Source organism: Halomonas gemina, assembly GCF_023554995.1.
GTDB lineage: Bacteria > Pseudomonadota > Gammaproteobacteria > Pseudomonadales > Halomonadaceae > Halomonas > Halomonas gemina.
Map to the genome: position 1 here is coordinate 1 of NZ_JAMJPK010000011.1, position 55,394 is coordinate 55,394.

Below are 55,394 nucleotides of genomic sequence, written 5' to 3' on the forward strand. Positions count from 1 at the left end.
GGTCGCTGCGCTCGTCGCCGAGCAGCTGGCGCAGCGAGGCCAGGGCAACGGGGGGCAGGTCGCGGCCACGGGGCCTGCCGCGAAAACGGCGCGGGGGAGTGACGGTCTCTACGGTCATGGCGTGCTCATTATTTTCGGTTGGCGCTTGCCTACCTTGCATGTTCGCACCGACGCTGGTTAAGGGCGATTGAGTGTCTCAACTCTTGGTTCTCGAGAAAATCAGTCTTGCGGAATTGCCCCGAGTTGTTGGCGCAGTTGAAACTTCTGAATTTTCCCTGTCGGGGTTGTTGGCAGTGGGCCAAAGATGATCTTCTTGGGAACCTTGAATCGACTGATATTCTCCCGGCAGAAGCTAATCAGCGCCGCTTCGCTCAGCTCACTACCGGGACGCAATTGGACGAACGCGGCGGGGACTTCACCCCACTTGGCATCCGCCATCGCCACGACCGCCGCGAGTTCGACATCTTCGTGCCGCAGAAGAATCTCTTCAACCTCTAGTGAGGAGATGTTTTCTCCTCCCGAGATAATTACGTCTTTCAGCCGGTCGCGAATCTTTACGTAGCCGTCCGGTTCCATCACCGCTAGGTCCCCCGAGTGAAACCATCCGCCGGCAAAGGCTTCCTGGGTGGCGGGTTCGTTTCGCAGGTAGCCCTTCATGACGATATTACCGCGGAACATGATCTCGCCGACCGTTTCGCCATCGGCGGGGACAGGTTCCATCGTGACCAAGTCGAGCACTGCCATGCTTTCCTGCAGGGGATAGGCCACCCCCTGGCGTCCGTTGAGCTTGATCCGCTCATCCTGCGACCGTTGAACCCAGTCATCCTGTTTGGCGCAAACCGAGGCGGGCCCGTAAGTCTCCGTCAGTCCATAAACGTGTGTGAGCTCGAAGCCGAGGGTTTCCATCCGCTTCAGCACAGATGCAGGAGGAGCCGCGCCAGCGATCAGCCCAGAGACTTTGTGCTCGATCGGCTCCGGCGCAGCGACGGCAGCATCGGCGATCATAGTGTGGACGATAGGTGCACCACAGTAATGAGTGACGTGATGCTTACTGAACAGATTGAGAATTTGCTGAGGATCCACACGGCGTAGGCAAACGTTGGTACCGCCAATGGCCGCCAGAGTCCAGGGGAAGCACCAGCCATTGCAATGAAACATTGGCAGAGTCCAAAGGTAGACCACTTTAGAAGGCAGGGACCAAGACAAGACGTTGCTGACAGCGTTCAAGTAAGCACCCCGATGATGTGTAACAACACCCTTGGGGTTACCGGTGGTGCCCGAAGTATAACCCAGCGCGATGGCATCCCATTCGTCGCTGGGTAACTGCCAGTCAACCATTTCAGGCTGATCGGCCAGGAGCGCCTCATACTCCAGGTCACCGATCCAGCGCTCTGCACCCTGGCTGGGGTCAGACACATTGATCACCTTGGGCGCAGGCCCTTTCAACCGAGCCAAGGCCTTTTCAACCACGTCCGTGAACTCGGGGTCAACCAAAAGCACGCGCGAACGACTATGATCGAGAATAAAGGCCACTGCCTCCGGATCAAGGCGGGTGTTGATCGCATTCAACACCGCTCCCACCATAGGCACGCCGAAGTGGGCTTCATACATGGCCGGGATATTCGGTAAGATAACGGCCACGGTATCACCCTTGGAGATGCCGAAATGAGTTAGCAGGGAAGCCAATTTGCAACAGCGGGAATAGGTCTGCTGCCAGCTATAACACTCATCGTTGTAGATCAGTGCCGTCCTGTCCGGATAAACGGCAGCCGTCCTTCTAATAAAGCTTAAAGGTGACAGCGGGACATAATTAGCCGCATTTTTTTCGAGAGCTTCATTAAACTGGCAGATATCATTCATGTTGTTATTCCTTTTATTTTAAGGAAGGGTTCATAACCCAGCCTTGCAAACTGCACGACGGCCATACCCAACCATTTGGTGTTCAACAGTCACCGTATTCATCGCCGGCCATTCAATCAAAGCTTAGTGGCCTGGCTGTTCCCAGACGGGTTTACGCTTGGCAAGAAAGGCATCGATTCCCTCGCTTGCGTCAGGGCTCATCATGTTCTCTGCCATCACGTTGCCGGCAAAGTCGTAGGCGTCGGCCAACGCCATCTGACGCTGCGGATGGAACATGGACTTTCCGAAACGCACCGCCGCCGGACTCTTGCTCAGGATCGTTTTCACCTTATCGGCCACGGCCGCATCCAGATCGGAATCAGGAACGACGGAACTCACCAGCCCCCACTCGAATGCCGTGTCCGCATCTATAAATTCGCCTGTCACCAGCATATCGAACGCTCGCTTGGGCGAAACGCTGCGCGACAGCGCCACAGCGGGGGTCGAACAGAACAGGCCCACGTTAATGCCAGACACGCCGAAGCTGGCCGATTTGGCGGCGATGACAAGGTCGCAACTGGCCGCCAACTGGCATCCCGCCGCCACGGCCATGCCCTGAACTTTCGCGATTACCGGCACCGGCAGCGCGACGACACTCTTCATCACCCGGCTGCAGTTACGAAACAACTCTTGGTAATAGGAATGGTCGGGATTAGCACGCATTTCCCGCAGGTCATGACCGGCACAAAAACCCCGTCCTTCTCCACCGATCACGACACAGCGCACAGCGGGGTCGGCAGCGATAGAGTCAAGTTCACGTTGTAACACAGCCAGCATTGCTTCTGAGAGGGTGTTAAATTTATCAGGGCGATTTAGCGTCAAATAAACGGCCCCATCTTTATCTTCTCTGTTAAGAATATCTTCAGCAGTTTGCGTAGACCGAATGTCATTCATGAGCGACTCCCACCAAAATGGCGAATTAACGTTAGTTGACTGTCACCTTAGCGGTGATTGAGTTTACGATAAAACACTTGCTATGCGCAGTGGCATGAATTCTTGAAATCGCCTCTTGGCCAGGTATTTTCTCGCCACCGAATGTAATGTTGGGTGACAATTCAATGCGCGTCATTCCCATACTTTTTTTGTCATTGCGCTCAAGATAACCTTTAGGATCATCTTTGTAAGATTCAACCTGATATCCCTGTAACTCAGCGATTGCCAGGAAGAACAGCATATGACAGCTGGATACGGCGCTAACCAGCAATTGCTCCGGGTCGGCACAATTTGGATCACCTTTAAATTCAACCGATGCCGAAACTCTAACCTCTTGGCCACCATTCAGCATCACACAGTGGTTGCGTGAGTATGTATTTTCCTCGGACTCATGAGGTTCATTCTGCCAAAGAATGGCTGCTGTATGGACAGACATAGACAAGCTTCCTATCTAAAGGTGTTTGCACGATTGCAATTGAAAAAAATCTGCAAAGCATCTTTTTACAAGTGTAAGTGGTCCGGAAAACATCTGGAAAGCGACGATTTCTAAGCACTTGGGTTAGCTTGGCTAATGTGAAATCTTATTGCCTACTGTATCAATAGCCTGTGTGGGCCATCAGTCTCATACAAAAGTGGGTCCTAGCCACCACTCCAAAACCCATTGATTACGAAAAATAAGCCAAATGATTAGGAACTATCGCTTTACCGCCTCAAAATGCCCGGATAGGATCAGTGTTCAGGCTAATGGCATTCCGGCTATCAGGCTTGAATCATTTATACAGGGATTGATGCTAAACCCGCCGACACTCAGATACCAAGGCACCCCCTTAAAAAAACACACCTTATACGATATGGCGCCCCATGAGCGAATCTACCATGAAGACTAAGAATGTTGAATACGCGATCATTGGCGCTGGCACCAGCGGTCTGGGCGCCTACTCGAAAATCAGCCGCAAGACCGACAGCGTATTGATGATTCAAGACGGTCCATACGGTACGACCTGCGCACGGGTCGGTTGCATGCCCAGCAAGTTACTGATCACCGCGTCCGATTACGCGCACCACTTGATCACCAGCGAGTTTTTTGGGGTGACCGCCTCGGGTCACGTGGATGGGCAAAAAGTGCTCGAAAGGTTGCGCCGAGAGCGAGATCATCGATTTGTTGCCAACAATCTCCGCTATGTCGACAAGATTCCGAGCCATCACAAGCTTGAGGGACGCGCCAGGTTTATCGGTCCGGGTCTCCTCAGGGTGGGCGAATCGGTGGAGGTCAAGGCCGAAAAATTCATCCTCGCCTGCGGCTCCAGGCCTGCGGTCAGCGAGGTATTCGAGCCAGTCACGGGCCGTGTACTCACCAGCGATACGGTATTTGAGCTTGAGGACCTGCCTCACTCGATAGCAGTGATCGGTATGGGAGTCATTGCACTGGAACTGGGGCAGGCTCTCCATCGACTGGGTGTCGAAACGACAATTTATGGACGTTCCGGAAAGATCAACGCCCTCACTCACCCAGACATGCAGCAGGAAGCACTCGATATCCTCAGCACGGAACTGAATATCTATACCAGCGGCCAGGTGGTGAGCACTTGGGAAGATGCTGAAGGCGCCTGGATCGAGTTTGAACAGTCGAATGGCCAGCGGGTCACTAAGGTGTTCGACAGGATATTGGTCGCCACGGGGAGGATCTCCAATGTAGACCGTTTGGGTATGGAGCATACAGGTGTGGAATTCACTGAAGCTGGCAAGGTGATATTCGATCCCCAGACGATGCTCTGCTCTGACTACCCCATTTTTATTGCCGGCGATGCGTCTGAATACCTGCCAGTGTGGCACGAAGCCTTTGATGAGGGGCGAATCGCTGCCGATAATGCGTTGAACTACCCGGATTTGGTGCCTGTAGATCGTAGACCGCCATTAATGGTGTTCTTCACCGACCCTCAGATCGCCATCATTGGACAGAGTTTTCGGGAGCTTCAAGGCCAGGAAATTGTCGTCGGTGAGCTGCCATTCGCTAGTCCCCGTCATGTGGTCTGGAACAAGGTCCAAGGGCGTATTCAAGTCTATCTGGACGCGCGAACTGGCGTAATTCTAGGTGCCGAGTTGCTGGGTTACCAAGCTGAACACCTGGCACATCTACTCGCACTGGCCATCACTCATTGCATGACGGCAGAGCAGGTACTGTCGATGCCGGTCTATCACCCCAGTGCCGAAGAGCTGTTAAGGGATGTTTTAATCGACGCCAGAGAAAAGCGGAGGATCTACGCAGCAGAGACTATGATCCATTCAAATTCCGTCCCGGCATATTCATAAGGCAGCCGGGTCGATGACAATGTAGATTCGGAAATAAGGGGGTGCGCAGATATGGCTAACAACGGCTTGCCTTGATTTTACATTGTTAATAATATAGTAATAAATTAGCATAAAAATTAATTTAACTCAGCGTTAAGAGGTAGCACAATGACAAAAGTTACGCCGGTTAGCATAGATAAAAAAGATGATTTTGGATTCGGAACACAGATCCGGAAGTCCCCTTACTTTGACGCAACAGTTCGCTGGGGAGCAAAGGGTTTCTCGGTATACAATCATATGTATATTCCGCGAGACTTCGGGGATCCGGTACAGAATTTCTGGAACCTTGTGAATGATGCGATACTTTGCGATGTTGGCGCCGAACGTCAGGTAGAAATTACAGGACCGGATGCCGCGAAATTCATGCAGCTTCTAACCCCGCGAGATTTGTCGGAAATGGCTGTCGGACAGTGCAAGTATGTACTGATCGTCAATGAAGACGGCGGCCTGATAAACGACCCGATCCTTTTACGACTGGGAGAAAATCATTTCTGGATCTCGCTGGCTGATAGTGACGGCCTGTTGTGGGCACAAGGTGTTGCAGTTTATGCCGGGCTAGATGTCACTATTGGAGAACCCGATGTTTCCCCTGTACAACTTCAGGGTCCAAAATCGGGTGAGATTATGAAGAAGCTCTTCGGTGAGAGCATCATGGATCTAAAATACTACTGGATGCGTGAGCTTGAACTTGACGGCATTCCGCTAGTCGTCTCACGCACCGGTTGGTCGAGCGAGCTGGGCTATGAGCTTTATCTGCTGGATGGCACCCAAGGGGACGAGCTCTGGGAAAAGATCATGGCTGCAGGAGAGCCCTTTGGATTGAAGCCTGGCCATACCTCTACAATCCGCCGCATAGAAGGTGGAATGCTCTCACACCATGCTGATTCAGAACTCGACACCAATCCTTACGAACTTGGGCTGGGCCGCCTGGTGAACCCAGACATGGATGCTGAATTTATCGGCAAGGCCGCATTACAGAAGATTCGCGCAGATGGCGTGAGCCGCAAGCAGGTCGGCTTGCGCATTGACATGGCCCCGCTGAAAAGACCCAACACCACATTCTGGCCGCTTACCAAAGATGGGAAAGAGGTTGGAAAGGTCACTTCTGCAGTCTATTCGCCGCGTCTTGACCAGAATATCGCTTTAGCGATGGTTGCCACCGAACATGCCGAGATTGGCACTGAACTGGTAATTCCAACCACATCCGGAGATGTACAGGCTATTGTTGTCGAAAAACCTTTCTACGACCCCAAAAAGCAAAAGGCCATAGCCTCTTGAAGCCAGCCTAATTGGCTGACGGATGGGGCTGCATTTGTAGTACTACTGTGGATTCAGCGAGCAATCATTGGCGCCACAGTGGTGCTGCAGTGAAAGGAGGCATATATGTATCCCGTTCGTATTTGGGCCGTGCGGCACGCAAGATTTTTTGAGGGGGTCTACCGTATCTTCGAACCGGTGATTCTGAAGTTGCATCCGGTATGGAACTCGGTAGGATACCAGCGCGCAGAAAAGCCGGTCCGGGCTGTGGAAAAGCTCAGTAAGGGATTTTTGTTCGACTGCAAGATGTGTGGACAGTGCATACTCAGCTCTACCGGAATGTCTTGTCCGATGAACTGCCCTAAATCCTTGCGCAACGGTCCTTGTGGAGGGGTGCGTGCCAACGGCAATTGCGAGGTCAAGCCAGAGATGAAGTGTGTCTGGGTCCAAGCCTGGGATGGAAGTCAAAAGATGAAAGGCGGTGATAAGATCCATGTAGTGCAATTGCCGGTTGATCATAGCCAGAAAGGTACTTCCTCTTGGCTGCGGGTGGCACGTAAGGCGTCGGAACAAAAGCGAGAAGAGGAAAAAGTGAGCCAACCTCTAAACAAATGAATCTGAAGTCTTATTGAATATAATGGTAGAACTCAGCTTGTTGTTTAGAGAAACAACAAACAATCATTAAAACATAAAGGTTATTTATCATGCCAAACAATCCGAACTACACTGACGATTATATTCTTACCGTCAGCTGCAAAACTGCCCCACGCATCGTTGCCGGAATTGCATCTTATCTGACAGAACGCGGCGGCTATATCGCAGAGTTATCTCAATTCGATGACAAAATCACTGGTCATTTCTTTTTGCGCACTCTGTTCAATATCGCTTCAGATTCGGGATATTCTTTTGAAGATATACGCACTGGATTTGATGAGCTGGCGAAAAAGCATGGTATAGAGTGGGCAATGCATGAGGTTAGCCGCCCGAAAAAAGTGATGATCATGGTCTCCAAGTTTGATCACTGCCTGGTTGATCTACTTTACCGTTATCACAAGGGCGAACTGAATATCGAGATTACGGCGGTGGTATCCAACCACACGGACCTTCAAACGATAGCTGAGCGTGAAGGCTTTCGCTTTATTTACCTGCCAGTGACGCAAGATACCAAAGAAAAACAGGAAGCTGCACTGCTTGATATTATCCACGAAACAGGAACCGAATTGGTGGTACTGGCACGCTATATGCAAATCCTGTCTGATGATCTTTGTAAAAAGCTCCACGGCCGAGCCATCAATATTCATCATTCATTTCTTCCCGGCTTCAAAGGTGCCAAACCATATCATCAAGCATTTGAGCGTGGCGTTAAGCTGATTGGTGCCACTGCACATTATGTGACCGGCGATTTGGATGAAGGACCGATTATTGAACAGTCCGTGCTACCAGTGAGTCATGCTTACTACCCGGAAGAACTTGTCGCTCTTGGCCGAGATACCGAAACGCAAGCACTAGCAAACGCTGTTAAACTGCATGCAGAGAACCGTGTATTTCTTTCAGGCAATAAAACCGTTATCTTCAAATAGAAGCAGAGGGCCTCATGTCTCAATTAATAGACGGCACAAAGATCTCGACTCAGGTTTTGGAAGAAGTTGCTTCTGAGGTCGAACTCCTCAAAGCCGAGTTTGACATAGTGCCAACATTAGCTGTAGTGCTGGTCGGGGAGGATCCTGCCAGCCATGTGTATGTCAGAAACAAAGTAAAGCGGGCGACAGAGGTGGGAATGGGTTCTATTGAGCACCGTCTTGAAGCTGAAACCACCCAAGATGCCCTCAATGATCTCATCGATGTTCTGAACAATGATCCTGAGGTGCACGGTATTCTTGTTCAACTGCCCCTGCCGTCGCATCTCAATGAAGATGAGGTGATAGCTTCCATACATCCGGCTAAAGATGTTGATGGCTTTCACCCGCTAAATGTCGGGGCACTTGCTTCTGGTAGGGAATCGCTAGTCCCGTGCACACCACAAGGTTGCATGATCATGCTGCGTCAGGTCCATCCGGATCTTAGTGGTAAAAAAGCGGTGGTGGTGGGCCGTTCTAATATTGTTGGCAAGCCGATGGCTGCATTGCTTTTACAGGCAAACTGTACTGTCACTATTGCGCATTCACGAACGAAGGACATCGAATCAGTGTGCCGCAATGCCGATATTGTGGTGGCAGCTGTTGGCCGTCCGAAGTTTATCAACGCTGACTGGATCAAGCCGGGTGCAACGGTTATTGATGTCGGTATCAATGCCATCGATATCGATGGCAAGAGAAAGCTAGTAGGTGATGTGGATTTTGAATCGGTTGCCGACATCGCTGGCGCCATTACGCCGGTACCCGGTGGTGTGGGGCCCATGACGATCGCCTGCCTGCTCTTGAATACGACACGGGCAGCAAGGCATCAGCTAGCCTGAGCTTTAGTTCGCGCCCGCCCGCATCAAGAATATCCGTGTCGCCCCCGGCGTCGCTACAACAATAAAAGAGGACCTCGCATGAACCACAACGACGATCCCATCCTTGCCCCGGGCCATGACAACACACAGATACTGGGGCTGGACTTCCACAACCCCGTCTTTCCCCTCTCTGCCCTGGCGATCATCGCCTTCATCCTCTATGCCCTGATCTACCCCGACGCTGCCAACACCCAGTTGACGGCCGCCCGGGGCTGGTCCATCGAGCACTTCGACTGGCTGTTCATGATCGCCGGCAACCTCTTCGTGTTGCTCTGCCTGGTGCTGATCAAGCCATCGCTGCAGGCGGTAGCGGACCTGGCGAGGCATTACCAGGCGGAGGTGTGCTATACAGCGCCACTGCCAGCACGCCAGGGAGCATTGCTCAAACTCCCGAGTACGCGAAAAGGCTTGAAGCCCTCGCCCAGGAACAGAGCAAGGTCCATGGCCAGCCAGTCAGCAGCAGGACCAGCATTAGCCCCGACCCTATCGCGGACCTCGACAACACGCTGATCAAGGCGATTGAGGACGTGGGCGCCGATCTAGTCGTCATGCCAACCCATCCACCTACTAACTCTGATGTCGTGATGCCTTCTCACGTGGGTAAGGTGGCGACCCACACCAAGGCCTCGATCTTTCTGGTCAGGCCCACCGGTGCTAACTAACGCACGCACGCTCAACTACCGACAAACTGAAAGGGAAATAAAAGTGGATAAAAATCCCAACTACGACAGTGCCCTGCAGCCGAAACCCGGCGGCTCCCGGGGCATCCCGGCACCGGAAGGGCCATCGAACCTCATCGATACCGATTTCGTGATCGGACAGGACAACTTCGAGGCCACCAAGTTCGGGATCAAAGTGGACCTGCATGGCAAGGTCTTCACCATCTCCTCACTGATGGTCCTGTTCTTCGTGATCGTTACGCTGGCCCTACAAGACAAGGTGGAACCGGTCTTCAATGCCGCCTTCAACTTCCTGACCGTTAACCTGTCCTCGTTCTTCCTGCTGGCGGCCAATATCTTCCTGGTGCTTGCGTTCGTGCTGATCTTCACGCCCATGGCTCGGGTCAGGATCGGCGGTGCCAATGCCAAGCCGGACTTCAGTTTTATCGGCTGGTTTTCAATGCTGTTCGCCGCGGGCATGGGCATCGGCCTGATGTTCTATGGGCTCTCCGAGCCACTGACCCACTACGGCAGCGCCATGGGCGGCATCACCGTGGAAAACGGGGTGCGCACCGACTGGGCACCACTGGGCGCCGCCGCGGGTGAACCAGCCGCCGCCGCCTCGCTGAGCATATCCGCCACCATCTTCCACTGGGGCCTGCATGCCTGGGGGACCTATGCCGTGGTGGCCTTGGCCCTGGCGCTGTTCGCATTCAACAAGGGCCTGCCGCTGACCATGCGCTCGGTTTTCTACCCGGTCCTTGGTGAGCGCATTTGGGGCTGGCCAGGCCACTTGATCGACATCCTAGCGGTGTTCGCCACTCTGTTCGGCCTGGCCACATCGCTCGGCCTCGGCGCCACTCAGGCCGCCGCAGGCTTGAATTACCTGTTCGGCATCCCCAATACCAATGTCACCATGGTAGTGCTGATCATCAGCATCTCCCTGATCGCGCTGGGATCGGTCGTCCTCGGCGTCGATAAGGGCGTGCAGCGACTCTCCCAGCTCAATATGGTGTTGGCCTTCCTGCTGGTGGTCTTTGTGATGGCAGTGGGCCCGACCCTGCTGATCGTTACCGGCTTCTTCGAGAACCTGGGCGCCTACCTGGTCAACCTGCCGGCGCTCTCCATGCCCTTCGGCCGTGAGGATGCCAATTTCAGCCAGGGCTGGACCACCTTCTACTGGGCCTGGTGGGTCTCCTGGGCACCGTTTGTCAGCATGTTCATCGCCCGGGTCAGCCGAGGTCGCACTGTACGTGAATTCCTGATCGCCGTGCTGCTGGTGCCGTCGACTATCACGGTGCTGTGGGTGAGTGCCTTAGGTGGCACAGCCATCGACCAGGTGATCACCGACAACTTCCAGGGCGCCATGGACGCGGCCCTCGAACTGCAGATGTTCGTGGTGTTCAGCCAGCTGCCGCTGTCCCAGATCACCTCCTTCATCGGCATCGTGCTTGTTGTCGTGTTCTTCATCACCTCCTCCGACTCCGGCTCGCTGGTGATCGACTCCATCACGGCCGGCGGCAAGACCGATGCGCCCAAACCTCAGCGGATCTTCTGGGCCCTCATCCAGGGTGCCATCGCCATCGCCCTGCTGCTGGGTGGCGGCCTGAAAGCGCTGGCGGCGGCGGTGATCGTTACCGCCCTGCCCTTCACCTTCGTCTTGCTGGTGGCTTGCTATGGCATGTTCAAGGGACTGAAAAGCGAGCCTCGAGGTCCCAACGGCTGAGGCTCTTCGCACCATGCATGGCCGAACAGGGCAGCCTACGGGCTGCCCTTAAGAAACGCTGCATAAATCCCTCTGGAGCTGCCTGAGCGCCACCGGCGGGGTAGAATCTGGCTTTCCTGCCATTGTCTGACAGAGCCAACGATGAAGCAGATCTCGTTCGCCCAGGCTGAGCACCAGAACAAGAAGAAGATCACCCGCCGGGAGCGGGTTCTGGCCCAGATGGATGCCGTGGTGCCATGGCAACGACTGATAGACGCGCTGTCGCCGTCCTACTTCCCGAACGCAGCGGGCAAGCGCGGCCGTCCGCCCATCGGCCTGGAGCGCATGCTGCGGATCTACTTCCTACAACAGTGGTATGCGCTCGCCGACGAGGCGCTCGAAGATGCCATCTACGATAGTCAGGCGATGCGCGACTTTGTGGGTATCGATTTGGCCATCGAAAGCGTACCGGACGCGACCACGCTGCTGCGCTTCCGTCATCTGTTGGAGAAGCATGCGCTGACCCAGCGGATCTTCGAGGAGATCAACGCCCACTTGGCTGAGCAGGGCCTGTTCATGCGCGAGGGCACCATCGTCGACGCCACCATTATGGCGGCCGCCCCTTCCACCAAGAACAAGGCCAAGCAGCGCGATCCGGAGATGAAGCAGACCAAGAAGGGCAACCAGTGGTACTTCGGCCTGAAGGCCCATATCGGCGTCGATGCCGTCACCGGACTGACTCACAGTGTCGTCGCGACCTCGGCCAACGTCGCCGATGTCACCATGGCCGGCGCTCTGGTCCGGGAGGATGACACGCGGGTATACGGCGACGCGGGTTACACCGGCATCTGGAAGCATCTTGACGAAGAGAAGGATGCCCCGGATTCCAAGTGCTACGTTGCCGTCAAGCGCGGCGCCATCAAGAAGATGGACGACAGCCCGATGAAAACGCTGCTGCTGGCGATCGAGAAGGCCAAGGCCAGCATCCGCGCCAAGGTCGAACACCCGTTTCATGTGATCAAAAATCTCTTCGGCTACCGGAAGGTGCGCTACAAGGGGTTGGCCAAGAATCATGCGCAACTCTTCAGCCTGTTCGGGCTGGCCAATCTGGTGCTGGCGACACGATGCGAGGGCCAAGTTGATGGGGCCGGTGCGCCTTGAATTTGGCCTGGCAGCCGGATAACTCGGCTGCCAGGGAAATAGGCCGCCTGTGGTGGTCAGAAATTAACCGCTGAGACGCAGGGGTTGCTGCGCTGAGTGCCAAAGCCGCTCAGTATCAAATTGATCATCGGTTCCCTAACAGAACGGAACGGGGTTTAAAGATGTAAACCCAGAATGTCAGCCTGTACTTCCTGAATTCAAGCAATAAACACCGCACCTGCGGTTTTCCGGGTTTCTGAGTATTCTTATCAAACCCTGCACTCTTGGCCTGGGCACCATGCTTGCTGCGCCGCTTGGGCTGACGGAGATGTTGCCAGAGATCATCACCATGCGACTGGTCGTGCCGGGTCATCACTGATCAAGAAATAGATCCACCGGAGGCTGACACCTACGCCGACAACCTCCGCCGTAGTTGTCGGCGAAGGTTGTCGAGGAAGTTGCCTTTGATTTCCATGGACGGGGCACCGGAGCGTTGGGCGAAGCGGGGGGAGAAAACCCGCCATTATCCAGTTTTTTGGGGGCTTCATCTTGGGCGAGTGGTCAAAAAAATCGCCAACCCGAGCGCACCGGGGGCAATGCCCCGCTCGGTCCCGAGGCCCTGAGGTTGGCGGGGGAACGGCATGGTGACGGCGACGCAGGCCAGTGAGCAAGTGGCTGCCGCCTGCGTGGGAGCCCCCGCCAGGCATCATGCCGCCGATGCTCAATAACGGTAGCGGAACTCAATCATGTGGAAATCCGCCCCGGTCGTATCCGATCCATTAACGCCGGCATCGGAATAGTGAAGAAACCGATAGCCGAGCCCCAGCTGTCGATATAACGGCCCGCCGATGCCCAGGGTCAGGGCGAACTGGAAGGGCCCACCATAATCCTGCGTGCCGAAGCGATGCCGACTGAACAGGGCGCCACCCGCGCCCAGGTCCAGGAGAAAGCGTCCCTCTTGGCTCCCGAGCGTCAACTCCGGGATGACCGACACGACGAGCGCATTTTCCCCACTGCCCCGCAACAATCCGGCACTCGCCATCAACCGGGTGCCCATCCCCCAGCCTGACGTGGAGTAGTTTTCCCAGGGCAGCGCGACGTTGGCCGACAGGTCGTACTCCTCGAAATCCTCCGGCGCCTCATCCCCCAGCAAGGTCTTCTCCGAGACTCGGGCACGCAGGCTGAGACTCTGCAATTCCAGGTCATCGGCGAAGCTCGGGGGGGTGGCGAGCAGAAAAACGAGGACGATCGGCAACAGCCCGAAAGACACTGAATGGCGAGGCATCCCGATCACTGGCATCGTAGGCTCACCTTAAGGAAAGACGTCCCGAGCAGGCTCATGTTATCGGCGGGGAGCGAGCACAGCGAGTCGATTATTCTGGGAGTCATCGGTGATGCCCGATCCCCGGCACGCCAATCCTTAACCCTTCTGCGCCTGTACCGCATTCCGCCCATCGACAACCTGCGCCGGTGAGCGGCATCGGCGGCACACTTCCTCACAGGCGGCCGGCTCTCCATCGCAGCCAGAATTTCTCCAGCTCCAGCACCGCGAACAGGCCGATGCCGATCAGGACGATCTCGACGCCATGGACGAAATCCACCGGCCGGGTGTCGAAGAAGCGCTCCATGAAGGGCGCATAGGTGAACATCAGCTGCAACACGGCCACCACGGCGACGGCGATGAGGACGGCATGGGAATCGACCATGTGCGCCCAGCTCAGGGAGGGCGTACGCAGGAAGCGGACGCTGAACAGGTAGAAGATCTCCATCACCACCAGGGTGTTGACGGCATAGGTGCGGGCCTCCTCCAGGCTTGCCCCCTCGGCAAGGGCCAGGCGGAATATCCCGAAAACGCCGGCCGCCATCAGCACTGCCACCAGGGCGATGCGCCACAGCAGGAACCCCGAGATAATGGCCTCGTCGGCCGGCCGGGGTGGCCGACGCATGGTATCCGGCTCGGTGGCCTCGAAGGCCAGGGCCATGGCCAGCGCCACGGAGCTGACCATGTTGACCCAGAGGATCTGCACCGGGGTGATCGGGAGAGTGAGGCCGAACAGCACCGCGACCAGGATGCTCATGGCCTCCCCGCCGTTGATGGGCAGCAGGAAGACGATCGCCTTCTTCAGGTTGTCGTAGACGGTGCGGCCCTGTTCCACCGCGCGCACGATGGAGGCGAAGTTGTCGTCGGCGATAACCATCTCCGAGGCCTCCTTGGCCGCCTCGGTGCCCTTCCGGCCCATGGCGATCCCCACGTCGGCCCGCTTCAGGGCGGGGGCGTCGTTCACCCCGTCGCCGGTCATGGCGACGATCGCCTGCTGCGCCTGCAGGAGGGTAACCAGACGCAGCTTGTGTTCGGGGCTGACGCGGGCATACACGTCCACTTCCTCGACGCGCCGGGCCAGCGCCTCGTCGTCCATGCTTTCCAGTTGCTGCCCGGTGATCACCTCATCGCTGTTGGAAAGGTCGAGCTGGGCGGCGATGGCCCGGGCGGTGCCGGCATGGTCCCCGGTGATCATCTTGACCCGGATCCCCGCCTCCCGGCAGTCGGCGACGGCCCGGATGGCCTCCTCACGGGGCGGATCGATCAGGCCGAGCAGCCCGAGCAGCACCAGGCCCGATTCCACATCGGCGAAATCCACCGACTGGGCCTGCAACGGCATGGCCTTGCAGGCCACCGCCAGCACGCGCTGCCCTTCCGCCGCCAGGGCCTCGATGTGCTGCTCCCAGGCCTCGAGGTCCAGAGGCGCCTCGCCCTGATCGCCCCACACGGCGTGGCAGGCACGCAGCACCTGTTCCGGCGCGCCCTTGACGTAGACGAACGCCTCCCCCTGGTGGTCGTGATGCAGGGTGGCCATGAACTTGTGCTGGGAATCGAAGGGAATGAGATCGGTGCGCGGGTTCGCGGCGCGTTCGTCATCGGCATCCAGCCCGCCCTTCAGCGCGGCGGTGATCAATGCCCCCTCCATGGGGTCGCCATGCACCTGCCACCCCTCCTCCGTCTGTTCCAGGGTGGCGTCGTTGCACAGCAGGCCCGCCCGCAGGATCCGCCACAACCAGGGGTGTCGGACCGGGTCGAGGGTCTCCTCGCCATGCAGGAAGCCGCCGCGCGGGCGGTAGCCCTCGCCTTCCACCCGACAGCGGCCCGCGGCCGAGACCAGGCTCTGGACCATCATCTCGTTGCGGGTCAGGGTGCCGGTCTTGTCGGAGCAGATGACGCTGAGTGAGCCCAGCGTCTCCACGACCGGCAGGCGGCGGATGATGGCATGGCGGCCGGCCAGTCGTTGCACGCCGATGGCCAGGGTCACGGTGAGGATTGCTGGCAGCCCTTCGGGAATGGCTGCGACGGCCAGGCCCACCACGGTCATGAACATCTCGGCGGGAGCCATGTCGCGCCAGAGGATGCCGAACAGGAAGATCAACAGGGCCAATCCCAGGACGGCGCCCGTCAACCAGCGCGAGAAGGTCGCCATCTGGCGCAACAGCGGCGTGGTGAGGGTCTCGACCTGCGACACCAGGCGGCTGATGCGGCCGATTTCGGTATCCGCCCCCGAGCCCACCACGATGCCGGCCCCCTGGCCGTGGGTCACCAGGGTGCCGGAGTAGGCCATATCGAGGCGATCGCCGAGCACCGCATCGGCCGGTACCGGGTCGATGGACTTCTCCTGTGCCACCGACTCGCCGGTCAGCGCCGCTTCCTCGATCAGCAGGCCACGGGCGCGCCACAGGCGCATGTCGGCCGGCACCCGGTCACCGGCCTGCAGCAGCACGAAGTCACCGGGCACCAGCTCCTCCGCCGGCACGGTGTACTGACGCCCTTCGCGAACCACCATGGCCCGGGCAGAGAGCATGTCACGAATCGCCCTTAGGGCGTCTTCGGCCTTGCCCTCCTGGACGAAGCCGATGACCGCGTTCACCAGCACCACCCCCACGATCACGGCCGTATCCACCCAGTGGCCGAGCAGGGCCGTGATCAAGGCCGCACCGAGCAGTACGTAAATCAGCAAATTTCGGAACTGGGCCAGGAAGCGAATCAGCGGCCCGCGGGACTTGGCCTCGGGCAAGCGATTGAGGCCGTAGCGTTCGCGGCGTCGGGTCACCTCCGCTTCATCCAGCCCCGTCTCCGGCGAAACGGCCCAGTGCTGCGCCACGGCATCAGCCGGACGTGAATGCCACTGGGGCATGTTTGAGCCTGCCGCCTCGTTCATTGCGCCCCCATCCTCAGCTTGTTCGCCGACGACCGACGCAGCCGACGACCGACACCCTCAATGCCACGCGACCCCGATGTTTCGATCGGGTCACGACACCCGGTTCAAGGTTTGATGGCACTGCCCCAACCACGACTGGGCCAGGCCAGGATCATTCCAGGGTTACCGGCGAAACGAGCCCCGGCGGCACCCTCCAGGTCCCAGGTGCTTTTCACCGCCTCATCGTAGTTCATGGCGCGTCCTCGCGATCGCCAGCACGGCCTCCCGCTATGGAGGCCTGTGCCGGATCCCAAGGGCCCTGCGAGATTTTTTCTTAGCCTGGCGCCCTGGCTGGCTACGCCACCGGCGCGAAGAGCAGCGCCAGATCTTCCTCGTCGAACAGCGGCCCCTCGCCGCCGCGCTCGGCACCGCCCTCGAGGATCGAGGCCGCGAGGTCGGCCTTGCGCGACTGCAGGTCGAGGATGCGCTCCTCCACGGTGCCGGCGCACACCAGCTTGTAGACGAAAACCGGGTTCTGCTGGCCCATGCGGTGGGCGCGGCCAGTGGCCTGGGCCTCCACCGCCGGGTTCCACCAGGGGTCGTAGTGGATCACGGTATCCGCGGCGGTGAGGTTCAATCCGGTGCCGCCGGCCTTGAGGCTGATCAAAAATACCGGGATCTCGCCCTGCTGGAAGAGCGCCACCCGCTGGGTACGGGTCTTGCCCGGTGTGTCGCCAGTCAGGGTGGTGAAGGGAATGCCGTCCTTCTCCAGGGCCTCGCCGATCAGCGCCAGCATCTCCGTGAACTGGGAGAAGATCAGGATGCGCCGGCCCTCCTCCACCAGCGGCGGCACCAGCTCGCGCAGCTGTTCGAGTTTGGCCGAGCGCTTGGTCTTGCGCACGCTCTCCAGCTTGACCAGTCGCGGGTCGCAGCATACCTGGCGCAGCTTGAGTAGCGCATCGAGCATGACGATGCCGGAGCCGGCCAGGCCGCGCTCGGCCACCGCCTGCTGCACGCGCTGGTGCTGGGCCAGGCGCAGGCTCTCGTAGAGCTCGCGCTGAGCGCCACTCAGGGTGAGCTCGCGGCGGGTCTCGGTCTTCTCCGGCAGCTCGGTGAGCACCTGCTGCTTGGTGCGGCGCAGCATCAACGGGGCGATGCGCCGCGATAGGCGCTGGCGCAGTTCGACATCGCCCTCCTTCTCGATGGGGGTGCGAAAGCGCTGGCCGAACCACTGCTGGCTGCCCAGCGCCCCAGGTGCCACGGCGTCGAGCTGGGCCCACAGCTCGCCCAGGTGGTTCTCCAGGGGCGTGCCGGTCATGGCGATGGCGCGCTCGACATTGAGCGCGCGCACCGACCGGGCGGTCTGGCTGGCGGCGTTCTTGATCGCCTGGGCCTCGTCGAGCACCAGCAGGCCGAAGTCGTGTTCACGCAGCCGCGGGAGGTCGCGGATCAGCAGCGCATAGGTGGTCACCGCCAGGTCGGCGGTGGGCAGTGCCTCCTCGAACTGGCGCTCGCGCTGGGCGCGGCCACCTTGCAGGGCGACGACCTCGAGCTCGGGGGCGAAGCGGGCCGCCTCGGCGCACCAGTTGCCCACCAGGCTGGTCGGCGCCACCACCAGGGTCGGGCGCTTAAGCGCCCCGCGGGCGCGCTCGTCGAGCAGGTGAGCCAGCACCTGCATCGTCTTGCCCAGGCCCATGTCGTCGGCCAGTATCCCCCCGGTGCCAAGCTCGGAAAGAAAGCGCATCCAGGCGATGCCACGGGATTGGTAGTCGCGCAGCTCGCCGGCGAAGCCTTCCGGCGCCGGCAGGCTGGCGGGCAGCGCGCGCAGGCGCTCCGCCAGGGCGGTGACGTCCTCGCGTCCCGCCCAGCGCTCATGCTCGGCCAGGGGCGCCAACTTCTCGGCGGCGGTGAGCGGCAGGCGCACGGCCGCCGCCTCATCGCTATCGTCGCCCAGCCAGTCGAGGATCGGCGCCATCAGCGAACGCAGCCGGGAAAGCGGCATCACCAAGCGGCGGTTCTCCGGTAGGGCCAGCGTCCAGGTGGCGTCTTCGGCCTCATCGGCGGCGGGCTCCAGGGGGAAAGCGGGGTCCTTGAGCAGGCGGCGCAGGATGGGCAGCAGGTTGAGCCGCTCGCCCTCCACCTCGATATCCAGCGCCAGGTCGAACCAGCCATTGCCGGCCGGCTCAAGTTCGCCATACCAGTCATCCGGCTCGAGGTAGGTGGGCTCCTCGGGGAAATCGGCGGCGAAGTGAACCAGGCAGCCCGCCTCACGCAACCTGGTGATCATCTCCCACCAGTCGTCGGGGCCGGACAGGTGGGTCGGCCACTCGGCGGCGGTGGCCGGCGGCGTACCCTCCAGGGGGAGCAGCAGCGTCCATTCGGGAAGATCCAGATGGGCGGGCACCGCCTCGATCTGCTGCAGACGCTCCAGGGTCACCATGCCCGGCGGCAGGGTGTGTACCAGCGCCCGCTCCGCCTCGGGGTCTCGCATCACGGTGAGGCGCTGGCCGTCGCGGAAGGCCTGAACGCTGTCGCCCTCCTCCGGCGGCACCTCGATGCCGGCGTAGTCGAAGCCCACCACGGCGGCGCCCACCTCGATCCAGCGCGGCACCATGGCGCCGTCGCGATAGCCCAGCTGCCCGGTGGCGAGGCGCATGGTGACCTTGAGCCGCGGCGACACGCCTTCCAGGGTGCGCTCCTCGACGGCCTGGGGCGGCGGTAGCCGATCGGCCAGCCCTGGTGTCTCGTGAAGCCGCTCGGTGAGCCAGCCGCTCATCTCCGGGGGCAGCGGCGGTGCCCGGCGCAGACGCATCAGCAGCTCGGGATCACCCTCCAGGCGCCCGAAACGGCCACGCCTTTCATCGAGGTAACAGAGCTCGGCGCCGGCGCGCACGATCGCGGCCTCGTCGGAGATGACGTCCATCGGATCGGTGTCCGCGCGCAGGTGCTGGTTGCCGTCGACGTCCGGCTCCCAGGCCAGGGTCAATAGGCAGGTCGGGCCCGGGTCGTACATGCTGCCGGTCTGCTTGCGGTGAAAGAGCAGCGGCGGCGTGTTGCTCTCCAGCAGCGACCAGAGCGCCCGCGCCTGGAAGGCATGGGTGACCGGGCTCCAGTGCTGCTCGTATCCCGTGCCGGAAAGCTGGCGGCGCTGCTCACCGAGCATCAGCAGTTCCAGGGCCTCCTCCTGGTGGACCGTGAGAGCTTCAGCTGGCCTGGGCGTGATGCCTCCGCCGCGCCGCACGATGATCGGCCGCGGCTTCACCCAGCCGTTGCCGCGGGTGCGCTGCTTGGCGGGCCGCAGCCACACCGGCGACACCTTGAGGCTGGGTGCGCGTGGATCCGGATCGATGTCCAGGAACAGCGCCAGACGGTAGCCCTCCTCCAACTGCTCAACGTACCGCTTGCCGCCGAGCGGCGATTGGAACTCGGCCAGCCACGACGCCCAGCGCTGCTCAAGCAGCGCCGCATCGTCACGAATCGGGATGCCATCGGCCTCCATATCGTCGATGAAGCCCTGGATCACCGCCACCGCATGCTTGCACTGGCGCCCCACCGGGCAGCTGCAGTCGCTGACCACGCCCATGTCTGGGTTGTCGGGATCCACGGCCAGGCTGGTGAGGTAGCGGCTTCGGCCGCTGCCGTCCACCTGGGCCCGCAGCACCAGCATCTCGCCCTCATGCTCGAGACGGGTGCCTTTCCGCACCCTGCCCTGTCGCGCATAGGCCCGCCCGCGGGTCAGCGAGCGCGCATCGAAGCTGCGCTGCCACTGGATCTCTTCCAGGGTGTGGTAGAGCGTCAGGGCGGAATCGGCGAGATGGGCGTCCGGCACGGTGAATCCTCAAGGCGTCAACACGAGGCCGATATTGGAGCGAAACCGGGCGCCCCTCGCAACCATGGCGGGCCATCCCACAGGGCTATCCCACAGGGCTATCCCACAGGGCTATCCCTCAGGGCTATCCCACAGGGCTATCGCAGATGGCAACACCGCTCAAGGCTTTCGCGGCGACAGCATTTCCCCCTCAGGCATTCAGGGTATCGCTGACAATGCGCCCATCACCAGGTCGATGGTGCGGTCACAGGTGGATGACAGGCGGGGGTCATGGGTCACCAGCAGCACCGCGCAGCCGCGTTCGCGGTTGAAGCGGCGGAACAGTTCGAACACCTCCCCCGCGGTGCGGGTGTCGAGGTTGCCGGTGGGCTCGCCACCACGGTCTGCACCAGCGGCATGGCCTCAACCACGTAACCCTGCACCTGCGGCCCCTGCCACCAACGCCACACGCCAACGCCCACGGCGAGTGCCAGGGCCAGGATCACGAGCACGGACTTGTAACGGACGCGGCCCAAGGTGTGTCTCCTGGTCAGAACCACCTCCTCCCTACTCCTGAATTCACGCCATGAACGCAGCAGCTGCGCTATCCGGGGCTCCCGGGCATGCCCCCGAGTACCGCTGTGCCGATGCCCGATCGCCGCGACGCCTCATGGGGCAGCCATGACCTCTCTTGTCGACCCTGCCACACCGCTTCGTCAAGCCGTTGCGTGACAAAGCACGCCAAGGATTCGCCCAAACGGCCGGGCCCGTCACGCCCCCTCATGCGACGTCACCGCCGTGACGGCTCCCTCACGACGAAACATGGCCTTGCGATGCGTCCAGACAACGGCCACGGCAACCCCCAGGAACAGCGTGTTCTCGAGCGGCTGAGCATCCGGCCACAGCGGATTGATCAGCTGGAAGTGGAAGAACACCGGCAGCAGCAGGCTGCCCCAGGCGATCGCGAAGGTGATAAGCAGGAAGGGCAGCAGCGCGCGCTCGCGCATCACGCCTCCCCTGCTGCATCACGCTCCCCACCGGGCGGCGCAGCGAGCGCGGCATGGCCGGGGCTCGGCCGACGCGCACCACCAGGTCAGGGCGTCCACCGGCCAGCCCCAGCGACCGGGCGAACTCGGGGCGCACGCTCGCCTCCTCCACCGGCTGGTTGACGAAGGCGTTGCGAATACCCAGCGCCGTGGCCTGCAGGGCGAAGCGCTGGTAGCAGCGGCCGGCCTCGACCCAGTGCGACCGGTCATCCACCGCAGAGACGAACACCGCCAGCCCGGCGAAGCTGCGCACCTGGCGGGCCACCTTGGCGTTCTCCGCCTTCGGCCGCAGCATGACGCGCATCAGGTATTTCCCCAACCAGCGCGGCGCCTGGGGGTTGCCGGTCGCCCGGCCGCTCAGGCCGTCGCCCTTGTCGACCGCCTCCGCGTCGTTGAAGCGGATCCAGGCCTCGAGCTCCCGTAGGAAGGCAGGATTCTCCAACTGCCGGGTGTTGGCATCCAGGATGAACGCCAGCGCCCGTTCGATGGCCTCGCGCTCGGTGAGCATCGCCACCGAGACACCGTCCCCGCTGCTTGCTACCTCGAGCGTGGCCAGCTCCTCGGTGGAAAGCGGCGTGCCGTCGTAGTCGCTGCGCGTGCACTGCCGAGGCAATGGCCTCGAACAGCGGCGACGCCTCGGCCTCGCCGGGCGTGAGGGTCACCCGGATCTCGCCGGCGCCCTGGGGCTGAAACTCGGCCTCGGCAGCCAGCCCCATCGCCCGGGCGGCCAGGCAGAGGTTCTCCGTGGCACAGCCCAGCGATACATAGAGGTGATGATCGTCGGGGTCGACCACCGGCGTGCGCCGGGTCAGGTCGGGCAGGATGATGATGGCGCCCTCCCCCACCCGGAACCGCCAGCACTGGGTGTTGTGGCCCGAGGGCGCCAGGGTGGCATAGCGGATGAGCGTCTCGAACCGCTCGGCCTCGCCCTTCGCCGGCGCGCCCTCCAGGTCCCAGGTGCTTTTCACCGCCTCGTCGTAGTTCATGGCGCGTCCTCACGCTGGCTGGCCGATGCCTCTCAGAGTATGTCGCATTTCTTCCGCGGCGGTGACGCCGCAGAAGACAGCGCGCGTCATGGCAGGCAAGCTGGACCCTTGGCGCAACGTGACTCCGGAGGCCCCCAATGACAGCACGCCTGATCGACTTTCAGCACGCGGATGAGGCACCGCGCTGGCGCGCCATCAACGACGAGGTGATGGGTGGCATCTCCCGCGGCGGCCTGCACCAGGAGGACGGCAGCGGCGTGTTCAGCGGCGAGACGTCACTCGAGAACAACGGCGGTTTCGCCTCGGTGCGCCGTGAGCCCGAGGCCATGGACCTGAGTGACGCCTCGGGCCTTGTGCTGTACGTACGCGGTGACGGCCGCCGCTACCAGCTGCGTCTGAGAAACGACCAGCTACCGGAGGGAGCGGCTTATCGGGCGTTGTTCCAGCCAGCCGCCGAGGAGTGGCAGCACGTTGCCCTGCCCTGGCAGGAGTTCGAGGCGGTGTTCCGCGGCAGACGTCTGGCGGATGCCCCGCCGCTCGACCCCGCGGCGATCCAGCAGGTGGGCTTTCTCATCGCCGACCGGCGGCCAGGTCCCTTTCGGCTCGAGGTGGCGTGGCTCGGGACGATGGATAGCTTGCCTTTTCGCCAGACTCGACTCGGCAGCCCCCCCCGGCCTGCATCATCACTTATTTCGCCTATCCTGATGTTGCGGATGACATTCCCGTCCACTGGAGGCATGACCGTGATCATAAAGGCACTCGCACTCAGTCTCATCCTCGTCGGTTCCGTCGGACTGGCCAGCGCCGATTACACCGAGGGCATGCGCTACTACGAACGGCAGGAGTACCGCCAGGCACTGCAGGAGTTCGGCGAAGCGGCCAGAAGCGGCGATGCCGATGCCCAGTACATGCTGGGCCGCCTGCACGAAGCCGGCAACGGCACCACCCAGGATTTCGTGCAGGCCCACAAGTGGTACAACCTGGCCGCGGCCCGCGGTCATCGCCATGCGGCCGAGGCACGCGACTCGCTGGCCGGACGCATGACGACCGGACAGGTCGCCGAGGCGCAGCAGGCGACGCGTGGCTGGGAGCCGGAAGAGTCACCCTCTTCACAGGCGACACCGCAGTCGCGGCCCGATATCGAGACCCTGTCGGATCGGCAAGGCGTGGCCGAGATACAGCGCGAGCTCAATCGGCTCGGCTATGATGCCGGCCCGGTGGATGGCGCCATGGGTAGCCGTACCCGCAACGCGATACGCGAGTACCAGGCCGACCAGGACATGGCCCAGGATGGCCGCGCAACGGCCGACCTGCTCAGACGCCTGCGCGAGGCGCAGAAGGAAGAGGTGGCCACACCCTCCGAGCCGCAACCCGAAACCTCGTCTCGGGTTGCCCTGAATGATGACTTCAACGACGGCAATTACCGTCGCGATCCCCCCTGGACAGTGCTCAGCGGCAACTTTGAGGTCGACGAGAACGGCTTGCGCAGCATCGTGGAGACACAGCGCACGACCGCTCGCGAAACACGCAGGCTCAGCGCCGAGCGGCCGGAGGAGATCGGCCTGGCCATGCTGGAGCTGATTCTCGAGCAGACGGGCAATACCCGACAGGGCGAAGACGTGTCCATCCCCGTGGAACCGGCACGCATCTTCGTCAATGCCCCCGTCGACAACGCCTTCAGGATGGAGCTCGAACTCGCCTCCAGGGAGCGGACGGGCAGCCTGGAGCTTGGGCTCTTCCAGGGCAACCGGCCCAACGGTACCGGCTATCGCCTGGTCTACACGCCCGGCTCGCGCCCGGGGCTCAGCCTGGTCAGGCTGATTTCAGGAAACGCCGAGGTGGTCGCCCGCCACGAGGGCACCCTCGACCTCGAGGACGGCCGCTTTCACCGCATGGTCTGGACCCGCGACGAGAACGGGCGGATGCAGGTCCGCGTGGATGACCAGCGCCTGATACGCGTGCAGGACAATGGCCTGCGTGATCCCTTCCAGGGCTTCATGCTGGCCAACCAGGGCGGCGACTATACCCTGCGCCGAATCAGGCTCGAGGAGTAGGCGCCTGGCCATGGGCCTCGACCCGGCGCCTGAGCCAGGCGCCGGTCAGCAGCAGCAGGGTCAGCGCGACCAGCGGCAGGATCACGTCGGGGCTGACCGCCTCCTCCTTCTCCACCGCCTCCAGGGCGCCGTAAATGGCGCTGGCATAGACCGCCCACTTCACGCCCAGGCCGATGATGGCCGCCATCACGAAGGTCGCCAGCGGCAGGCGCAGCAGGCCGGCGGAGAAGTTGACCACCGAGTGGGGGAAACCCGGCAGCACGCGCAGCGCGCACTGGGTGAGGAAATCACTGCGTTTCTCCAGCCTGCCCATGACCTTGCGAGTGAGCCCCTTGGGCTTCCAGCGGTCGCTGAAGCGGGAAGAGAGGTAGTAGGCCCCCAGGGCGCCAGACACGCTGCCGACCATCAATATCGGGGTGGCAACCAGGGGCGTATAGAAGGGCGCGATCAGCCACAGGCCGATGCTGCCGGGCAGGCCGATCGCCAGGGTCACCGCCATGATCAGGATCACCGAAACGATCACCCCGGGGTGGTGGGAGGCCTCGTCGGCCCAGCGCTGCACGTCGGCCAGTTCGGGCGAGTGCCAGATCCACAGGTAGCCGGCCATCAGCAGCATGGCGCCTATCACCACCCAGCGCCAGGGGCGGCTTGGCGAACTGTCATTGAACATCAAGGGGCCTCGGTCATTCATCAAGGGCATGGTGGCATGCCCACTGTGCCGGGTCACGGCTCCCGACACCCGGAAAAAGGTGTTACACGACGCCTGGGCGCCGCAATGAGACGGGGCGGCAACTGGCCGATTAAATAACTTTATTGAATTACGTTAGTATAATTGGTTTTTAGTTTGCAGGCATAACCCCTAGCATGTGAATGCACACGTCCCGCTCCATTCCCGGAAGCCTGCTACCGAGGACTGATAATGGATACGTCACTGTGGCTTGTGATCGCTGCCGCTCTGCTGACTGCCATCATGACCGGCGTCGGCGCACTGCCCTTCCTGTTCGTGAAGCGCCTGGGGCAACGCACCATGGGCTGGTCGAACGCCGCAGCGGCGGGGTTGATGCTGGCCGCGAGCCACAGCCTGATCGCCGAGGGCGTGATGCTGGACATCACGCTGACCTTTGTCGGGGTCCTGCTTGGACTGGCGGCCATTGTGCTCTCCGATCGCCTGCTATCAGGCCAGGGAGACGTGAAGGTGGCGGATCTCAGCGGAGCCAACGCGACCAAGGCGCTGATGATTCTCGGCATCATGACCGCCCACTCCTTCGCGGAGGGGATTGGCGTGGGAGTATCCTTCGCCGGCAGCGAAGGGCTCGCCACCTTTATCACCACGGCCATTGCCTTTCATAACGTGCCGGAGGGCCTCGCCATTGCCCTGATTCTGGTGCCACGCGGCACCCCCGTCTGGAAAGCCGGCATGTGGGCCATCTTCACCAGTCTGCCGCAGCCGCTGATGGCGGCCCCCGCTTACCTGTTCGTGGACACCTTCAGGCCGCTGCTGCCGGTGGGTCTGGGCCTGGCTGCCGGTGCCATGATCTGGATGGTATTCGCGGAACTGTTCCCTGAAGCGCTGGAGAGGGTCAAGAGCGGCTCGGCTGCCACCGCCGTCACGCTGGCGTTCGCCGCCATGATGGCCTTTCAGATGCTGGTGCTCTCGCACTGACCAGCTCTCATGCTGCTTCGGTGTACCCGCCAGAGGTTTAGACTTAGGTCTAATATTGTTAGGATGCCATCGCTCTGGTCGGCGCCATGTTTCCTCGGCGCATACATCCTCCGCAACTAGAGCATCCCCATGCCTCCGAACAAGACTCCCGCCCCTTCCGGGGCCTCGGCGCTGTCGCGCCTGGGCGACCCCATCGTGCTGCTGCTCACGGTCGGCTTCATCGTGGCCTTCGTCGGCCTGTCGCTCTACGACATCGACCTGGTGGCCGACAGCATCAGCATCGGCTTCGCCTGGACGGCAGCCACACTCGGCACCTACTTCCAGCTCCTGCTGCTGCTGACCTTCCTGATCGCCATCGGCGTGGCCATCTCGCCGGCGGCCGGCGCCCGGGTCGGCAACCTCACGAGCCCGCAGATCGGCACCTTCAAGTGGCTGTCGATGATCATGTGCACCCTGCTGGCCGGTGGCGGCGTGTTCTTCGCCGCGGGCGAGCCGGTCTACCACTTCGTGGTGACCCCGCCGGCCTTCGACACCGAGGCGGGCACCGCCGAGGCCGTGGCCGGCGCCCTGGCCCAGTCGTTCATGCACTGGGGCTTCCTGGCCTGGGCGGTGCTGGGCTCGCTCAGCGCCATCGTGCTGGCCCATGCCCACTACGTGAAGGGCCAGCCGCTGCAGCCGCGCACCCTGCTCTACCCGGTGTTCGGCGAACGCGTCATGAAGGGTGCGCTGGGCAGCCTGGTCGATGCCTGCTGCGTGATCGCGGTGGTCGCGGGCACCGTCGGCCCGATCGGCTTTCTCGCCACCCAGGTGAGCTTCGGCCTGCATGAGCTGTTCGGCGTCAGCGAGGGCTACGCCACCCAGCTCGGCATCCTGGTGCTGCTGGCGGGGGTATACGTCACCTCGGCGATGACCGGCATCCACAAGGGCATCCAGATCCTGTCGCGCTTCAACGTCTTCCTGGCGCTGGCCATCGCCGCGGTGATCCTGGTGGCCGGCCCCACCCTGTTCCTGGTCAACGCCTTCAGCCAGGGCTTCGGCGAGTACCTGTCATCGTTCTTCAGCATGGCCACCATGAGCGCCGAGACCGCGCCGGCCTGGTGGATGCAGTGGTGGACGGTGTTCTTCTTCGCCTGGTTCATCGGCTATGCGCCGCTGATGGCGATCTTCGTGGCACGCATCTCCCGCGGGCGCACCATCCGCGAGATGATCCTGGCCGTGGCAGTGATGGCCCCGGTGGCCACCGCGATCTGGTTCACCCTGCTGGGCGGCTCCGGCATCCACTACCAGCTGACCGAGGCGATCGACCTCAGCGAGGCGCTGAACAACTTCCAGTTCGACGTGGCGACCCTCACCGTGGCCCAGGCGCTGCCGGGTGGCCCCCTGATGGCGCTGGCCATCCTGCTGCTGACCAGCATCTTCGTGGCCACCACCGGCGACTCCATGAGCTACGCCATCGCCGTGGTGTGCGCCGGCCACGACGCGCCAAGCCCTCTGGTGCGCGCCTTCTGGGGCATCACCATGGCGCTGATGGCCGGCATCCTGCTCTATATGGGCGCAGGGCAGATCGGCGCACTGCAGCAGTTCATCGTGATCACCGCGATTCCGGTCTCACTGGTGCTGTTGCCCTCGCTGTGGGCCGGCCCCCGGGCCGCCTATGCCATGGCGCGGGAGCAGGGCATCCTCGCCCCCGGCGCAGCGGCCGCCGCCCGGGCCGACTGAGCCGCACGCCAGTTGCCACAATGCCTGGAGGCGGCACCCGGTCGGGTGCCGCCTTCCCTGTCTCTGTGGCCTATGGTGTCTCCAGCCCCAGCCGGCGGTGCCACTCGGCGATACTCTCCTCGGGATAGCCGGCGAAGCACCTGTCATTCTCCCTCGCCTCGACCTCGACCCAGCCGGACTTGCTGTCGAGCAGCAGGTGGACCCGCTCAGGGGGGATCGGCAGCTCGCTGTCGATGGCCGAGGCGAAGGGATGGACCAGCTCGGGCCAATGGGGATCGAAGACCCATAGTGCGCTGGCGCAGTGGCGGCAGAAATGACGCTCGCCGGCACTCTGCTTGCCGTCGATCACGGCATGATAGACGCCCTTGTGCTCGCCACCTTCTACCTCGAGGGTCTCGGCGCGTGCGCTCAGGTTGATGGCATAGCCGCCGCCACCCGCGGTCTTGCGACAGATCGAGCAGTAGCACCGCTGGTAGGGATACGGGTGCGGCGAGACCACCGAGAAGCGTACCGCGCCGCAGTGGCAGGAGCCTTCGAGTCGCATGTTCGTTCCTCCGGGGTGCAACAATGGCCTTGAGAAGTCTAGTCCTCACAGCACCTCAGGTAGGTCAGCACGTGTGCCCTATCTCGCCGGCAGGAAGCGGTGCCATTCGGTCGAGCTTCCGGCGACGGGCACCACAAACACGACACCAACCGCGGAAGCACTCACCCGCACCACCATTGCACCGTCATCCGTCTTGCGGAAGCGATAGGCCATGGACTCGAAGCCACTTGCTTGTTCCGCCATCCAACGCGAGGTTTCCAGCAGCAACCAGCCATCCTCGCAGCGATAATGCTCCTGACGCAGCAGGAGGCGCGGTTCGACGGAAGCCTGCTCGTCGAGCAATTCGATCCTGAGCGCCACGTCTGCTTCACCCGTGATCCGCACACGATTCTCGCGCGCCGCAGCGGCGGTGTCTGCAAAGAAATAGCTGGAAAGATGAGGCGGGGAATACTGAGGTGAGCCACCCTTCGGCACTGCTCGCTCTCCCGCGTTCTGATACACGCCCGCAACAGAGGGGCAGCTATCGCCCTCGGCTGCAGAGAGGCCACCCCATTCCACAGGATAGACGCCGTGTGACGAACAACCCGGCATAACGACCGCGGCTACAAGAGCCAGAAACCATGCCGTGCTGGCTGATCGACTCATAGGCGATTCCCCTCGGGAAAAGTGTGAGCAAGGCGCGAGGCGATGCCCTGCCCCTACCCCCCCTTCCCCTCACCGGTTACCGCCAGAGCGGCATCCAAGACATCCGCCGTCGGCCCCTTCATAGCCCCGGGCCTTGCTTGTCGGGACCCGGGTCAGGCGCCTTTTGCCCCACCTGCGCCTGGCTGAACTGCTGGTGGGTGCCGTCGCAGTAAGGCGCATTGCTGGTCTGCTTGCACTGGCACAGGAAGGCCTCGCCATCCTGCTCGGCCTCGAACACCTTGGGGCCGAAGCCCGTGCCCTTGTGGGAGCCGTCGCAGAAGGGCTGCGTCTGCGAGTGGCCGCATGCGCAGAAGGCATACTTCTTGCCCTTCTGCAGCGTGACCGCCTTGGGTTGGTTGTCAGCGATGACCGGCTGGCTCATGGTGGCCTCCTGGGGTCGGGGTGGATGTTGCGAGTCTGGATGAGCCCCGGTGGCCTTGGCAATCAGCACCGGGCCCTTGGCGCCAACGGCATGTCGGCTGAGGCGGGCGCAAGGCGAGCCCCTCGCCCGCCCTATCCGGCTCGGCTAGACTGGAAGGCTTTCCGCCCCAGAGACCCGCCATGCAAGCCACCCTCGAGCAGCGCGCCCTCAAGCTCTCCATTCTCGTGACCCTGGGGGTCTCCAGCCTCGGGGTCACCTTCGGCCTGCTGGCCGGCTCGCAGTCGATCCTCTTCGACGGCGTCTTCTCCACCATCGACGCCGCCATGTCGGGGCTGGCGCTGCTGGTGGCCCGACTCGCCGTGCGCGAGGCCAGCGAGCGCTTCCAGCACGGCTACTGGCACCTGGAGCCGCTGGTCGCTGCGCTCAACGGCAGCATCCTGATGCTGCTCTGCTTCTATGCCTTTCTCACCGCCCTGCTCGACCTGCGCGAGGGCGGCCGCGAGCTCGCCTTCGACCTGGCGATCGGCTACGCGGTGGTGGTGGCCATCGTCTGCTTCGCCATGACCGCCTACCAGCGGCGCATCAACCGCATCGCGGACTCCGAGTTCGTGCGCATCGACATGCAGGGCTGGCTGATGGCGGCGCTGATCACCACCTCGCTGCTGCTGGCCTTCATCATCGCCCGCTTCCTGCAAGGCACCGCCTGGGCACACCTCACCCCCTACGTGGACTCGGTGCTGCTGATGGTGCTGACGGCCAGCTTCATGCCGGTACCCATCGGCATCGTGCGCCGCGCCATGAAGGAGGTGCTGCTGATCGCGCCGAGCGGGATCGACCGCGAGGTGCATGCGGCCATGGCGCCGGTGATGGCGCGCGAGGGGCTACTGCACTACTACAGCCACGTGGCCAAGGCCGGCCGTGGCCACTACATCGAGATCCATATCGTCACCACGCCCGAGTACGGGCAGGGCCAGGGCATCGCCGTGCTCGACGAGATCCGCGAGCAGATCAGCGCCGGGCTGAGCCCGCCGCCGGAGCGGCGCTGGTTCACCGTGGCCTTCACCGCCGACGAGCGCTGGGCCTGAGCAGGCTAGCCGGCATTCGCGCGCGACCTCTCCTCACTCCTCCCGGGAGACCCACTGCCCCGCCCGCTGTGCGGCGCGCCCCTCGGCCTCCAGCTTGAGCAGGTGGGCCAGTGCCGAGCGTGCCGCCACTCCCAGCTTCTCCTCCGGTACGTCGTCGTAGGCGTGGCGTGTCAGCGTCTCCAGGCTCACCGGGGCGTGGCGCGCCAGGGCCCGGCGCACCTTGTGCTCCCGGGCCAGGCGGTGGGTGACCAGGAAGTCGATAGCGGCGTGGGCCTCACCGATCAGGAAGCCGTGGCCCGGGGCGATGGTGTCGAAGGGCTCCTCCCCCAGGGCATTCAGGGCTTCCAGGTAGGCGGCCATGTCGCCGTCCGGCGGGTTGATCACCACCGTGGAGCCCTGCATCACCTGGTCGCCGGCGAACAGCAGTCGCGCGGGCTCCAGCAGGTAGCAGAGATGGTTGGAGGCGTGACCCGGCGTATGCAGCACCTTGAGCGAACCCGCGGGCGTTTCGAGGCGCTCGCCGTGGCGAGGCCGGTGGTCGGGCACGAAGCCGGCGTCCTGGCTGGCCCCGGGCGGCGGCGGCAGGCCCACCAGCCGGGCGCTGGTGCGCGCCTTGAGCCAGGCCGCTCCCGGCGAGTGGTCGATATGGGTGTGGGTCACCAGCACCCGGGAGAGCCGCCCGCCGGCCAGTGCCAGCAGCCGCTCCAGGTGGGCCGGCTCCGCAGGGCCGGGGTCGATCACCAGATGGTCATCGCCGTCGCCCAGCAGGTAGCTGTTGGTACCGGGGCCGGTCATCGCGCCTGAGTTGGGGGCGGTGACCCGGATCACCCCCGGCGCCAGTTCGACCGCCCGGCCGGGCTCGATCTCGGCGCTGGCCATGCCCCGGCGCTGCGGGTCCAGGCGGCGCACCTCCGCATAGGCCGGGGCATCCGGCTCCACCTGCCAGGCGGCGCCGCCCTTGCGGGCTGGCCAGGGGCGGCTGGGACGCGGCGTCGGCGGGTTGGCATGGGCGTAACGCAGCAGCGCCTCGGCGGTCGCAAAGTCGGCGAGCAGGCGCAGGGTGCGCAGGGTGGGATAGCCCAGCGCGAGCCGGCCCCGGCGGTGATCCGCCAGCACATCGGCGGGCGTGCGCCAGGCGTGGGCGATGGTCTCGCTGCCGTCGTGCGCCGCCTGCTGCCCCGGCGGCGCCAGGGCCACGAAGAAGCGCGTATCGAAGCGTCGCGGCGCGCCCCGGGGCGTGACCCAGTGGCCCAGGTAGGCCAGCCGATCGAGGGGCAGCACCAGCCCGTGGTGTTCGCACAGTTCGCGGAAGTCGACCTCGCCGCGGCACAGTGCTTCACGGCCTGCGCTCAGGACAGGATGATCGCCAGGCAACGCACGGCCCCGATCGTCCAGCGCCGGCAGCAGGCCCGCCTCCTCGAGGCATTCGCGCAGTGCCGCGATCATGTAGTCGGCCCCGCCCTCATCGAGGCTCAGGGTCTGGCTGATGGCGGCGTCGCCACGGCCCGAGGCGCAGGCCCGCACGTCCGGGTCCTGGGGGTCCACGGCACCGCCGGGGAAGACGAAGTAGCCGGGCAGGAAGGCCGCCTGCCAGGTGCGCTGCAGCACCAGGACCTCGAGCCCCCGGTCGCTGTCGCGCACCAGGGCGAGGGTCGCGGCGGGACGAATCTCGGTCATGCGCGCTCCCGCCATCAGCGCGGCCTGACCACGGCCAGGGTCATCGTGGCCTTGGCCACCAGGGTGGCGCCCTCCTCGCCACCATACACCTCCGACTCGGCGACGATCAGGGTGCGGCCGGGCTTGAGCACCCGCCCCACGCAGCGCAGTTCAGGCCCGCGGGCCGAGCGCAGCAGGTTGATCTTGAACTCGGCGGTGAGCACGATCGCCCCGGCCGGGATCAGGGTGGCACCGGCGGCCCCGGCGGTGTGGTCCGCCATGGTGGCCAGCACGCCGGCATGCACGAAGCCATCCTGCTGCTGGTGGTCCTCGCGCACCGCCAGGCGCGTCACGCAAAGGCCCGGGGCGATCTCCTCGGCCTCGATGCCGAGCGAGCGGATGAAGGGCGCCGCCTGGAAGATGCGCTCCACCTCGGTCCGATAGTCGGGGTTGGCCGGCGGGAAGTCGGGGGCCCGGGTCATGGGACGGCTCCTTGTGGTGATTGTCTCAGCCATCAGCAATACCATGCCGGACACGCCCGGCCCATTGGTCGATGGCAGGGGGCGTGGAGGGACCGACTGGACATCCCGGGGTACCTGAACGACGCTTCACGAGACCCTGCCCACGCCGCCCCGAGAACGCCAGCATGCCGCAATACCACAACGATGCCACCCTGCCCCTGCCGCTCTTCCCCGGCAGCCATATGGTGATCGACGACGCCTACGTCTTCCTCTCGGGGCTGACCGCCGAGGATATCCAGGGCGGCGAGACGGTGATCGGCGACATGGCCGAGGAGACCCGCCTGGTAATGCGCAGCCTCCAGCGCATGCTGGCCACCGCCGGCTGCGACATGGAGGACGTGGTGCGGGTCGACGTGCACATCACCGACCTCGACCTGATCCGCGACATGGACGCCGCCTACGCCGAATTCTTCGACGCCCACCGCTACCCGGCACGCACCTGCACCCAGTCGCCCCGCCTCTACGGCGGCGCCCACGTGGAGATCACCGTGATGGCGCGACGCCCCGCCGGCAGCAAGGAGACCCCGGCCTCGGAGGCGGAGCCGTCAGGCAACTGAAGAGCGGCTCGGGAGTCACTGCAGCGTCAGGCGCAGGCCGCGAAAACGCCGACGATACGCCCGCGGGGTGAGCCCCACGCGCCGACCGAACAGGCGCCGAAAGAAGCTCGGGTCGGCATAGCCGACCTGCTCGGCCACCGCCTCAATGGGCTCGTCGCCGCTCTCCAGGATCTGCTTGGCCTCCTCGAGGCGCAGGGTGTGCACATAGTCCATGGGCGTCATGCCGGTAGCGGCCTTGAAGCGACGCTTGAAGGAGCGCTCGGTCAGCCCGCTGCGGCGGACCATGCCGGCCACCGGCGAGTGGGCATCGTAGTGCTGGGCGACCCATACCTGGGCCTCGCTGATCAGCGCGTCCTCCACCTGTCGGGCGGCGGTCAGGGCCGCATAGGGCTGCTGGCCCTCGTGGTGCCAGTCGATCAGGAAGATCCGCGACAGGTGCATCGCCTCGTCCACCCCCACCAGCCGCGCCACCAGGAACAGCGCCAGGTCGATCCAGGTGGTGCCTCCGCCGGCCATGATCAGGCGGCCCCCCTCGCCGCTGACCACCAGGGCGCGATGGGCATGCACGCACACCTCCGGATGCTGACGGGCCAGGGCATCGCAGTAGGCCCAGTGGGTGGTGGCATCCTGCCCGGCGAGCAGCCCCGTCTCGGCGAGCAGCAGCGAGCCGGTGCAGGCCGCAGCCAGCAGGGCCCCGCGTCCGTGGCAGGCCAGTAGCCAGGCCAGTTCCGGGTCGTAGTGCCCTTCCAGCCTGGCGCCGGGCACCACCAGCAGGTCGGGAATGCAGATGGCCGTCGGCGCCCGACAGTCGGCCAGCGCTCCGTCCGGCTCGATCCAGGCCCCGTTGCGGGTGCGAAAGCCCCGCCCGTCGCGGGAGACGATCAGCGGGTACAGCAACGACACCCCGGGGCGCCCGTGCATCAGCAGCTCCCAGTCGCGGCCGGCCGACCCGAAGAGGTCGAACATGCCATAGAGGGTGGAGGCGGTGGTCTCGGGCACCGCCAGGATGGCGACCTGAGTGGCGGATTCAATCGTCATGGCAGAAAACACCCCTTTGCGGCGCAATCCCCTTTCGTTGCGATGCCGTTCCCGCCGTAGGGTTCTCCTGTACGCCAACAACAATCCCTAAGAATAATCCCTAAACATCAGGAGAACCCTCATGTGCAACGTCCATTCCCTTCCTGCGACCGAGGCCGACAGCAGCGCCTTCGAGGCCCGGCTGGTCAATGCCCTCAACGAGAGCGGGCTGATGCTGCTTACCGCCATCGGCCACCGCACCGGCCTCTTCGCGGCCCTGACCGGCCAGCCGCCCCTCACCAGCCAGCAGCTGGCGGAGCGCGCCGGGCTCGACGAGCGCTACGTCCGCGAATGGCTCGGCGGCCTGGTCGCCGGCGGCGTGATCGCCACCGACCCGGCCGACGGCACCTATCGCCTCCCCGATGCCCACGCCGAGCTGCTCACCGACCAGGGAGCGGCCAACCTCGCCGTCTATGCTCAGTTTATCTCGCTGTTGGGCAGTGTGGAGGACGACGTGGTCCGCTGCTTCCGCGAGGGAGGTGGTGTGCCCTACTCACGCTATCCGCGCTTCCAGGAGGTGATGGCCAGCGACAGCGGCCAGACGGTGCTGCCGGCGCTGTTCGACGCCATCCTGCCCCTGGCGCCGGGGCTCATCGAGCGGCTCGAGTCGGGCATCCGGGTGCTGGACTGCGCCTGCGGCCGCGGCCGCGCCTTGCTGGCCATGGCCGAGCGCTTCCCGGCCAGCCGCTTCGTCGGCTACGACCTCTCCGGAGAGGCCATCGCCTGGGCACGGGAACAGGCCCGGGCGGCCGGGCTCGATAACCTCAACTTCGAGGTGCGTGACCTGAGCGACTTCGACGTCAGCGCCGAGCCCAACGCCTTCGAGCTGGTGACCACCTTCGACGGCATCCACGACCAGGCCCGGCCGAGAAGCCTGCTCAAGGGCATCCACCGCAGCCTGGCGCCTGACGGCGTCTACCTGGTCCAGGACATCCATGCCTCGAGTCACCACCACCTGGACCAGGATCACCCGCTGGGGACGATGCTCTATGCCGTCTCGGTCAGCCACTGCATGACGGTCTCACTGGCCCAGGGTGGCGAGGGGCTCGGCACCATGTGGGGCCGCGAACGGGCGCTGGCCTACCTGGAGGAGGCGGGCTTCCGGGACATCCGGGTCCATCAGCTGGAGCACGACATCCAGAACGACTACTTCGTCTGTCGGCCCTGACGGGGCGCCGCGACGAGCGGCAGAAACAGGCCCGCCCGGCAATCGCCGGACGGGCCTGGTCATTCGGCTGAAGGCTCGCCCCCGGGAGATGGCGGCTCATCGACCTCCTGCACCGTGGCTGGCCGCCGGATCCGACGCTTGGCCGGGGTATCGCCCCGGGCGATGTCGTGGTGGCTGAGCACCACCACCTCCCTGGGCCACCACTCGGGATGGTGGTCGCGGATGAAGGCCAGCAGCTTCTCCCGGACCTTCGCCTCCGCTTCCCAGGCACCTACGGCCTCGGGGCCCATCAGATAGAAGGAGACCTCCTGGGTGGCCTCATGCTGGCCGGTGACGAAACAAGCCAGTTTATGGTGATCGATGACCTGCTCCTCGGCCATCGCGAACTCCTTGAACTTCTCCCTCAAGGTGGCCACATCGGCGCTGAGATGAAGCCTAAGCACGATGGTCCGGTAGAGCTTGGCATGCTTCGCGGAAAGGTTCTCGTAGGGCTTCGAGACGAAGTACTTCACCGGTACGATCAGGCGCCGCTCGTCCCAGGTCCTCAGGCGGATGAAGGTATAGTAGATGGCTTCCACGTAACTCCACTGGTCCTCGAAGACCACCAGGTCGCCGATGCGGATCGCCTTGGTCAGGGAGACCTGGAAGGAGGCCAGGATGTTGCCGAGCACGGCCTGGCCTGCGACCCCCACCAGCACCGTCAAGACACTGGCCGACGCCAGCAGTGTCATTCCGATCGTCTCGAAGAAACTGACCTGAGCGATGACGTAGATCACCACGACCAGCACGGTGACCAGGATCACGGCACGACGCAGCGCATAGAGGGTGGTCAGCAGCTTGCGCTCGTCGCGGTGCCGGGTGTCGTCGATCTCGCCCACCAGCAGGCGCGTCATCCTGATCAGCAGGGTATCCACGAGCCGCACCGCGATCAGGCCGATGCCCCACGCCATGATGATGATCAGCACCACCCCGAGGGTGGCGGTGACCATGCCCGAGAAGGAGACCACGTAGTCGAGCAGCCACTGTGCCAGCAGCGCCATGGCGATGAAGGCCAGGGGCAGCCGGATCATCTGCGAAAAGACGCTGGCAAGCCCCGCGGGCAGGCTGCGGGTCAGCAGGCCCATCAGGGCATGGGTGAACCATCCCACCGCCCCGGTGATGACCAGGAAGATCGGGATGGCGAGCCACTCCCATAGCTCCAGCTTGCCGATGGAGGTATGCAAGCGCTCGGGGAGATGGCTCTCCAGCCAGGAGGGACCATATTCCTCGTAGAGCTTGGGGATCGCGGTGATCGTCTCCGGGGCGATCAACCAGACGGGATCCTGCTCGCCCGCCCGGTAGCGGGCCACGCGCACCTCATAGCTCTGCCCGTCGGCTTCGAGGGTGGCCAGCTTGAGGTTTCGGCGGGTCTGGCCGGCGCGGGAGCTCTGGCCCGAGCCATCCTCGACCATGGCATCCTGACGCGCGGAAAGGTCGGAGATGTCGAGCCATTCGCCCCGCTGGAGGACTTCGGCGAGCTGCCTGGCCAGCACGGCGCCTCGCGCGGCCTGTTCATCGGGGGTCAGGTCGAACAGGTTGAGGAGATGCGCCGCAGCCGCATAGTCTTCCTGGTCGGTCAATTCCAGGAAGCTGCGTACCGCGTCCCGCGGCGTCTGGCGATTGACCTCCTCGGGCGGCTGGCCGAGGCCGGCATTCAGCGAGTCGACGCTGAACCAGCGGCTTTCCTCCCCGTCCTCCTCCTGGGCATGCCCCAGGCAGGAGACGGCCAGCAACACCAGCAGCAGGAACCCTACGAGTGGGGTCTTCATACGCGTCCTTCCCGGGTTGTCGGAAATTCCCTTTTCCGGCTGTCGTTACCCTTCCTGGCGGGTCTCCAGCTGGCCATGCCAGGGCCGCATGGCCAGGATCTCGTCGAACCACTGCAGCGGCTCGGGCTCGATGGCCTCCTCCGGCAGTGGTGCCAGCGCGACCAGCTGCCAGCTGCTGGCCTCCAGCGATTCGCGCAGCCGGCCATAGTCCACCGGGATGTTGGCCGCGGCCTTGTTCGCCTGCAGCTGGCCGAGCGCCTCCAGCAGGTCGTCCATGCCGTTCTCCTGCTCCTCGAGAGGCTCAAAGGACTGCACGTAGAGACGCTCACCCTCCTGGCCCACCTTCACCGGCATGTCGATGATGTTGACCCGCTCGCCGACCTCGATGCGCGAGAAGAGCGCCTCGATGGTCTCCGGCATCATGCGGATGCAGCCGCGGCTGGCGCGCATGCCGATGCCGTCCGGGCGGTTGGTGCCGTGGATCAGGTAGCCCGGGATGTCGAGCATGATGGCGTGCTGGCCCAGCGGATTGTCCGGCCCGGGCGGCACCACCTCGGGCGGCGGTTCACCGTTCTCCCTGGCCTCCTGGCGGACCGATTCGGGCGGGTACCAGGCCGGATCCTTGAGCTTCATGGTGGTCTCGGTCACGCCCAGCGGCGTGTTGAAGCCCTCCCGGCCGATGCCGATGGGATAGGTCTCCACCCGGGGCGTCTCGCCCTCGGCGGTATCCGGGTAGTAGTAGAGGCGCAGCTCGGCCACGTTGATCACCACGCCCTCGCGCTTTGCCGGCGGCAGGATGTAGCGTGCCGGAATCACCACCTCGGTGCCCGGGTCGGGCGCCCAGAGGCTGACCTCCGGGTTGGCGTTGCGGATCTCCTCGTAGCCGACATTGTGCTCGCGGGCGATGTCGAGCAGGGTCTGCCCCTTGCTCGTCTCGACGGTATAGACCTCGCCGACCATGTTGCCTGCCTCGGGCAGCGGGTAGTGGCCACGAGGCCACTCCTCTTCGGCCAGGGCAACCGCCGGCAGGAGCAGGAAGAGGGACAGGACCAGGGGACGGCAGCGCCTGGCCAGGGGAGAGATCACGGAAGGGGTCATGGTGTGCATGGCCTCGGGGATGTCATCGGGGAAAGGGACTCTTTGTGAACAGTGTTTCATGGCACCTTCGCCACGGCAACTGGGAGCGAGGCAGGCCCGCCATCCGCATGCCACAAGAGGAGCACCTGCTAACCGGTGCTAGCGCAGCACGCGCCCGACGTCGCGCAGGACGCGTTCGGCCGACACCTCATGAGCGCGCCTTGATCCAGCGAGTCAGGGCGATCCAGGCCGCGGTAGCCGGCACCAATGCCAGGCCGATGCCCAGCACCTGAGGATAGCTGTAGACCTGCCAGGCCTCGAGCAGCAGGCGGAAGACCCCGAAGATCACCACGATATGGAAGATGAAGGCCGCCAGGGCATCCGAGCCGACGACCGTGACCGGGCGCAACCAGGCCGCGGCTCGCGCGCCCCCCGCCAGGCAGAGGGCGAGCACCAGCAGCGCCCCGCCCAGACTGAAGAGCATGAAGGCGAGCCCCGGCGGGTGCTTGCCGGTGTTGCGGGCGACCGCCATCAGCGCCGCGTCGAGGCCGGGCAACGAAAGCGCCACGAACCCCAGCAGCAGCGCCGTACCCACCGCGGCCAGGGCCGGCACCAGGCGACGGCGCAATGCGCCGCGCTCTTGGCAGCGCAGCACTCCCTCACCGATCAGCAGGCCGAGCATCACCAGCGGCAGCCGCGAAAGCTGCCCCCAGGTGTAGTGGTCGTCGTCCTCGACGAGGATCGCCTTGAGCGGCTCGATGCCCCAGAAGGCGACATGGCGTTCCAGCCAGCCGGCCAGCAGCGCCACGGCCAGCGGGGCGGCCAGCCGCGACCAGAGCGGCATCCTGCGCCACAGCGGCAGCACCCAGGGCAGCCACAGCAGGGCGATGGCATAGAAGCCCAGTATCTCCACCCAGATGGGGAAGCGCTGATAGACCAGGGTGTCGAGGATGTCCTGGGGACCGTAGAGCGGCAGCATCTCGACGACGGTCAGCACCTTGTACCAAAATAGTACCTCGACCCCACGCAGCATCAGCTTCAGGCGTCGCCTGGACCAGTCGGGCGCGTTGGTCTTCGGCAGGAAGGCCACCGCCAGGGCGATGCCGAACACCGTGATAAACAGCGACGAGGAGAGCTTGGTGAGCAGGTGGATCGGCACCATCCCCCACTCCGGCACCTGGCCGATGCCCAGCAGCCCGCTCACCGCGTGGCTGACGATCATCAGGGCGATGGCCACACCCCGCGCGAGGTCGATCGCCTCGACGCGTCCCTGGCCGCCCGGAAGTGAGGGGCGCTCCCCCAGCCGCTCCTGGATCGCCCGCCACCTTCCGCTGCCTGCCGCCGGCATCAACCGCCCTCCAGCCGCTCGATGCTCTCCAGCGTCAGCCGCCGTCCCTCGCGGGGGGAGTAACGAAAGTGACCCTCGACCCGCACGGCCTCGCCCAGATGGAGAGCAACCCGCTCATGGGGGAAGATCTCGACCCGGTTGAGGTCCTCATCCTCGATCCAGTAGTGCAGCGGGTCCTCGAAGTGGCGCACCACGCCGCGGGTGGCGACCCGGCTGTCGTCATGGACGGCGGGATTATTGGCCAGCACCGGCAGGGGCACCTCGCTGGCCGGCGCCTCTCCGCCACAGCCCGTGAGCAGCAGCCCGGCGATCAGCGTCACCGCCAGGCAAGCGGCGCTTCTGCGCAACGCTCCCATCATGCCTCCCCCGCTGGTCGATGGTCGTCCGACATGGACGACACCGGCGCCAGTATCGCCCAGGCGCCGCGGCCCCGTCATCGCCAGGGGTATCTCGCCCGGGTGCTTTTCGCCCACCCGGCCTCGGGGTAGGCTGGGCGGGTCCCCCTCCACCGAGAGTCGCCGATGTCGCGATCCCGCTCCTTCCGCTCACGTTCCCTATGCCTCGGGGCCGCCCTGGCCTGGCTGGCCCCGCTCGCCGCTCTGGCCGATGGCTGCCCCGCTCCCGGCCAGTGGCGGGTCGCCGGGGGCGAGACGCTGACCACCGCCGGGCTGATGGCGGAGCTCGCCGGGAGCGACGTGGTGCTGCTCGGCGAGCAGCATGACCGCCTCGACCACCACCGCTGGCAGCTTCACACCCTGGCCGCCCTGCATGCCCATCGCCCGGCGATGGTGATCGGCCTGGAGATGTTGCCCCGCGAGGCCCAGCCGGCGCTGGATGCCTGGGTGGCCGGCGAGCTCGACGAGGCGGCCTTCCTCGAGCAGAGCGACTGGCACCGGGCCTGGGGCTTCGACCCCGACCTCTACCTGCCGATCCTCCACTTCGCGCGCATGCAGCGAATTCCGCTGCTGGCGCTCAACGTCACCCCCGAACTGCGCGGCCGGCTGGCCAGCGAGGGCTGGGCGGCGGTCCCCGAGCAGGAGCGCTTCGGCATCACGCAACCGGCCCCGGCCCCGCCCGCCTACCGGGCGTCGCTGGAGGCGATCTACGCCGAGCATGCCAACCGCAACGACGACCCGGCGGACCTCGAGCGCTTCATCGCGGCCCAGCTGGTCTGGGACCGCGCCATGGCCACCGCCCTGGTGGAGGCCGCCGCGGAGGGTCCGCTGGTGGCGGGGTTGATGGGCGAGGGCCACCTGGCCGACGGCGACGGCGTGCCCTACCAGCTCGACGACCTGGGCCTGGGCAACCATCGCAGCCTGCTGCCCTGGGCACCGGGCCCCGACTGCCAGCCACCCGCGGCGTTGGCCGATGCCTTCTATGCGCTGGGCGACGAGTCCACCTTCCAGCCCCCCGAGCCGCCGCGCCTGGGCGTGCTGATCGGCGAGCACGCGGACGGCGTGCTGGTCCAGGGCATCGCCCCCGGCAGCGTGGCCGAGGCAGCCGGCCTCGCCGAGGGCGATGTGATCGTCACCGCCGCCGGCCTTCCCATGGCGCGGCCCGCCGATCTCACCGCGGTGATCGGCCGCCAGGCCCCCGGCACCCTGCTGCCGCTGGAGATCCGTCGCGACGGCGAGCGCCGGGAGCTGCTGGCGCGCTTCCCGCCCGCCGCGAGCTGAGCGCCGGGCACGGCGGGGCGCTGGCCTCGCTTGAGCGTCTCGCCGTCGGTCGGGAGCGGCTATGCTGAACGCATGGAGCGCACCATCCACAGAAGGGAGGCAATCATTGTCGTTCCCGGCCCACCGTGGCCGAAGGAGGAAGTGTCATGAGCATGCCCATGACGATACGGGAGTACCTCCGAGCCTGTGATATCGACTTCGAGGAGGTCCCCCACCCGCGCGAAGTGACGACCAGCCGCATCGCCCAACAGGCCCATATCGCCGGCAACCAGCTGGCCAAGGCGGTCATGCTGCACGGCAATGCGGGCTACCGCCTGGCCGTGGTCCCCAGCACCTGCGATGCCGACATCGAGCGGCTCTCGGCGCTCTTCCACGAGAAGGTCGAGCTCGCCTCGGAGGACGAGATCGCCGACTGCTTCAAGGACTGCGACCCCGGCGCCACCACCCCGGTGGGTCAGGCCTACGGCCTGCAGGTCTACATCGATGACCTGCTGCGCCACCAGCCCGACATCTACTTCGAGGCCGGTGACCACGAGACCCTGGTACACATGAGCGGCAGCGAGTTCGACCGACTGATGACCGCCAGCCCGCACGGCCACATCAGCCGCCACCACTGAGCCCCTGAAGGCAACACGGGCCGCGACCGAGAGGTTCGCGGCCCGTCGACGTTCTCGCAACCCGCGGCCACGACAGGCATCATGGGCGCCCCTGCCCCATCCATCGTCCACGAGGTTGACCACCGCCGATGAGAATCCTGATTCGTACCTTCTTCCGCGGCCTGCGCCTGGTGCTGGCGCCGGTCATGCTGGCCTCCGAGAAGCTCTCCACCCCCCAGGCCATCCAGCGCAGCCCCGAGGCGCAGGCCCGGGTCGACGAGGCCTGCCGCAACCTGGCGCTCTACCAGTTCCGCAGCTGCCCCTTCTGCATCAAGGTGCGCAAGGAGATCGCCCGCCTGGGCCTGGAGATCGAGCTGCGCGACGCTCAGCACGACCCCGATCACCGCCGCGAGCTCGCCGAGAGTGGCGGGCGGGTCAAGGTGCCCTGCCTGAAGATCGCCCACGACGACGGCCCGACCGAGTGGCTCTACGAATCCGACGATATCAACGCCTGGCTGCACCGTCGCTTCGCCACGGCCGAGGCCCAGGCCGCCTGACCCGCCGCGCCCGGAAGGGCGCACAGGCAACTGCCGGCAGGCGGGGCGGCACTTGCCCTGCGCCGAGGGGCCGCCTACACCTTGGGGATGGACACCCTTCCGCTACGCCCCGCTTCCGGTCGCGGTCCGCTAGCCGTCGTCCGCTTCCTGGGCCTGGTGCTCCTGGGGGCCATCCTCGGCGCCATCGCCGCCCTCGCCGCCGTGGCCTTCGTCAGCGCGGTGCTGGCCCTCAATGACCTGCTGCTGATCTCGCCGCGCAGCCGCATGATGTTCGACCACCCGGGCCTGCTGCTGGCCGCCACCGTCGCGGTGCCGGCGCTCGGCGGCCTGGTGGTGGGCCTGCTGCACCGCGCGATCCCCGAGGGGCGCCCCCATGCCCCGGCCGACGTGATCGCCGCGGTGCAGACCCGCCGCGGCCGGCTGCCGCCCCGGGCCGGAGGGCTGTCGGCGCTGAGCGCGCTGGTTTCGCTGGGCGCCGGGGCCTCGGTGGGCCAGTACGGTCCCCTGGTGCACCTGGGCGCCACCCTGGGCTCGCTGGGCGCACGGCTGCTGCGCCTGGGGCGCTCCGACGACAACATCACCATCGCCTGCGGGGTGGCCGCGGCAATCGCCACCGCCTTCAACGCCCCCCTGGCGGGCATCGTCTTCGCCCACGAGGTGGTGCTGCGCCACTACGCGCTGCGCGCCTTCGCCCCGGTCGCCGCGGCGGCCCTCGTCGGCTACGTGATCGCCACCAATGTGCTCGACCGCGGCGCCCTATTCCATGTCGCCGACACCGCCGTGCCCCGCCCCTGGGAGTTCGTGGCCTTCCTCGCCATCGGCGGACTGGGGGCGCTGGTCGCCGGGGCCTACATGCACACCATCCTCGGCGTCACGCGCCTGGCCGGCACCCTGAGGCTTGCCCCGCCGCTGCGCCCTGCGCTGGCCGGCGCCCTGCTGGGCCTCACTGCCCTGTGGGTCCCCGACATCCTCGGCATGGGCCAGGAAACCCTGCGCTTCGCCACCATCGCCGGCGCCTTCGGCAGCGCCGAACTGCTGCTGGTGCTGGTGCTCAAGGTCGCCGCCACGGGGCTCTGCCTGGGCATGGGCTTCAGCGGCGGGGTGTTCAGCCCGGCACTGGTCATCGGCACCCTGTTCGGCGCCCTCTGCGGGAGCCTGGTCGGCCAGCTCAGCGGCGCGCCCCAGGAGACCTTCGTGTTCTATGCCGTGTGCGGCATGGTCGCGGTCACTTCGCCGGTGATCGGCGCACCCCTGACCAGCCTGCTGATCGTCTTCGAGCTGACCGGCAGCTATGCGCTGACCACCGCCGCCCTGGCCAGCGTGACCCTGGCCAGCCCCATCGCCGCCCAGCTCTTCGGCCGCTCGCTGTTCGACATCCAGCTCGAGCATCGCGGCCTGGACCTCTCCGCCGGGCGCGGACGTGCCGTGCTGCGCAACACGCCGGTGACCGAGCAGCTGACCGAAGAGTGCGTGACCCTGGCGCCGCAGACCCCGGTGGCCGAGGCGGTGACTGCCCTGTGTCGGGCCCGGCACGGCGAGGGCTACCTGGTCGATGACCGGGGGCGCTACCTGGGCTGCGTGAGCCTGGCCGACCTGGAGGCCGCGCGGGAGGCCGCGACGGGGCCGGCACAGGCCGGCGAGGTGGCGACCCTGGCGCGTCCGGTGCTGCACCCGGACACCTCGCTGTGGGACGCCATGGCCGAGCTGCAGGACGTCACCGGAGAGGCCCTGCCGGTGGTCGACCCCGCCGCGGATGACGCCTTCCGGGGGGTGGTCTTTGAAGCGAGCATCGCGCGCGCCTATCTGGCGCACAGCGACGAGCTGAGACGGGAGGAACATGGCACGGGGTAGAGGCAACCGAGGGCCGGTGAGCGTGCTGTGGCTGGCGCTGTTCGCCGCCGTGCCCGGGCAGGCAGACGACGACGCGCTCACCGTGCTGAGCTGGGGCGGGGCCTACGAGCGCGCCCAGCAAGCCGCCCTCTTTTCCCCCTATACCGCCGCCACCGGCACGCGCATCGAGGTGGCGCAATACGACGGGGGGCTGGATGGCCTGCGCCGTGCCGTGGCCGAGGGCGAGGTGCCCTGGGACCTGATCGACATGACCCGCAGCGAGGCCATGGCCGCCTGCGCGGAGGGGCTGCTCGAGCCGCTCTCCCCCAGGCTGCTGGCGCCGGCCCCGGACGGCACGCCGGCGGAAGAGGACTTCCTGCCGGACGCCTTCGGGCGCTGCGCCATCACCCACAGCATCTTCGCCACCGTGGTCGCCTACCGCCGCGACGCCTTCCCCGGCACGCGCCCCGACAGCATCGAGGACCTCTTCGACCAGCAGCGCTTCCCCGGCCCTCGCGCCCTGCAGCGCACCCCGGCGGTCAACCTGGAGTGGGCGCTGCTCGCCTATCGCGTGCCCCACGAGGAGCTCTATGGGCTGCTGAGCACCCGGCGCGGCCTGGACCTGGCGCTGGCGCGCCTGGACGAGCTGGAGGAGATCCACTGGTGGCAGGCCGGCGACACGCCGCCGCGGCTGCTGGCCGAGGGCGAGGTGGTGATGGCCTCGGGCTACAACGGCCGCTTCTTCGATGCCATGGTCAACCGCGGGGTACCCATCGAGATCCTCTGGGACGGCCAGGTCCAGGAGCACGAGACCTGGGCGATCCCCCGCGGCGCCCCGCATCCCGAGGCGGCCCGCGACCTGCTGCGCTTCGCCACCACCACCGAGCGCCTCGCCGACCTGTCGCGCCACATCCCCTACGGCCCGGCCCGTCGCTCGGCGGCGGTACGCGTCACCACCCACCCCGACAGCGGCGTGGACATGCGGCTGCACATCCCCACCCATCCGCTGAATGCCGAACGCGCCCTGGCCAAGGACGAGGCGTGGTACGCCCGCACCCTGGGACGCATCCAGGACTACTTCCGGGCCTGGCTGGCCAAGCGGGAGCAGGAGTGATGCCGTCCACTCACTCGTCCAGGGTCTCCCCCGTGCCCCCCAGCTCGGCGGGCACGTCGCGCATCTTGGGCAGGCCATCGGCCAAGCGCAGCACCGACTCCTGGTAGTGGACATGCAGGGCCGGCTCGAAGGTCAGCTCGGGAAGGATCGCCGCATAGACGTCGATCAGCCCCATACCGGGATGCTCGGTCAACACATGGCCGCCGCAGCTGCGGCACCACTTGCGCAGGCTGGCCGGCGTCCTGTGGTAGCTGCCCAGCGTGTCGGCCCCCTGCACCACCTCCACCGCCTCCGGCTTCCAGAGCGTGAAGGCGTTGACCGGCCCCGCCGACCAGTGGCGGCAGTCCTCGCAGTGGCAGTAGCCCATGGCCTCCGGCTCGCCGGTGACCCTCAGCTGGACGGCACCGCAGAAACAGGCGCCGTGATAGGTCTTGTCATCGCTCATGTCACACCTCTCGGGAAGGTTCCTCCGCACAAGGGAGTCCCCTGCAGTGTAGAAGCCCACTGCCTAGCCCCGCGAGGCCCGCAGCAACAGGTTGCGCGGCGTCAGTTCGCGCGCGCAGAAGGTGCCGAGCTCGACCCTGAAGCCCGCCTCCTCGAGCCGCCGCTGGCGGTCCAGCACCAGCCACACCTCTAGCGGGCGGCGGAAGAGGTGGCGGACCAGTTCGAGGCGCGTGACCTCGGCCTGGCGCCGCCGGCCTTGCTGCTCGAAGGCCTGCCAGTCGATGCCCGCCGGCAGGTCCAGCCCCTTGCGCGCGGCGGCCCAGCGACAGAACCCCGCGAAGCTGACGGGCATCCGGCCATAGGCGAGGCTCGGCACCGGCAGGTAGGCATCCAGGCCCCGAACCTCGCGCTGCAGGGCATCGAAGCCCAGCCGCCAGGCATTGGCCCGCTCGCGATGGCGCCGCACGTGGCGCGGCGCCGTCACGGTCTCCTGCACCGCCATGGCCAGGTCCTCCCGGGTGAGCGAGACGCCGTGTTCGGCGACCAGCTCGCGCCCGCGCCGCGAGAGTGGCCGGTAGTGCGCATCGGCGGTGCGGTGATAGCAGCACGGCGCCAGGGTCACGGCGCTGCCCCTGGCGGCGGCGAGCTCGATCAGCCGCCCGTGCAGGTCGCCGCAGGCATGCAGGGCCGCCACCTGGGTGTCCGCCGCGAGCCAGCCGGCGGCATCGGCAGCCAGCACGTCCTGCTGGGCCAGTTGCACCCGGGCCCCCTGTCGCTCGGCCAGCGCCTGGCCGTCGCGGCACAGCGCGGCCTGCCACTCCAGGCCGGTGACTTCACGGTCGAGGTGGCGGGACAGGGTTCGGGCCAGATGGCCCTTGCCGGCACACCACTCAAGCAGCCTGGCCTCCGGCAGCGCCGCCATCCGGGGCACGAAGGCCGCGACCTGCTGCCACTTGCGCCCGCCCATGTGCTCGGCCCACCGCGCCGGCAGGCCTAGCTCCTCGCCCAGACCCTCGGCGGGCAGCTCAGGGAGCTCGACCAGGGCCGCGAGTTCCGCCACCGGCAAGTGCTCGGCCAGGGGAGAGGCGGTGAAGGGGTCGGCCTGCAGCCGCGCGCAGGCGTCGTCATCGAGGGCCAGCAGGCTCTCGGCAAGCTCGGGATGTGCCTCGGCCCAGGGGAGGCGGCGATGCTGGAACGGCATGGGCCGCCACAGCGGCTGCCATTTGGCCAGCAGCGCGGTCAGCCGGGCGAAGCGGTCGCCGTGGGAGGGGGTATCGGGCATGGCAGGTCAATCTCGGGACAGGCCCGCATTGTAGGGGCTTCACGGCCGGCTTGCATGGCCGGGCGCCAGGCGACAGAGTGCGGGGTGCACCTTCCGGGCCTCCTCGAGGCACCGGCCCCCGACCGTCCACCTGCCAGGAGCCCCGCCGATGCCCGCCCCTCCCGACGCCTCCGCCCGCAGCGTGCTGGTTACCGGCTGCTCCAGCGGTATCGGCCACGCCGCCGCCCATATCCTGGCCGGCCGCGGCTGGCGCGTGTTCGCCACCGCCCGGCGCGAGGCGGACCTGGCCGGGCTGCGCGACGCCGGCCTGGAGGCCGTGGCGCTGGAGCTGGACGACAGCGCCTCGATCGAGGCCTGCGTCGCGGCGGTGCTGGAGGCGACCGGCGGGCGGCTCGATGCGCTGTTCAACAATGCCGCCTATGGCCAGCCCGGGGCCGTGGAGGACCTCGGCCGCGAGGTGCTGCGCGCCCAGCTGGAGACCAACCTGCTCGGCACCCACGAGCTCACCTGCCGGGTGCTGCCGGCGATGCGCCGCCAGGGCCACGGGCGCATCGTGCAGAACAGCTCCGTGCTGGGCCTGGCCGCCCTGCCCTACCGCGGCGCCTATGTCTGCTCCAAGTTCGCCCTGGAGGGGCTGACCGACACCCTGCGTATGGAGCTCACCGGCAGCGGCATCCAGGTCAGCCTGATCGAGCCGGGCCCGATCACCAGCCGCTTTCGCGAAAACGCCTATCGCGCCTTCAAGGCGCATATCGACACCGCCCACAGCGCCCATGCCGACACCTACCGGGCGGTCGAGGCGCGGCTGGCCGGCGACGACAGCGGCGGGCGCTTCACCCTCGGCGCCGAGGCGGTGGTCGACAAGCTGGTGCACGCCCTGGAGAGCCCGCGCCCGAAGGCACGCTACTACGTGACCCTGCCGACCCACCTGTTCGGCACCCTCAGGAGGGTGCTCGGCACCCGGGCACTGGACCGGGTGCTGCTGCGCTCGACCCGAAGCGAGCGGCAGCCCTGAGGGCCGAAAACCTCATCAGATGGTATTGCGCAGCCCCAGCTCGTAGGGGTGGGGGTCCAGATAGGTCTGCTCGCGGATATAGGCCGAGCCGTGGCGCTTCACGTAGTGGTTGAGCAGGCGGATCGGCACCACCAGATGCACGTGCCCGAGGCGATAGTCCTCGATGGCCGCCAGCAGGTCCTGGCGGGTCTCGCCGTCCACCGCCTCCCGGAGGTAGCCCAGCACGTGCATCAGCGCATTGGCGTGGGTCTTGCGGGTCGCCGGCCGCCCAAGCGCGGCCATGAAGCGCTGGAGGTAGTGGGCCATGGCCTCCTGAAGCGGCAGCTTGCTCGACTCGGCGAGGTAGCGCCCCAGTTCGCGATAGGCCTCCACGTGGTGGGCCATCAGCAGGTACTTCTGACGGCTGTGGAACTGCAGCAGGGCATGATAGCTGGGGGTGGCCTCCACACGGCGCTTCCAGTCGTCGAAGGCGTAGACCCGGGTGATGAAGTTCTCGCGCAGCACCGGGTCGTTCATGCGCGCCTCCTCCTCCAGCGGCAGCTCCGGGAAGTGGCGGCGCAGGGCACGCACGAAGGCGCCCGAGTCGGCATGGCTGGGCATGCCGTTGGGGTGATAGACCTTGACCCGCTCCAGCCCGCAGCTCGGCGAGCCCTTCATCAGGATGAAGCCGCGCAGGTGGCGGTGGCTGGCGGCAAAGTCCGTACTGACCTCGGCCAGCCGCTCGGTGACGTCGAGGCTCGGGTCCCGGGTGCCCTGCACGCGGGGCTCCTCGCCCTGCAGCCCGACGAGGCGGATGGGGTCGCGGGGCACGCCGAGGCCGGCCTCGAGCTCGGGGCAGAAGGGCTCGAAGGCGAAACGGTCCTGGAGGACCTCCAGGCAGTAGCGGGAGCGCTTGTGCCCGCCGTTGTAGCGCACCTGCTCGCCCATCAGGCAGGCGCTGATACCTACCGGAATCCCTTCCCTGCTTGCCGCCTGGTCCGCCATCGCCGCGCTCCTCCTCTCAACGTGCATCGCTCGCCGTGCATCGCCTGCCGGGTATCTCTCCCGGCACGCACCTCGGGCAGCGCCATTGTGGCATAGCCATGACGCGCTGCCAGTCCCGGCAACTAGCGCACCAGGCCCAGGCGCCAGTGCCACTCGGCGAGGCTCTCCTCGGGGTAGCCGGCGAAGCAGCGGTCGTTGTCGCGGGCCTCGACCTCCACCCTGGCGGTCTTGCGGCAGATCGAACAGTAGCAGCGCTGATAGGGGTGGGGGGAATCAACGCGGAAGTGCACTGCGCCGCAGTGGCAGGAACCTTCGAGCAGCATGACGATACCTCGCTTTAGCACACGGGCACACGGGCACATGGACCATCGGCCTGCGGCGGCGCCTGGGGGACCAGTAGAACCTGAACAACCCCACGACCAGCGTGACTACCTTAGGCATCACGGCTGCGAGGTCTTCCAGGGCTACCTGTTCGCCCGGCCGATGCCGCTGGATGCGCTGATCGAGTGGCTGGCGTCTCGGTCCTCAGACTGAGGCGAGCGTGCCCAGCAGCCTCTCCGGCAGGCGTGCACCGCCCAGCCGCCGGAGCCCGGCCCACAGCGTCACCTGGTTGGCAGTCAGCAGCTCCCGGCCGGTCTCGCGGCTCAGGGCCTCGCGCAGGAACAGCGAGTTGACCGCCGTGTCGGGCACCAGCAGCGGACGCGAGGCATCGGGATAGCGGGCGCAGAAGCGACGCACCTCCGCGCACAGGTCGGCGCGATGGGAATCGGCCGCATAGGGGCAGTCCAGTGCCTTGTCGTTGACCACGCTGACACCGCCCTCCCGCAAAAAGCTCACCAGCCGCAGGGTCACGTCGTCCGGATAGGGGCTGAGCAGGTCCACCCGCTCATGACCGAGGGCGGCCAGCGCCTCGTGGAAGGCCAGCGCCGTGCTGGTGACCGGCACCCCCAGCCGGGATGCCAGGGACGTGCGCTGCTCGCGGGCCCAGTCGAGCCCGCCGATGAAGCTGGCGCTGGTGCAGGCCCATACCATGGCCTGGGCACCGCCCTCCTCCACCAGGGTCCTACCCATCGGGACCAGCCGCTCCACGTCGCCCAGCGCCAGCAGCGCTGCCAGCGCATGGTGGCCATCGCTTTGCACCTTGCCCACCTGGATCCGCGGCAGCCCGCCCATCTCGTCGCCGAGGGTGTACCACTCATAGTCATCCGGTCCATCGTCGGGCAGCAGGATGCCCAGGCAGGGTTCTTGCGACATGCGATGACCTCCCGGTCTGGCTGAAGACGTTGTACAACTGGTCAGGGCTTGCCGCTAGGCTATCGCAGTCCCCCCGGCGGCTGGCAATGCCCCTTAAGGCTCAGAGGAACTCGCGGGTGGCATCCAGCACCCGCCCGTCGACCGTGCGCTGCAGCTTGTCCTCGATCTCGCTGCACAACGAGGCCACGTCCCGCGACGAGGTGCCCACCACCACGAAGCTCCACTCGCTGGCATCGTGGCGGTCAAGCTCGCCGCTCTCGCAGACCGCAATCGACGGGTGGCGTCCGAAACGCTCGTGAAGGCCGCCCATGCGCTGGCGCTTCTCCTTCAGCGAGCGGCAGCCCGGCAGGGCGACCCTGAGGGTCAGGACGGCGATATGCATGGCGGACTCCTCTGGCCTGCGGGGGATCTCTCGGGTAGGCACCGGGCGCCTACCCAGGCTGAGGGCAGCATAGTAGCCTTGTCCATCGCCTGCCCCGACGGGGATCACGATCACGCCAGGAGAGCCCATGATCCGCCTACACCACTGCATCAGCGCCCGCTCCTTCCGCCCCCTCTGGATGCTCGAGGAACTGGGGCTGCACTATGAGCTGGTCCTGCACGACTTCCCACCGCGGGTGCACGACGAGGCCTTCCTGGCGATCAACCCGCTGGGCACGGTGCCCGCCCTCCTCGATGGCGAGGTGTGCATGACCGAGTCGGCGGCCATCTGCCAGTACCTGGCCGCCCGCCATCCCGAGGGCGGCATGGACGTGGCCAGCGACGAGCCCGCCTATGGCGACTACCTCAACCTCCTGCACTTCGGCGAGGCGACCCTGACCTTCCCGCAGACCCTGGTGCTGCGCTATGGGCAATTCGAACCCCCGGAGCGCCGACTGCCCCAGGTGGTGGAGGACTACAGCCGCTGGTTCCTGTCCCGGCTGCGGACCCTGGAGCCACGGCTGGAGACACGGCGCTGGCTCTGCGCCGAGCGTTTCACCGCGGCCGACGTCTCGGTGGGTTATGCGCTGCTGCTGGCCAGCCACCTGGGGCTGGACGAACGCTTCAAGCCGAACGTGCGCGACTACTGGACACGCCTGCAGGCACGCGAGGCCTTCCAGCGCAGTCTGGAGGCCCAGCATGCCGCCGCGGTGGCCCAAGGCATCTCGCCGACGGCCGCCATGGAATGGCGCTGAGCCTGGATAGCGAAGGCGTGGCAGACCATGGCATCGAGCGAGGTGCCAAGGGTATCCTTGGCAGGCAGATGACAGCGTTTCGGAACCGGCCAGCCATGCACACACCCGCCCTCGCCATCACCCGCACGCCCCTGGTCGCCGTCTACGGCACCCTGAAGCGCGGACTGCGCAACCACCACTGGCTGGAAGGCGCCCACTTCCTGGGGGCCGACCGCCTCACCTCGGCCACCCTCTACGACCTCGGGCCCTACCCCGCGGCCAAGCCCGAGGCATCGCGGGGCATCGAGGTGGAGGTCTTCGAAGTCAGCGCCCGGCTGCTGGCCGGCCTGGATCGGCTCGAGGACTACCGGGTGCGGACCCCGAAGCATGGCGACTACGAGCGCGTCATCCAGGCCACCGCCTTCGGCCCCGCCTGGCTCTACCTCTACAACCGCGAGGTGGCCGGCTGCCCGGTGATCCGCGAAGGGGCCTGGCGGCCCCGATAGCCCCACGGCTGTGGTATAAACGCGGACATTCGGGAACCCCAACGGAATATCACCAGGGAGACGGCCATGGTCCGCTTCATCTTCTACATCGCCGCGCTGGCCGGCCTGGCCTATGGCGGGCTCTACTTCTACTACGGCGTGGAGATCAAGCGCGCCCTCGACCAGCGCCTCGACGACCTCGGTCTCACCGCCGTGGAGGTGAGACGCGTCGATTTCGACCCCATGGCGCCCCTGGCCAGCGACACCCGTATCACCGCCGAGGTGACCTACGGCGGCGCCGAGGCGAGCCTCGACATCCGCGTCATCGGCCATCCGGTATTTTCCGAGGAGACCCGCCTGGAGCTCGACAGCCTGCAGGCCCTGCGGCTGACCATCGGCGCCGGCGGTTGAGGCGGGTTCAGCCGACCGATACGCCACATCGAAATCGCAATCGCCTGTGGGCGAGAGATTCGCGAAGCAAGCTTCGCTCCCACGAAGACCTGCCGAGTGCCAGAGGTGAGCACCGAGTCGGGGATTCGCGCGGCCGGAAGCGCGCCCACGAAAATCCGCCAGGCGGCATGATATGCTCGGGGCACATCAACCGGCCTCTGTGCCGAACTTCGAGGAGAGCAACATGGCTCAGGCAAGCGCACGTCATATCCTGGTGGACAGCGAAGCAAAGTGTAACGAACTCAAGGCCGAGATCGAGGGCGGTCGCGACTTCGCCGAGGTCGCCCGCGAGAACTCCTCCTGCCCGTCCGGCAAGCAGGGCGGCGAGCTCGGCACCTTCGGCCCGGGCCAGATGGTGCCGGAATTCGACAAGGCGGTCTTCGAGGGGGAAGTGGGCAAGGTGCAGGGCCCCGTGAAGACCCAGTTCGGCTACCACCTGCTGGAGGTCACCGAGCGCAGCTGATCGCCCGACTCGCCCTGATCGACGCCGTGCATGGCCGCCATGCACGGCTTTTTCTTGTACAACCCCTGTATCATCCGGCCAGTCGCGCTAGGATGGGAGGCACCAGCGATCACCACAGGAGGAGCCGCGAATGAACGACGAGGCCTTTCAACACAGTATCCGCAAGCTGCTGAAGACGGTGGGTGTCACCACCCAGCAGGAGATCGAGAGGGCCGTGCAGCAAGCCCTCGCCGAGGGGCACCTCGAGGGCAACGAGACGCTTCCGGCCCGGGTGACCGTGGAGGTGGATGGCCTGAGCCTGGCGCTCGACTTCGACGGGGACATCACCCTTGAGTGACGCGCCGATGATCCGTGTTGAGGGGCTCTCCAAGACCTTCGCCGATGGCTTCAAGGCGCTGGTGGATGTCGACCTCACCATCCGGCGGGGCGAGATCTTCGCCCTGCTCGGCCCCAATGGCGCGGGCAAGACAACCCTGATCAGCGTGATCTGCGGGCTGGTCAACGCCAGCCGCGGCCGGGTACTGGTGGATGGACACGACAACGTCGGCGACTACCGCGCCGCTCGCTCACTGATCGGCCTGGTACCCCAGGAGCTGACCAACGAGGCCTTCACCACGGTGTGGGACACGGTAAGCTTCAGCCGCGGGCTGTTCGGCAAGCCGCAGGACCCGGCGCACATCGAGAAGGTGCTGCGCTCCCTGACGCTGTGGGAGAAGCGCAACAGCCGGCTGCTGGAGCTCTCCGGGGGCATGAAACGCCGGGTGCTGATCGCCAAGGCGCTCTCCCACGAGCCCCAGGTGCTGTTCCTGGACGAACCCACCGCGGGCGTGGACGTGGAGCTGCGCCGCGAGATGTGGGAAGTGGTGCGCGGGCTGCGCGACCATGGGGTGACCATCATCCTCACCACCCACTACATCGAGGAGGCCGAGGAGATGGCCGACCGCATCGGGGTGATCCGCCGCGGGGAGATCGTGCTGGTGGAGAACACCCATGCGCTGATGCGCAAGCTCGGCAGCAAGGAGCTGACCCTGCACCTGCAGGAGCCGCTGGAAACGGTGCCGGAGTCGCTGGCGGGCCACGGCCTGACGCTCGCCGACGAGGGCCATGCGCTGGTCTACAGCTACGATGCCGCCCGCCAGGAGGGGGGCTCGACGATCTCGGGACTGCTGGCCGACCTCGAGGCGGTGGGACTGCGGGTCAAGGACCTGCACACCCGCCAGAGTTCGCTGGAGGACATCTTCGTCAGCCTCGTCCAGGAGCGTCACTGAGCATGAAGCGTTTCAACCTGCAATCCGTCAAGACCCTTTACCGCGCCGAGATGGCGCGCAGCCTGCGCACCGTGCTGCAGAGCATCGTCTCACCGGTGATCTCCACCTCGCTCTACTTCGTGGTGTTCGGCGCGGCCATCGGCACCCGGATCAGCGAGGTGGACGGGATCAGCTATGGCGCCTTCATCGTGCCGGGCCTGATCATGCTGATGCTGCTCACCCAGAGCGTCTCCAACGCCTCCTTCGGCATCTTCTTTCCGCGCTTCTCGGGCTCGATCTACGAGATCCTCTCGGCGCCGATGTCCTATGTCGAGGTGGTGCTGGGCTATGTGGGGGCGGCGGCGACCAAGTCGCTGATCCTCGGTGCCATCGTGCTGGTCACGGCGCGGCTCTTCGTGCCCTACTCCATCGACCACCCGCTGATGATGGTGGTGTTCCTGGTGCTCACCGCGGTGACCTTCAGCCTGCTCGGCTTCATCATCGGCATCTGGGCCGACGGCTTCGAGAAGCTGCAGCTGGTGCCGCTGCTGGTGATCACCCCGCTGACCTTCCTCGGCGGCACATTCTACTCCATCGACATGCTGCCGCCCTTCTGGCAGACGGTGACCCTGGCCAACCCGGTGGTCTACCTGATCAGCGGCTTTCGCTGGAGCTTCTATGGCATCAGCGACGTCAGCCCGCTGGTCAGCCTGGGCATGATCCTGCTGTTCCTGGCCGCCGCACTCGCGGTGGTGGGCTGGATCTTCAAGAGCGGCTACCGCCTCAAGCCCTGAGCCCTCACGCGCGGATCAGGGTGCCGGCCTGGCCCTCGAGGAGGCGGCCGATGATGTCGATGGGCAGGATGCGCCGCGGCAGGGGCGAGGCGACCACGCGTCGCCAGTGGCCGCTGGCCTCCTCGACGAAGGCCCAGCCCCTCTCGGCCTTGAGCCGGCGCATGGTGTCACGGTCGTAGCCGGGGCCGATGGGCTTTGACGGGGTCAGGAAGGCGGGGTCGTCGGCATCCACCTCGACCCGGGTGA

General features: G+C 65.4%; 54 protein-coding genes and 1 pseudogene (1 of these 55 running past the window's edge). 27 read left to right on the forward strand and 28 right to left on the reverse strand.

Annotation, left to right across the window (positions count from 1 at the left end):
• Positions 1–219: 219 nt before the first annotated feature.
• From M8009_RS17965 to M8009_RS17975, 3 genes are all read right to left on the reverse strand, one after another.
• A complete protein-coding gene (locus M8009_RS17965) occupies positions 220–1,860 on the reverse strand; it encodes an acyl-CoA synthetase (RefSeq protein ID WP_250063706.1) in 1,641 nt (546 codons plus the stop codon).
• 123 nt (positions 1,861–1,983) lie between these two features.
• The gene (locus M8009_RS17970; RefSeq protein WP_250063708.1) at positions 1,984–2,793 is read right to left on the reverse strand and encodes an enoyl-CoA hydratase; all 810 of its coding nucleotides are present in this window, start codon (positions 2,791–2,793) and stop codon (positions 1,984–1,986) included.
• Between the two features lie 31 nt (positions 2,794–2,824).
• Positions 2,825–3,268 carry an OsmC family protein gene (locus M8009_RS17975; RefSeq protein WP_250063710.1) on the reverse strand — a complete coding sequence of 148 codons (444 nt, stop codon included), beginning with the start codon at positions 3,266–3,268 and terminating at the stop codon, positions 2,825–2,827.
• Between the two features lie 425 nt (positions 3,269–3,693).
• Here M8009_RS17975 and M8009_RS17980 point away from each other — a divergent pair, with 425 nt between their 5' ends.
• From M8009_RS17980 to M8009_RS18015, 8 genes are all read left to right on the forward strand, one after another.
• Positions 3,694–5,142, forward strand: a complete 1,449-nt coding sequence (locus M8009_RS17980; protein ID WP_250063712.1) for a dihydrolipoyl dehydrogenase — start codon at positions 3,694–3,696, stop codon at positions 5,140–5,142.
• Between the two features lie 147 nt (positions 5,143–5,289).
• Positions 5,290–6,459 (forward strand): glycine cleavage T C-terminal barrel domain-containing protein, encoded by a 1,170-nt coding sequence (locus M8009_RS17985; protein ID WP_250063714.1) that lies wholly within the window; start codon positions 5,290–5,292, stop codon positions 6,457–6,459.
• A gap of 105 nt (positions 6,460–6,564) precedes the next feature.
• Entirely contained in the window at positions 6,565–7,053 is a 489-nt protein-coding gene (locus M8009_RS17990; RefSeq protein ID WP_250063716.1) for a methylenetetrahydrofolate reductase C-terminal domain-containing protein, read from the forward strand.
• Positions 7,054–7,142: 89 nt separating this feature from the next.
• A complete protein-coding gene (purU, locus tag M8009_RS17995) occupies positions 7,143–8,018 on the forward strand; it encodes a formyltetrahydrofolate deformylase (protein WP_250063718.1) in 876 nt (291 codons plus the stop codon).
• Positions 8,019–8,032: 14 nt separating this feature from the next.
• Entirely contained in the window at positions 8,033–8,893 is an 861-nt protein-coding gene (folD, locus tag M8009_RS18000; RefSeq protein ID WP_250063720.1) for a bifunctional methylenetetrahydrofolate dehydrogenase/methenyltetrahydrofolate cyclohydrolase FolD, read from the forward strand.
• 78 nt (positions 8,894–8,971) lie between these two features.
• The gene (locus M8009_RS19365; protein ID WP_430886930.1) at positions 8,972–9,442 is read left to right on the forward strand and encodes a BCCT family transporter; all 471 of its coding nucleotides are present in this window, start codon (positions 8,972–8,974) and stop codon (positions 9,440–9,442) included.
• 195 nt (positions 9,443–9,637) lie between these two features.
• On the forward strand, positions 9,638–11,317 hold the full coding sequence (locus tag M8009_RS18010) for a BCCT family transporter (protein WP_250063722.1): 1,680 nt from the start codon (positions 9,638–9,640) through the stop codon (positions 11,315–11,317).
• A gap of 141 nt (positions 11,318–11,458) precedes the next feature.
• Positions 11,459–12,457: an IS5 family transposase gene (locus M8009_RS18015; protein WP_250063724.1), complete on the forward strand. Its 999-nt coding sequence runs from the start codon at positions 11,459–11,461 to the stop codon at positions 12,455–12,457.
• A gap of 226 nt (positions 12,458–12,683) precedes the next feature.
• On the opposite strand, the pseudogene M8009_RS19370 reads toward M8009_RS18015, so the two are convergent.
• The 7 genes and pseudogenes from M8009_RS19370 to M8009_RS18035 form a co-directional block, all read right to left on the reverse strand.
• Positions 12,684–12,864, reverse strand: a pseudogene (locus M8009_RS19370) (IS30 family transposase); the annotation flags it as partial.
• Between the two features lie 293 nt (positions 12,865–13,157).
• Positions 13,158–13,736, reverse strand: coding sequence for an acyloxyacyl hydrolase (locus tag M8009_RS18020; protein ID WP_250063726.1), 579 nt, complete (start codon positions 13,734–13,736; stop codon positions 13,158–13,160).
• Between the two features lie 196 nt (positions 13,737–13,932).
• Positions 13,933–16,617 carry a cation-transporting P-type ATPase gene (locus M8009_RS18025; RefSeq protein WP_250063728.1) on the reverse strand — a complete coding sequence of 895 codons (2,685 nt, stop codon included), beginning with the start codon at positions 16,615–16,617 and terminating at the stop codon, positions 13,933–13,935.
• Between the two features lie 128 nt (positions 16,618–16,745).
• Positions 16,746–16,874 (reverse strand): hypothetical protein, encoded by a 129-nt coding sequence (locus M8009_RS19160; RefSeq protein WP_284047894.1) that lies wholly within the window; start codon positions 16,872–16,874, stop codon positions 16,746–16,748.
• Positions 16,875–16,975: 101 nt separating this feature from the next.
• On the reverse strand, positions 16,976–20,449 hold the full coding sequence (locus tag M8009_RS19245; RefSeq protein ID WP_250063730.1) for a DEAD/DEAH box helicase: 3,474 nt from the start codon (positions 20,447–20,449) through the stop codon (positions 16,976–16,978).
• A 198-nt stretch (positions 20,450–20,647) separates the two neighbouring features.
• On the reverse strand, positions 20,648–20,782 hold the full coding sequence (locus tag M8009_RS19170; RefSeq protein WP_284047895.1) for a hypothetical protein: 135 nt from the start codon (positions 20,780–20,782) through the stop codon (positions 20,648–20,650).
• A 456-nt stretch (positions 20,783–21,238) separates the two neighbouring features.
• Positions 21,239–21,988 (reverse strand): hypothetical protein, encoded by a 750-nt coding sequence (locus M8009_RS18035; RefSeq protein ID WP_250063732.1) that lies wholly within the window; start codon positions 21,986–21,988, stop codon positions 21,239–21,241.
• A 609-nt stretch (positions 21,989–22,597) separates the two neighbouring features.
• Here M8009_RS18035 and M8009_RS18040 point away from each other — a divergent pair.
• Positions 22,598–24,514 carry a CIA30 family protein gene (locus tag M8009_RS18040; RefSeq protein WP_250063734.1) on the forward strand — a complete coding sequence of 639 codons (1,917 nt, stop codon included), beginning with the start codon at positions 22,598–22,600 and terminating at the stop codon, positions 24,512–24,514.
• Here M8009_RS18040 and M8009_RS18045 read toward each other — a convergent pair.
• Positions 24,498–25,184 carry a TVP38/TMEM64 family protein gene (locus M8009_RS18045; RefSeq protein WP_250063736.1) on the reverse strand — a complete coding sequence of 229 codons (687 nt, stop codon included), beginning with the start codon at positions 25,182–25,184 and terminating at the stop codon, positions 24,498–24,500. The genes M8009_RS18040 and M8009_RS18045 overlap by 17 nt on opposite strands.
• Positions 25,185–25,433: 249 nt before the next feature.
• On the opposite strand from M8009_RS18045, the gene M8009_RS18050 reads away from it, so the two are divergent.
• The gene (locus M8009_RS18050) at positions 25,434–26,177 is read left to right on the forward strand and encodes a ZIP family metal transporter (RefSeq protein ID WP_250063738.1); all 744 of its coding nucleotides are present in this window, start codon (positions 25,434–25,436) and stop codon (positions 26,175–26,177) included.
• Positions 26,178–26,306: 129 nt separating this feature from the next.
• Positions 26,307–27,896, forward strand: coding sequence for a BCCT family transporter (locus tag M8009_RS18055; RefSeq protein ID WP_250063740.1), 1,590 nt, complete (start codon positions 26,307–26,309; stop codon positions 27,894–27,896).
• Between the two features lie 70 nt (positions 27,897–27,966).
• Here M8009_RS18055 and M8009_RS18060 read toward each other — a convergent pair whose 3' ends face one another.
• From M8009_RS18060 to M8009_RS18070, 3 genes are all read right to left on the reverse strand, one after another.
• Positions 27,967–28,440 carry a GFA family protein gene (locus M8009_RS18060; RefSeq protein WP_250063742.1) on the reverse strand — a complete coding sequence of 158 codons (474 nt, stop codon included), beginning with the start codon at positions 28,438–28,440 and terminating at the stop codon, positions 27,967–27,969.
• Positions 28,441–28,518: 78 nt separating this feature from the next.
• Positions 28,519–29,085 (reverse strand): hypothetical protein, encoded by a 567-nt coding sequence (locus M8009_RS18065; RefSeq protein ID WP_250063744.1) that lies wholly within the window; start codon positions 29,083–29,085, stop codon positions 28,519–28,521.
• 118 nt (positions 29,086–29,203) lie between these two features.
• Positions 29,204–29,506, reverse strand: coding sequence for a CDGSH iron-sulfur domain-containing protein (locus tag M8009_RS18070; RefSeq protein WP_250063746.1), 303 nt, complete (start codon positions 29,504–29,506; stop codon positions 29,204–29,206).
• Positions 29,507–29,685: 179 nt separating this feature from the next.
• On the opposite strand from M8009_RS18070, the gene M8009_RS18075 reads away from it, so the two are divergent.
• Entirely contained in the window at positions 29,686–30,591 is a 906-nt protein-coding gene (locus tag M8009_RS18075; protein WP_250063748.1) for a cation diffusion facilitator family transporter, read from the forward strand.
• A gap of 33 nt (positions 30,592–30,624) precedes the next feature.
• Here M8009_RS18075 and M8009_RS18080 read toward each other — a convergent pair whose 3' ends face one another.
• Both M8009_RS18080 and M8009_RS18085 read right to left on the reverse strand, forming a co-directional pair.
• Positions 30,625–32,268 carry an MBL fold metallo-hydrolase gene (locus tag M8009_RS18080; RefSeq protein WP_250063750.1) on the reverse strand — a complete coding sequence of 548 codons (1,644 nt, stop codon included), beginning with the start codon at positions 32,266–32,268 and terminating at the stop codon, positions 30,625–30,627.
• A 14-nt stretch (positions 32,269–32,282) separates the two neighbouring features.
• Positions 32,283–32,729 (reverse strand): PaaI family thioesterase, encoded by a 447-nt coding sequence (locus M8009_RS18085; protein WP_250063752.1) that lies wholly within the window; start codon positions 32,727–32,729, stop codon positions 32,283–32,285.
• Positions 32,730–32,893: 164 nt separating this feature from the next.
• Here M8009_RS18085 and M8009_RS18090 point away from each other — a divergent pair, with 164 nt between their 5' ends.
• Positions 32,894–33,325, forward strand: a complete 432-nt coding sequence (locus M8009_RS18090) for a RidA family protein (protein WP_250063754.1) — start codon at positions 32,894–32,896, stop codon at positions 33,323–33,325.
• Positions 33,326–33,340: 15 nt separating this feature from the next.
• Here M8009_RS18090 and M8009_RS18095 read toward each other — a convergent pair whose 3' ends face one another.
• The gene (locus M8009_RS18095) at positions 33,341–34,363 is read right to left on the reverse strand and encodes a GlxA family transcriptional regulator (protein ID WP_250063756.1); all 1,023 of its coding nucleotides are present in this window, start codon (positions 34,361–34,363) and stop codon (positions 33,341–33,343) included.
• A gap of 121 nt (positions 34,364–34,484) precedes the next feature.
• Here M8009_RS18095 and M8009_RS18100 point away from each other — a divergent pair, with 121 nt between their 5' ends.
• Positions 34,485–35,570 carry a methyltransferase domain-containing protein gene (locus M8009_RS18100; protein WP_250063758.1) on the forward strand — a complete coding sequence of 362 codons (1,086 nt, stop codon included), beginning with the start codon at positions 34,485–34,487 and terminating at the stop codon, positions 35,568–35,570.
• A gap of 59 nt (positions 35,571–35,629) precedes the next feature.
• Here the strand turns inward: M8009_RS18100 and M8009_RS18105 are convergent, their stop codons facing one another.
• The 4 genes from M8009_RS18105 to M8009_RS18120 form a co-directional block, all read right to left on the reverse strand.
• A complete protein-coding gene (locus M8009_RS18105) occupies positions 35,630–37,378 on the reverse strand; it encodes a mechanosensitive ion channel family protein (protein ID WP_250063760.1) in 1,749 nt (582 codons plus the stop codon).
• Positions 37,379–37,423: 45 nt separating this feature from the next.
• Positions 37,424–38,476: a L,D-transpeptidase family protein gene (locus tag M8009_RS18110; RefSeq protein ID WP_250063762.1), complete on the reverse strand. Its 1,053-nt coding sequence runs from the start codon at positions 38,474–38,476 to the stop codon at positions 37,424–37,426.
• 187 nt (positions 38,477–38,663) lie between these two features.
• Positions 38,664–39,803: a heparan-alpha-glucosaminide N-acetyltransferase domain-containing protein gene (locus tag M8009_RS18115; RefSeq protein ID WP_250063764.1), complete on the reverse strand. Its 1,140-nt coding sequence runs from the start codon at positions 39,801–39,803 to the stop codon at positions 38,664–38,666.
• A complete protein-coding gene (locus M8009_RS18120) occupies positions 39,803–40,162 on the reverse strand; it encodes a hypothetical protein (RefSeq protein ID WP_250063766.1) in 360 nt (119 codons plus the stop codon). The genes M8009_RS18115 and M8009_RS18120 overlap by 1 nt, the downstream gene beginning before the upstream one ends.
• Before the next feature lie 162 nt (positions 40,163–40,324).
• On the opposite strand from M8009_RS18120, the gene M8009_RS18125 reads away from it, so the two are divergent.
• From M8009_RS18125 to M8009_RS18150, 5 genes are all read left to right on the forward strand, one after another.
• Positions 40,325–41,479, forward strand: a complete 1,155-nt coding sequence (locus M8009_RS18125) for a ChaN family lipoprotein (RefSeq protein ID WP_250063768.1) — start codon at positions 40,325–40,327, stop codon at positions 41,477–41,479.
• A 146-nt stretch (positions 41,480–41,625) separates the two neighbouring features.
• Positions 41,626–42,096 carry an aminoacyl-tRNA deacylase gene (locus M8009_RS18130; protein WP_250063770.1) on the forward strand — a complete coding sequence of 157 codons (471 nt, stop codon included), beginning with the start codon at positions 41,626–41,628 and terminating at the stop codon, positions 42,094–42,096.
• A 128-nt stretch (positions 42,097–42,224) separates the two neighbouring features.
• Positions 42,225–42,632 carry a glutaredoxin family protein gene (locus M8009_RS18135; protein ID WP_250063772.1) on the forward strand — a complete coding sequence of 136 codons (408 nt, stop codon included), beginning with the start codon at positions 42,225–42,227 and terminating at the stop codon, positions 42,630–42,632.
• A gap of 87 nt (positions 42,633–42,719) precedes the next feature.
• On the forward strand, positions 42,720–44,483 hold the full coding sequence (locus M8009_RS18140; RefSeq protein WP_284047896.1) for a chloride channel protein: 1,764 nt from the start codon (positions 42,720–42,722) through the stop codon (positions 44,481–44,483).
• Positions 44,470–45,576 (forward strand): extracellular solute-binding protein, encoded by a 1,107-nt coding sequence (locus M8009_RS18150; protein ID WP_250063774.1) that lies wholly within the window; start codon positions 44,470–44,472, stop codon positions 45,574–45,576. The genes M8009_RS18140 and M8009_RS18150 overlap by 14 nt, the downstream gene beginning before the upstream one ends.
• Positions 45,577–45,586: 10 nt before the next feature.
• Here M8009_RS18150 and M8009_RS18155 read toward each other — a convergent pair whose 3' ends face one another.
• The gene (locus M8009_RS18155) at positions 45,587–46,021 is read right to left on the reverse strand and encodes a GFA family protein (protein WP_250063777.1); all 435 of its coding nucleotides are present in this window, start codon (positions 46,019–46,021) and stop codon (positions 45,587–45,589) included.
• A gap of 63 nt (positions 46,022–46,084) precedes the next feature.
• The gene (locus tag M8009_RS18160; protein ID WP_250063779.1) at positions 46,085–47,302 is read right to left on the reverse strand and encodes a methyltransferase; all 1,218 of its coding nucleotides are present in this window, start codon (positions 47,300–47,302) and stop codon (positions 46,085–46,087) included.
• Between the two features lie 148 nt (positions 47,303–47,450).
• Between M8009_RS18160 and M8009_RS18165 the strand changes: the two genes are divergently transcribed.
• Complete coding sequence (locus M8009_RS18165) at positions 47,451–48,317, forward strand: SDR family oxidoreductase (RefSeq protein WP_250063781.1); 867 nt, start codon at positions 47,451–47,453, stop codon at positions 48,315–48,317.
• Between the two features lie 15 nt (positions 48,318–48,332).
• Here the strand turns inward: M8009_RS18165 and M8009_RS18170 are convergent, their stop codons facing one another.
• The 4 genes from M8009_RS18170 to M8009_RS18185 all read right to left on the reverse strand — a co-directional run bounded on the left by M8009_RS18170 (position 48,333) and on the right by M8009_RS18185 (position 50,937).
• Positions 48,333–49,301: a YbgA family protein gene (locus tag M8009_RS18170; protein ID WP_250063783.1), complete on the reverse strand. Its 969-nt coding sequence runs from the start codon at positions 49,299–49,301 to the stop codon at positions 48,333–48,335.
• A 122-nt stretch (positions 49,302–49,423) separates the two neighbouring features.
• Positions 49,424–49,624, reverse strand: coding sequence for a GFA family protein (locus M8009_RS18175; protein WP_250063785.1), 201 nt, complete (start codon positions 49,622–49,624; stop codon positions 49,424–49,426).
• Between the two features lie 202 nt (positions 49,625–49,826).
• Positions 49,827–50,555 carry an aspartate racemase/maleate isomerase family protein gene (locus M8009_RS18180; RefSeq protein WP_250063787.1) on the reverse strand — a complete coding sequence of 243 codons (729 nt, stop codon included), beginning with the start codon at positions 50,553–50,555 and terminating at the stop codon, positions 49,827–49,829.
• A 100-nt stretch (positions 50,556–50,655) separates the two neighbouring features.
• Positions 50,656–50,937, reverse strand: coding sequence for a DUF503 domain-containing protein (locus M8009_RS18185; RefSeq protein WP_250063789.1), 282 nt, complete (start codon positions 50,935–50,937; stop codon positions 50,656–50,658).
• Between the two features lie 127 nt (positions 50,938–51,064).
• Here M8009_RS18185 and M8009_RS18190 point away from each other — a divergent pair, with 127 nt between their 5' ends.
• From M8009_RS18190 to M8009_RS18220, 7 genes are all read left to right on the forward strand, one after another.
• Positions 51,065–51,730, forward strand: a complete 666-nt coding sequence (locus M8009_RS18190) for a glutathione S-transferase family protein (RefSeq protein ID WP_250063790.1) — start codon at positions 51,065–51,067, stop codon at positions 51,728–51,730.
• A 95-nt stretch (positions 51,731–51,825) separates the two neighbouring features.
• The gene (locus tag M8009_RS18195; RefSeq protein ID WP_133636299.1) at positions 51,826–52,215 is read left to right on the forward strand and encodes a gamma-glutamylcyclotransferase family protein; all 390 of its coding nucleotides are present in this window, start codon (positions 51,826–51,828) and stop codon (positions 52,213–52,215) included.
• A 66-nt stretch (positions 52,216–52,281) separates the two neighbouring features.
• Positions 52,282–52,605, forward strand: a complete 324-nt coding sequence (locus M8009_RS18200; RefSeq protein ID WP_250063792.1) for a hypothetical protein — start codon at positions 52,282–52,284, stop codon at positions 52,603–52,605.
• Between the two features lie 223 nt (positions 52,606–52,828).
• Complete coding sequence (locus M8009_RS18205) at positions 52,829–53,107, forward strand: peptidylprolyl isomerase (RefSeq protein WP_250063794.1); 279 nt, start codon at positions 52,829–52,831, stop codon at positions 53,105–53,107.
• Between the two features lie 130 nt (positions 53,108–53,237).
• Positions 53,238–53,444 (forward strand): DUF6494 family protein, encoded by a 207-nt coding sequence (locus tag M8009_RS18210; RefSeq protein ID WP_250063796.1) that lies wholly within the window; start codon positions 53,238–53,240, stop codon positions 53,442–53,444.
• A gap of 7 nt (positions 53,445–53,451) precedes the next feature.
• Positions 53,452–54,375 (forward strand): ABC transporter ATP-binding protein, encoded by a 924-nt coding sequence (locus M8009_RS18215; protein ID WP_250063849.1) that lies wholly within the window; start codon positions 53,452–53,454, stop codon positions 54,373–54,375.
• A gap of 2 nt (positions 54,376–54,377) precedes the next feature.
• Positions 54,378–55,148 (forward strand): ABC transporter permease, encoded by a 771-nt coding sequence (locus tag M8009_RS18220; protein ID WP_250063798.1) that lies wholly within the window; start codon positions 54,378–54,380, stop codon positions 55,146–55,148.
• A 4-nt stretch (positions 55,149–55,152) separates the two neighbouring features.
• On the opposite strand, the gene M8009_RS18225 is transcribed toward M8009_RS18220, so the two are convergent.
• Positions 55,153–55,394 carry the end of an amino acid kinase family protein gene (locus tag M8009_RS18225; RefSeq protein ID WP_250063800.1) on the reverse strand. Its footprint extends 313 nt past the window's final position, so the window shows 242 of its 555 coding nt (coding positions 314–555); its start codon lies off the right edge, out of view — the gene reads right to left on this strand; it ends in the stop codon at positions 55,153–55,155.

Excerpts from the sequence above, each read along its gene's own strand:
- M8009_RS17965 (WP_250063706.1), bottom strand. The coding sequence starts at position 1,860 with ATGAATGATATCTGCCAGTTTAATGAAGCTCTCGAAAAAAATGCGGCT.
- M8009_RS17970 (WP_250063708.1), bottom strand. The coding sequence starts at position 2,793 with ATGAATGACATTCGGTCTACGCAAACTGCTGAAGATATTCTTAACAGA.
- M8009_RS17975 (WP_250063710.1), bottom strand. The coding sequence starts at position 3,268 with ATGTCTGTCCATACAGCAGCCATTCTTTGGCAGAATGAACCTCATGAG.
- M8009_RS17980 (WP_250063712.1), top strand. The coding sequence starts at position 3,694 with ATGAGCGAATCTACCATGAAGACTAAGAATGTTGAATACGCGATCATT.
- M8009_RS17985 (WP_250063714.1), top strand. The coding sequence starts at position 5,290 with ATGACAAAAGTTACGCCGGTTAGCATAGATAAAAAAGATGATTTTGGA.
- M8009_RS17990 (WP_250063716.1), top strand. The coding sequence starts at position 6,565 with ATGTATCCCGTTCGTATTTGGGCCGTGCGGCACGCAAGATTTTTTGAG.
- purU (WP_250063718.1), top strand. The coding sequence starts at position 7,143 with ATGCCAAACAATCCGAACTACACTGACGATTATATTCTTACCGTCAGC.
- folD (WP_250063720.1), top strand. The coding sequence starts at position 8,033 with ATGTCTCAATTAATAGACGGCACAAAGATCTCGACTCAGGTTTTGGAA.
- M8009_RS19365 (WP_430886930.1), top strand. The coding sequence starts at position 8,972 with ATGAACCACAACGACGATCCCATCCTTGCCCCGGGCCATGACAACACA.
- M8009_RS18015 (WP_250063724.1), top strand. The coding sequence starts at position 11,459 with ATGAAGCAGATCTCGTTCGCCCAGGCTGAGCACCAGAACAAGAAGAAG.
- M8009_RS18020 (WP_250063726.1), bottom strand. The coding sequence starts at position 13,736 with ATGCCAGTGATCGGGATGCCTCGCCATTCAGTGTCTTTCGGGCTGTTG.
- M8009_RS18025 (WP_250063728.1), bottom strand. The coding sequence starts at position 16,617 with ATGCCCCAGTGGCATTCACGTCCGGCTGATGCCGTGGCGCAGCACTGG.
- M8009_RS19160 (WP_284047894.1), bottom strand. The coding sequence starts at position 16,874 with ATGAACTACGATGAGGCGGTGAAAAGCACCTGGGACCTGGAGGGTGCC.
- M8009_RS18040 (WP_250063734.1), top strand. The coding sequence starts at position 22,598 with ATGACAGCACGCCTGATCGACTTTCAGCACGCGGATGAGGCACCGCGC.
- M8009_RS18045 (WP_250063736.1), bottom strand. The coding sequence starts at position 25,184 with ATGTTCAATGACAGTTCGCCAAGCCGCCCCTGGCGCTGGGTGGTGATA.
- M8009_RS18050 (WP_250063738.1), top strand. The coding sequence starts at position 25,434 with ATGGATACGTCACTGTGGCTTGTGATCGCTGCCGCTCTGCTGACTGCC.
- M8009_RS18055 (WP_250063740.1), top strand. The coding sequence starts at position 26,307 with ATGCCTCCGAACAAGACTCCCGCCCCTTCCGGGGCCTCGGCGCTGTCG.
- M8009_RS18060 (WP_250063742.1), bottom strand. The coding sequence starts at position 28,440 with ATGCGACTCGAAGGCTCCTGCCACTGCGGCGCGGTACGCTTCTCGGTG.
- M8009_RS18065 (WP_250063744.1), bottom strand. The coding sequence starts at position 29,085 with ATGAGTCGATCAGCCAGCACGGCATGGTTTCTGGCTCTTGTAGCCGCG.
- M8009_RS18070 (WP_250063746.1), bottom strand. The coding sequence starts at position 29,506 with ATGAGCCAGCCGGTCATCGCTGACAACCAACCCAAGGCGGTCACGCTG.
- M8009_RS18075 (WP_250063748.1), top strand. The coding sequence starts at position 29,686 with ATGCAAGCCACCCTCGAGCAGCGCGCCCTCAAGCTCTCCATTCTCGTG.
- M8009_RS18080 (WP_250063750.1), bottom strand. The coding sequence starts at position 32,268 with ATGACCGAGATTCGTCCCGCCGCGACCCTCGCCCTGGTGCGCGACAGC.
- M8009_RS18085 (WP_250063752.1), bottom strand. The coding sequence starts at position 32,729 with ATGACCCGGGCCCCCGACTTCCCGCCGGCCAACCCCGACTATCGGACC.
- M8009_RS18090 (WP_250063754.1), top strand. The coding sequence starts at position 32,894 with ATGCCGCAATACCACAACGATGCCACCCTGCCCCTGCCGCTCTTCCCC.
- M8009_RS18095 (WP_250063756.1), bottom strand. The coding sequence starts at position 34,363 with ATGACGATTGAATCCGCCACTCAGGTCGCCATCCTGGCGGTGCCCGAG.
- M8009_RS18100 (WP_250063758.1), top strand. The coding sequence starts at position 34,485 with ATGTGCAACGTCCATTCCCTTCCTGCGACCGAGGCCGACAGCAGCGCC.
- M8009_RS18105 (WP_250063760.1), bottom strand. The coding sequence starts at position 37,378 with ATGAAGACCCCACTCGTAGGGTTCCTGCTGCTGGTGTTGCTGGCCGTC.
- M8009_RS18110 (WP_250063762.1), bottom strand. The coding sequence starts at position 38,476 with ATGACCCCTTCCGTGATCTCTCCCCTGGCCAGGCGCTGCCGTCCCCTG.
- M8009_RS18115 (WP_250063764.1), bottom strand. The coding sequence starts at position 39,803 with ATGCCGGCGGCAGGCAGCGGAAGGTGGCGGGCGATCCAGGAGCGGCTG.
- M8009_RS18120 (WP_250063766.1), bottom strand. The coding sequence starts at position 40,162 with ATGATGGGAGCGTTGCGCAGAAGCGCCGCTTGCCTGGCGGTGACGCTG.
- M8009_RS18125 (WP_250063768.1), top strand. The coding sequence starts at position 40,325 with ATGTCGCGATCCCGCTCCTTCCGCTCACGTTCCCTATGCCTCGGGGCC.
- M8009_RS18130 (WP_250063770.1), top strand. The coding sequence starts at position 41,626 with ATGAGCATGCCCATGACGATACGGGAGTACCTCCGAGCCTGTGATATC.
- M8009_RS18135 (WP_250063772.1), top strand. The coding sequence starts at position 42,225 with ATGAGAATCCTGATTCGTACCTTCTTCCGCGGCCTGCGCCTGGTGCTG.
- M8009_RS18140 (WP_284047896.1), top strand. The coding sequence starts at position 42,720 with ATGGACACCCTTCCGCTACGCCCCGCTTCCGGTCGCGGTCCGCTAGCC.
- M8009_RS18150 (WP_250063774.1), top strand. The coding sequence starts at position 44,470 with ATGGCACGGGGTAGAGGCAACCGAGGGCCGGTGAGCGTGCTGTGGCTG.
- M8009_RS18155 (WP_250063777.1), bottom strand. The coding sequence starts at position 46,021 with ATGAGCGATGACAAGACCTATCACGGCGCCTGTTTCTGCGGTGCCGTC.
- M8009_RS18160 (WP_250063779.1), bottom strand. The coding sequence starts at position 47,302 with ATGCCCGATACCCCCTCCCACGGCGACCGCTTCGCCCGGCTGACCGCG.
- M8009_RS18165 (WP_250063781.1), top strand. The coding sequence starts at position 47,451 with ATGCCCGCCCCTCCCGACGCCTCCGCCCGCAGCGTGCTGGTTACCGGC.
- M8009_RS18170 (WP_250063783.1), bottom strand. The coding sequence starts at position 49,301 with ATGGCGGACCAGGCGGCAAGCAGGGAAGGGATTCCGGTAGGTATCAGC.
- M8009_RS18175 (WP_250063785.1), bottom strand. The coding sequence starts at position 49,624 with ATGCTGCTCGAAGGTTCCTGCCACTGCGGCGCAGTGCACTTCCGCGTT.
- M8009_RS18180 (WP_250063787.1), bottom strand. The coding sequence starts at position 50,555 with ATGTCGCAAGAACCCTGCCTGGGCATCCTGCTGCCCGACGATGGACCG.
- M8009_RS18185 (WP_250063789.1), bottom strand. The coding sequence starts at position 50,937 with ATGCATATCGCCGTCCTGACCCTCAGGGTCGCCCTGCCGGGCTGCCGC.
- M8009_RS18190 (WP_250063790.1), top strand. The coding sequence starts at position 51,065 with ATGATCCGCCTACACCACTGCATCAGCGCCCGCTCCTTCCGCCCCCTC.
- M8009_RS18195 (WP_133636299.1), top strand. The coding sequence starts at position 51,826 with ATGCACACACCCGCCCTCGCCATCACCCGCACGCCCCTGGTCGCCGTC.
- M8009_RS18200 (WP_250063792.1), top strand. The coding sequence starts at position 52,282 with ATGGTCCGCTTCATCTTCTACATCGCCGCGCTGGCCGGCCTGGCCTAT.
- M8009_RS18205 (WP_250063794.1), top strand. The coding sequence starts at position 52,829 with ATGGCTCAGGCAAGCGCACGTCATATCCTGGTGGACAGCGAAGCAAAG.
- M8009_RS18210 (WP_250063796.1), top strand. The coding sequence starts at position 53,238 with ATGAACGACGAGGCCTTTCAACACAGTATCCGCAAGCTGCTGAAGACG.
- M8009_RS18215 (WP_250063849.1), top strand. The coding sequence starts at position 53,452 with ATGATCCGTGTTGAGGGGCTCTCCAAGACCTTCGCCGATGGCTTCAAG.
- M8009_RS18220 (WP_250063798.1), top strand. The coding sequence starts at position 54,378 with ATGAAGCGTTTCAACCTGCAATCCGTCAAGACCCTTTACCGCGCCGAG.